This window comes from Vespertiliibacter pulmonis (assembly GCF_013377275.1).
In the GTDB taxonomy this organism is placed as follows: domain Bacteria; phylum Pseudomonadota; class Gammaproteobacteria; order Enterobacterales; family Pasteurellaceae; genus Vespertiliibacter; species Vespertiliibacter pulmonis.
This window is the reverse complement of sequence record NZ_CP016615.1, coordinates 1747059-1804729: the sequence shown is the minus strand read 5'-3', so window position 1 is coordinate 1804729 and position 57671 is coordinate 1747059. Positions and strand designations below refer to the sequence as shown.

The 57671-nt window shown below is 38.3% G+C and carries 51 protein-coding genes, 1 tRNA gene, 1 pseudogene and 1 riboswitch (2 of these 54 cut by a window edge); of the genes and pseudogenes, 23 read left to right on the top strand and 30 right to left on the bottom strand.

Going from position 1 to position 57671, the window contains the following annotated elements:
• Window positions 1–798: the 3' end of an alpha,alpha-phosphotrehalase gene (gene treC / locus A6B43_RS08640; protein ID WP_124210566.1), read on the top strand. 858 nt of this gene lie to the left of the window's left edge; 798 of the gene's 1656 nt are visible here — the last part of the coding sequence; the start codon falls outside the window, past its left edge; it ends in the stop codon at window positions 796–798.
• Window positions 799–865: 67 nt separating this feature from the next.
• Here the strand turns inward: treC and A6B43_RS08635 are convergent, their stop codons facing one another.
• Window positions 866–1375 carry a peptidylprolyl isomerase gene (locus A6B43_RS08635; protein ID WP_124210565.1) on the bottom strand — a complete coding sequence of 170 codons (510 nt, stop codon included), beginning with the start codon at window positions 1373–1375 and terminating at the stop codon, window positions 866–868.
• Between the two features lie 145 nt (window positions 1376–1520).
• Between A6B43_RS08635 and cysS the strand changes: the two genes are divergently transcribed.
• Window positions 1521–2900, top strand: coding sequence for a cysteine--tRNA ligase (gene cysS, locus A6B43_RS08630; protein WP_124210564.1), 1380 nt, complete (start codon window positions 1521–1523; stop codon window positions 2898–2900).
• A 52-nt stretch (window positions 2901–2952) separates the two neighbouring features.
• Here the strand turns inward: cysS and A6B43_RS08625 are convergent, their stop codons facing one another.
• The 6 genes from A6B43_RS08625 to A6B43_RS08610 all read right to left on the bottom strand — a co-directional run bounded on the left by A6B43_RS08625 (window position 2953) and on the right by A6B43_RS08610 (window position 6065).
• A complete protein-coding gene (locus tag A6B43_RS08625; protein WP_124210563.1) occupies window positions 2953–3318 on the bottom strand; it encodes a type II toxin-antitoxin system death-on-curing family toxin in 366 nt (121 codons plus the stop codon).
• Complete coding sequence (locus A6B43_RS08885) at window positions 3315–3446, bottom strand: hypothetical protein (RefSeq protein ID WP_257792853.1); 132 nt, start codon at window positions 3444–3446, stop codon at window positions 3315–3317. Before A6B43_RS08885 ends, A6B43_RS08625 begins: the two co-directional genes overlap by 4 nt.
• A 285-nt stretch (window positions 3447–3731) precedes the next feature.
• Window positions 3732–3983, bottom strand: coding sequence for a hypothetical protein (locus tag A6B43_RS08875; protein ID WP_237306897.1), 252 nt, complete (start codon window positions 3981–3983; stop codon window positions 3732–3734).
• Between the two features lie 81 nt (window positions 3984–4064).
• On the bottom strand, window positions 4065–5390 hold the full coding sequence (locus tag A6B43_RS08620; RefSeq protein ID WP_237306895.1) for a phospholipase D-like domain-containing protein: 1326 nt from the start codon (window positions 5388–5390) through the stop codon (window positions 4065–4067).
• A gap of 14 nt (window positions 5391–5404) precedes the next feature.
• Complete coding sequence (locus tag A6B43_RS08915; protein WP_418902986.1) at window positions 5405–5590, bottom strand: leucine-rich repeat domain-containing protein; 186 nt, start codon at window positions 5588–5590, stop codon at window positions 5405–5407.
• Between the two features lie 25 nt (window positions 5591–5615).
• Window positions 5616–6065: a leucine-rich repeat domain-containing protein gene (locus tag A6B43_RS08610; RefSeq protein ID WP_124210562.1), complete on the bottom strand. Its 450-nt coding sequence runs from the start codon at window positions 6063–6065 to the stop codon at window positions 5616–5618.
• A gap of 289 nt (window positions 6066–6354) precedes the next feature.
• On the opposite strand from A6B43_RS08610, the gene sbcB reads away from it, so the two are divergent.
• The 6 genes from sbcB (at window position 6355) to nrdR (ending at window position 12318) form a co-directional block, all read left to right on the top strand.
• Window positions 6355–7917 (top strand): exodeoxyribonuclease I, encoded by a 1563-nt coding sequence (sbcB, locus tag A6B43_RS08605; RefSeq protein ID WP_124210561.1) that lies wholly within the window; start codon window positions 6355–6357, stop codon window positions 7915–7917.
• Window positions 7918–8018: 101 nt separating this feature from the next.
• Window positions 8019–9011 (top strand): SAM hydrolase/SAM-dependent halogenase family protein, encoded by a 993-nt coding sequence (locus tag A6B43_RS08600; RefSeq protein WP_124210560.1) that lies wholly within the window; start codon window positions 8019–8021, stop codon window positions 9009–9011.
• Between the two features lie 95 nt (window positions 9012–9106).
• Entirely contained in the window at window positions 9107–9925 is an 819-nt protein-coding gene (locus tag A6B43_RS08595; protein WP_124210559.1) for a PHP domain-containing protein, read from the top strand.
• 178 nt (window positions 9926–10103) lie between these two features.
• The gene (locus tag A6B43_RS08590; protein WP_124210558.1) at window positions 10104–11558 is read left to right on the top strand and encodes a replicative DNA helicase; all 1455 of its coding nucleotides are present in this window, start codon (window positions 10104–10106) and stop codon (window positions 11556–11558) included.
• An 11-nt stretch (window positions 11559–11569) separates the two neighbouring features.
• Window positions 11570–11860 (top strand): YcgL domain-containing protein, encoded by a 291-nt coding sequence (locus tag A6B43_RS08585; RefSeq protein WP_124210557.1) that lies wholly within the window; start codon window positions 11570–11572, stop codon window positions 11858–11860.
• A complete protein-coding gene (gene nrdR / locus A6B43_RS08580) occupies window positions 11860–12318 on the top strand; it encodes a transcriptional regulator NrdR (protein ID WP_124210556.1) in 459 nt (152 codons plus the stop codon). The genes A6B43_RS08585 and nrdR overlap by 1 nt, the downstream gene beginning before the upstream one ends.
• A 58-nt stretch (window positions 12319–12376) precedes the next feature.
• On the opposite strand, the gene asnS is transcribed toward nrdR, so the two are convergent.
• Complete coding sequence (asnS, locus tag A6B43_RS08575) at window positions 12377–13780, bottom strand: asparagine--tRNA ligase (protein WP_124210555.1); 1404 nt, start codon at window positions 13778–13780, stop codon at window positions 12377–12379.
• Window positions 13781–13991: 211 nt separating this feature from the next.
• Window positions 13992–15182 (bottom strand): amino acid aminotransferase, encoded by a 1191-nt coding sequence (locus A6B43_RS08570; RefSeq protein WP_176672545.1) that lies wholly within the window; start codon window positions 15180–15182, stop codon window positions 13992–13994.
• 213 nt (window positions 15183–15395) lie between these two features.
• On the opposite strand from A6B43_RS08570, the gene accD reads away from it, so the two are divergent.
• Both accD and folC read left to right on the top strand, forming a co-directional pair.
• Window positions 15396–16289 carry an acetyl-CoA carboxylase, carboxyltransferase subunit beta gene (gene accD, locus A6B43_RS08565; protein WP_124210553.1) on the top strand — a complete coding sequence of 298 codons (894 nt, stop codon included), beginning with the start codon at window positions 15396–15398 and terminating at the stop codon, window positions 16287–16289.
• A 16-nt stretch (window positions 16290–16305) separates the two neighbouring features.
• Window positions 16306–17604 (top strand): bifunctional tetrahydrofolate synthase/dihydrofolate synthase, encoded by a 1299-nt coding sequence (folC, locus tag A6B43_RS08560; RefSeq protein ID WP_124210552.1) that lies wholly within the window; start codon window positions 16306–16308, stop codon window positions 17602–17604.
• 72 nt (window positions 17605–17676) lie between these two features.
• On the opposite strand, the gene sucD is transcribed toward folC, so the two are convergent.
• From sucD to moaA, 5 genes are all read right to left on the bottom strand, one after another.
• Entirely contained in the window at window positions 17677–18549 is an 873-nt protein-coding gene (gene sucD / locus A6B43_RS08555) for a succinate--CoA ligase subunit alpha (protein WP_124210551.1), read from the bottom strand.
• Between the two features lie 11 nt (window positions 18550–18560).
• Window positions 18561–19727, bottom strand: coding sequence for an ADP-forming succinate--CoA ligase subunit beta (gene sucC / locus A6B43_RS08550; protein ID WP_124210550.1), 1167 nt, complete (start codon window positions 19725–19727; stop codon window positions 18561–18563).
• Window positions 19728–19793: 66 nt separating this feature from the next.
• Window positions 19794–20993, bottom strand: a complete 1200-nt coding sequence (odhB, locus tag A6B43_RS08545) for a 2-oxoglutarate dehydrogenase complex dihydrolipoyllysine-residue succinyltransferase (RefSeq protein ID WP_124210549.1) — start codon at window positions 20991–20993, stop codon at window positions 19794–19796.
• Window positions 20994–21044: 51 nt separating this feature from the next.
• Window positions 21045–23849, bottom strand: a complete 2805-nt coding sequence (gene sucA, locus A6B43_RS08540; protein ID WP_124210548.1) for a 2-oxoglutarate dehydrogenase E1 component — start codon at window positions 23847–23849, stop codon at window positions 21045–21047.
• A gap of 556 nt (window positions 23850–24405) precedes the next feature.
• Entirely contained in the window at window positions 24406–25434 is a 1029-nt protein-coding gene (gene moaA, locus A6B43_RS08535; protein ID WP_124210547.1) for a GTP 3',8-cyclase MoaA, read from the bottom strand.
• A riboswitch (molybdenum cofactor riboswitch) is annotated at window positions 25423–25662 on the bottom strand. (Overlaps the previous gene by 12 nt.)
• A 170-nt stretch (window positions 25663–25832) precedes the next feature.
• Here moaA and A6B43_RS08530 point away from each other — a divergent pair.
• Genes A6B43_RS08530 through xseA form a run of 3 tightly spaced genes read left to right on the top strand, consistent with a single transcriptional unit; the run spans window position 25833 to window position 28798 of the window.
• Window positions 25833–26243, top strand: a complete 411-nt coding sequence (locus tag A6B43_RS08530; protein WP_124210546.1) for a DUF423 domain-containing protein — start codon at window positions 25833–25835, stop codon at window positions 26241–26243.
• Entirely contained in the window at window positions 26236–27324 is a 1089-nt protein-coding gene (rlmM, locus tag A6B43_RS08525; RefSeq protein WP_124210545.1) for a 23S rRNA (cytidine(2498)-2'-O)-methyltransferase RlmM, read from the top strand. The genes A6B43_RS08530 and rlmM overlap by 8 nt, the downstream gene beginning before the upstream one ends.
• 7 nt (window positions 27325–27331) lie before the next feature.
• Window positions 27332–28798: an exodeoxyribonuclease VII large subunit gene (xseA, locus tag A6B43_RS08520; protein WP_124210544.1), complete on the top strand. Its 1467-nt coding sequence runs from the start codon at window positions 27332–27334 to the stop codon at window positions 28796–28798.
• Between the two features lie 103 nt (window positions 28799–28901).
• On the opposite strand, the gene parC is transcribed toward xseA, so the two are convergent.
• A complete protein-coding gene (gene parC, locus A6B43_RS08515; RefSeq protein ID WP_237306890.1) occupies window positions 28902–31160 on the bottom strand; it encodes a DNA topoisomerase IV subunit A in 2259 nt (752 codons plus the stop codon).
• 284 nt (window positions 31161–31444) lie between these two features.
• Here parC and A6B43_RS08510 point away from each other — a divergent pair, with 284 nt between their 5' ends.
• On the top strand, window positions 31445–31654 hold the full coding sequence (locus A6B43_RS08510; protein WP_237306889.1) for a tetratricopeptide repeat protein: 210 nt from the start codon (window positions 31445–31447) through the stop codon (window positions 31652–31654).
• A gap of 63 nt (window positions 31655–31717) precedes the next feature.
• On the opposite strand, the gene mglC is transcribed toward A6B43_RS08510, so the two are convergent.
• From mglC to moaC, 8 genes are all read right to left on the bottom strand, one after another.
• Window positions 31718–32725 carry a galactose/methyl galactoside ABC transporter permease MglC gene (gene mglC / locus A6B43_RS08505; protein WP_124210542.1) on the bottom strand — a complete coding sequence of 336 codons (1008 nt, stop codon included), beginning with the start codon at window positions 32723–32725 and terminating at the stop codon, window positions 31718–31720.
• A gap of 17 nt (window positions 32726–32742) precedes the next feature.
• Entirely contained in the window at window positions 32743–34257 is a 1515-nt protein-coding gene (gene mglA, locus A6B43_RS08500; protein WP_124210541.1) for a galactose/methyl galactoside ABC transporter ATP-binding protein MglA, read from the bottom strand.
• Between the two features lie 152 nt (window positions 34258–34409).
• Window positions 34410–35402: a galactose/glucose ABC transporter substrate-binding protein MglB gene (mglB, locus tag A6B43_RS08495; protein WP_124210540.1), complete on the bottom strand. Its 993-nt coding sequence runs from the start codon at window positions 35400–35402 to the stop codon at window positions 34410–34412.
• A 204-nt stretch (window positions 35403–35606) separates the two neighbouring features.
• Window positions 35607–37547 carry a tRNA(Met) cytidine acetyltransferase TmcA domain-containing protein gene (locus A6B43_RS08490; protein WP_124210539.1) on the bottom strand — a complete coding sequence of 647 codons (1941 nt, stop codon included), beginning with the start codon at window positions 37545–37547 and terminating at the stop codon, window positions 35607–35609.
• A complete protein-coding gene (gene ybeY / locus A6B43_RS08485; protein ID WP_124210538.1) occupies window positions 37547–38035 on the bottom strand; it encodes an rRNA maturation RNase YbeY in 489 nt (162 codons plus the stop codon). Before ybeY ends, A6B43_RS08490 begins: the two co-directional genes overlap by 1 nt.
• A 62-nt stretch (window positions 38036–38097) precedes the next feature.
• A complete protein-coding gene (gene moaE / locus A6B43_RS08480; RefSeq protein ID WP_124210537.1) occupies window positions 38098–38550 on the bottom strand; it encodes a molybdopterin synthase catalytic subunit MoaE in 453 nt (150 codons plus the stop codon).
• On the bottom strand, window positions 38551–38796 hold the full coding sequence (gene moaD / locus A6B43_RS08475; RefSeq protein WP_124210536.1) for a molybdopterin synthase sulfur carrier subunit: 246 nt from the start codon (window positions 38794–38796) through the stop codon (window positions 38551–38553).
• A 25-nt stretch (window positions 38797–38821) separates the two neighbouring features.
• Window positions 38822–39310, bottom strand: a complete 489-nt coding sequence (gene moaC, locus A6B43_RS08470) for a cyclic pyranopterin monophosphate synthase MoaC (protein WP_124210535.1) — start codon at window positions 39308–39310, stop codon at window positions 38822–38824.
• Between the two features lie 160 nt (window positions 39311–39470).
• Between moaC and udk the strand changes: the two genes are divergently transcribed.
• Together udk and dcd are read left to right on the top strand one after the other, a co-directional pair.
• Window positions 39471–40118 carry a uridine kinase gene (gene udk, locus A6B43_RS08465; RefSeq protein WP_124210534.1) on the top strand — a complete coding sequence of 216 codons (648 nt, stop codon included), beginning with the start codon at window positions 39471–39473 and terminating at the stop codon, window positions 40116–40118.
• An 8-nt stretch (window positions 40119–40126) separates the two neighbouring features.
• Complete coding sequence (gene dcd / locus A6B43_RS08460) at window positions 40127–40711, top strand: dCTP deaminase (RefSeq protein WP_124211013.1); 585 nt, start codon at window positions 40127–40129, stop codon at window positions 40709–40711.
• 146 nt (window positions 40712–40857) lie between these two features.
• Here dcd and A6B43_RS08455 read toward each other — a convergent pair whose 3' ends face one another.
• The 5 genes from A6B43_RS08455 to A6B43_RS08435 form a co-directional block, all read right to left on the bottom strand.
• A complete protein-coding gene (locus A6B43_RS08455; RefSeq protein ID WP_124210533.1) occupies window positions 40858–41808 on the bottom strand; it encodes a ribose-phosphate pyrophosphokinase in 951 nt (316 codons plus the stop codon).
• An 18-nt stretch (window positions 41809–41826) separates the two neighbouring features.
• Entirely contained in the window at window positions 41827–42681 is an 855-nt protein-coding gene (ispE, locus tag A6B43_RS08450; RefSeq protein ID WP_124210532.1) for a 4-(cytidine 5'-diphospho)-2-C-methyl-D-erythritol kinase, read from the bottom strand.
• The gene (gene lolB / locus A6B43_RS08445; RefSeq protein WP_124210531.1) at window positions 42681–43316 is read right to left on the bottom strand and encodes a lipoprotein insertase outer membrane protein LolB; all 636 of its coding nucleotides are present in this window, start codon (window positions 43314–43316) and stop codon (window positions 42681–42683) included. Before lolB ends, ispE begins: the two co-directional genes overlap by 1 nt.
• 131 nt (window positions 43317–43447) lie before the next feature.
• Window positions 43448–43939, bottom strand: a complete 492-nt coding sequence (gene ilvN, locus A6B43_RS08440) for an acetolactate synthase small subunit (protein ID WP_124210530.1) — start codon at window positions 43937–43939, stop codon at window positions 43448–43450.
• Window positions 43932–45653, bottom strand: coding sequence for an acetolactate synthase 3 large subunit (locus tag A6B43_RS08435; protein WP_124210529.1), 1722 nt, complete (start codon window positions 45651–45653; stop codon window positions 43932–43934). Before A6B43_RS08435 ends, ilvN begins: the two co-directional genes overlap by 8 nt.
• Before the next feature lie 392 nt (window positions 45654–46045).
• On the opposite strand from A6B43_RS08435, the gene A6B43_RS08430 reads away from it, so the two are divergent.
• The gene (locus A6B43_RS08430) at window positions 46046–48319 is read left to right on the top strand and encodes an NADP-dependent malic enzyme (RefSeq protein WP_124210528.1); all 2274 of its coding nucleotides are present in this window, start codon (window positions 46046–46048) and stop codon (window positions 48317–48319) included.
• A 33-nt stretch (window positions 48320–48352) separates the two neighbouring features.
• On the opposite strand, the gene A6B43_RS08425 is transcribed toward A6B43_RS08430, so the two are convergent.
• The gene (locus tag A6B43_RS08425) at window positions 48353–49291 is read right to left on the bottom strand and encodes a glycosyltransferase (RefSeq protein ID WP_124210527.1); all 939 of its coding nucleotides are present in this window, start codon (window positions 49289–49291) and stop codon (window positions 48353–48355) included.
• A gap of 72 nt (window positions 49292–49363) precedes the next feature.
• The gene (gene glnS, locus A6B43_RS08420; RefSeq protein WP_124210526.1) at window positions 49364–51040 is read right to left on the bottom strand and encodes a glutamine--tRNA ligase; all 1677 of its coding nucleotides are present in this window, start codon (window positions 51038–51040) and stop codon (window positions 49364–49366) included.
• A 270-nt stretch (window positions 51041–51310) separates the two neighbouring features.
• Between glnS and A6B43_RS08415 the strand changes: the two genes are divergently transcribed.
• The 6 genes and pseudogenes from A6B43_RS08415 to A6B43_RS08870 all read left to right on the top strand — a co-directional run.
• Window positions 51311–51387, top strand: a tRNA-Met gene (locus A6B43_RS08415).
• A gap of 189 nt (window positions 51388–51576) precedes the next feature.
• On the top strand, window positions 51577–52038 hold the full coding sequence (rimP, locus tag A6B43_RS08410) for a ribosome maturation factor RimP (protein WP_124210525.1): 462 nt from the start codon (window positions 51577–51579) through the stop codon (window positions 52036–52038).
• A 10-nt stretch (window positions 52039–52048) separates the two neighbouring features.
• Complete coding sequence (gene nusA / locus A6B43_RS08405) at window positions 52049–53563, top strand: transcription termination factor NusA (RefSeq protein WP_124210524.1); 1515 nt, start codon at window positions 52049–52051, stop codon at window positions 53561–53563.
• 23 nt (window positions 53564–53586) lie between these two features.
• Entirely contained in the window at window positions 53587–56151 is a 2565-nt protein-coding gene (infB, locus tag A6B43_RS08400) for a translation initiation factor IF-2 (RefSeq protein WP_124210523.1), read from the top strand.
• A 219-nt stretch (window positions 56152–56370) separates the two neighbouring features.
• A pseudogene (locus A6B43_RS08910) lies at window positions 56371–56709 on the top strand (sigma-54-dependent transcriptional regulator); the annotation flags it as partial.
• 297 nt (window positions 56710–57006) lie between these two features.
• On the top strand, window positions 57007–57671 hold the 5' portion of the coding sequence (locus A6B43_RS08870; protein ID WP_418902985.1) for a sigma 54-interacting transcriptional regulator. It continues 304 nt past the right edge of the window; only the first 665 of its 969 coding nucleotides appear in the window; it begins with the start codon at window positions 57007–57009; its stop codon lies beyond the right edge, outside the window.

Sequence of the window (57671 nt, the reverse complement as noted above, 5' to 3'; positions counted from 1 at the left end):
GCTAAGCCAAATTATGTAGAACTTAAAGCCATTTTTAACTACTGGCAACAGGGAATGTATCAAAAAGCGTGGAATGCGTTGTTTTGGTGTAATCACGATCAACCTCGCATTGTATCTCGTTTTGGTGATGAGGGGCAGTATCGCACTATTTCGGCTAAAATGTTAGCAATGGTATTACACGGAATGCAAGGCACGCCTTATATTTATCAAGGGGAAGAAATTGGAATGACAAATCCAAATTTCACGACCATTGAAGATTATCGAGATGTAGAAAGCCTCAATGCCTATCAAATGTTGCAAGACAAGCGGTTAGATCCTGACGAAATTTTGCAAATTTTAGGGCAGAAATCTCGAGATAATAGCCGAACGCCAATGCAGTGGGATAGTTCTATTCACGCAGGTTTTAGTGCTGGGATACCGTGGATCAACGTGGCAAAAAATTACCTAGAAATTAATACAGAACAGGCATTAGCGGATAAAAACTCGGTATTTTATACTTACCAAACACTGATTAAATTGCGGAAAACATTGCCAATTTTTACTGAGGGGAATTACCAAGATCTCGCCTCAGAGGCAACGCATTTATGGGCGTATCTACGTCAATCTAATAATGAAAAATTGCTCGTAATTGCTAATTTAAGTGCGGATAATCAATCATTTACGCTTCCTGCTGAATGGCTTGCGGTGAATGATTACTGCTTGCTAAATAATTATGACTATTTAGAAAAAGTTGATGAAAATCTTTATTTACAGCCTTATCAAGCGGTCTATTTGTTCAAAGAAATAGCGAAAGCGTAATATTGCTCTTTTTATGAATAAATATAAAAAAGCCCCTTTATTTGAAGGGGCTGAATATGAGCAGAAATTATTCAACGGTAACTGAGTTGATAATAACGTCTTCTTTTGGCACATCTTGGTGGAAACCGCTATTACCAGTTTTTACCCCTTTGATTTTATCAACGATGTCCATTCCTTCAACCACTTCGCCAAATACAGCGTAACCCCAGTCTTGCACAACTTCACGCCCGTGCATTTCTTTCGCACGGTAGTCTAAAAATGTGTTATCCGCTACGTTAATAAAAAATTGTGAAGAGGCAGAATGCGGATCAGAAGTACGAGCCATAGCAAGCGTGCCTCGTTTATTGCTTAATCCGTTATTTGCTTCATTTTTTATTGAGGCACGGGTTGGTTTTTCACGCAAACCAGGTTCCATACCGCCCCCTTGGATCATAAAGCCGTCAATCACTCGGTGAAAGATCGTGCCGTTATAAAATCCTTCTTTACAATAAGTTTCAAAGTTTTCAGCGGTAATGGGTGCTTTTTCAAAATTGAGGGCAATTTTAATGTCGCCAAAATTGGTGTGTAATGTAATCATCGGTTGTTCCTTATTTGATGAGAGAAAATAAGTGGCTATTATTAAAAAGTTTAACTGAAATTGCAAAAAATAATGCGAAAAGCACCGCTTGTTTGTTATATTATCGCCCTTTATTAGTACTTATTTGTAATCCATTGAGGACACTATGCTCAAAATATATAACACTCTAAAACGTGAAAAAGAAGAATTTAAACCGATTAACCCTGATTGTGTGGGAATGTACGTCTGTGGCGTAACGGTTTATGATCTTTGCCATTTTGGGCATGGACGTACCTTTGTTTCTTTTGATGTGATTGCTCGCTATTTACGTTATATCGGCTATAACTTACGCTATGTACGAAATATTACTGATGTAGATGATAAAATCATCAAACGTGCGATTGAAAATCACGAAACCAGCGAGCAGTTGGTTGAACGAATGATTAGCGAAATGTATAAAGATTTCGATGCGTTAAATATTCTTCGCCCTGATTCAGAGCCAAGAGCGACACAACATATTGCCGATATTATCGCAATGGTGCAAACCTTAATTGATAAAGGGCACGCTTATGTTGCTCAAGACGGCGATGTGGTATTTAATGTAGAATCCTTTAATCAATATGGCAAATTATCTCGTCAAAATTTGGATCAACTGCAAGCAGGGGCGAGGGTTGAAATTAAAGGGATAAAACGTAACCCAATGGATTTTGTGTTATGGAAAATGTCAAAAGAGAACGAGCCAAGTTGGGACTCGCCGTGGGGCAAAGGTCGCCCAGGTTGGCATATTGAGTGTTCGGCAATGAACAGTAAAGAGCTTGGCAACCATTTTGATATTCACGGCGGCGGCTCAGATTTAATGTTCCCCCATCACGAGAATGAGATTGCCCAATCTTGTTGTGCACACGGTGGCGATTATGTGAATTACTGGTTGCATACGGGAATGCTGATGATCAACAAAGAGAAAATGTCAAAATCGCTTGGTAACTATTTTACCCTACGCTATATGTTAGAACGTTATGATGCCGAAGCGTTACGTTATTTCTTCCTTACCGCACATTATCGCAGTTTGTTAGATTACAGCACCGATAATTTAGATTTAGCCCATTCAGCCCTTGAGCGTCTTTACACGGCGTTGCGTGGTTGTGATTTAAGTGTATCAATCAGCGATGATGATCATTATGTACAGGCTTTCAAAGAGGCAATGAATGATGATTTCAACACGCCAGCTGCCTTAGCCGTATTATTTGAGTTAGCTCGAGAAATTAACAAAGCAAAAAGCGAAGATCTACAACAAGCCAATGCCCTTGCTAGCCGTTTAAAACAGCTTGCGAATGTATTAGGCTTGTTAGAACGAGAGCCAGAAACCTTTTTACAAGGTGGGGCAGATAATAGCGAAGTGGCACAAATTGAAGCGTTAATTCAGCAACGCAACCAAGCTCGTGCGAATAAAGATTGGGCAAAAGCAGACGAAGCTCGTAATAAACTTACCGAAATGGGTATAGTGCTAGAAGACAGTGCAAACGGCACAACGTGGCGTAAGGCGTAAATTTTTTCTAATAAGTGGTTAGATATTACAACGTTTTGTATTATCTAACCACTTATTTTATCAATTGTTGCAAGTGATGAGAAAGGGAGAATAAATTCAATTTACCACTAGCAACATCTACCATTGTATCGTCTAAACCGTGATTAGGTGGGATATCTATACCTTGTAAATCCAGATAAGTTAGCATAGTAACTAATGCAGTTCGTTTATTGCCATCAGGGAAAGCGTGAGCTTTTGTAAGGGCTATGGCATATAATGCTGCAATATCAAAGATATCATTGGTATTTTCGTATAATATCCAATTATCTATCCGAGATAATGCACTTTCTAATTTGCCGATATCTGGTATTCCTTTCAGTCCAGGTTCATTTTCTAAAATGGTTTGATAAATAGCTAAAACAATTTCAATTGAAATCATTTATATGCTAAAGCCCTAATTTCTTTATGATGTTGTTTGATTACTCGTTTTGCGGCAGCTAATGCCACACGTTTTCCCTCATCACCTTTGAGTTCAAACTTTACTGGTTTATTATTTTGTATAGTCATTCTTACTTTTATAAGTTAGATAAATTTAATGAAAGATAAGAATATTTTTTTAATTTGTCAAATAAAAAGATAAGAAATATTGTGAGTATTTATGATGAATTTTGTTTTCGGGAAAATCAAAGGAATAATTCTCCCCTAGCCCCTCTTTAGGAAAGAGGGGAAGGAATTTGTGAGCTATCAAAAACAGTTTCCCCCTTTAGCAAAGGGGGCGTAAGGAGGATTTCAAATCCTATTTTTTAGTAAAAAAACGAGTAATTTTCTCTTTTAATGAAGTAGGTTTATCCTCTACAATTTCCTGCGGTTGCGGTTGCGGTTGCGGTTGCGGTTGCGGTTGCGGTTGCGGTTGCGGTTGCGGTTGCGGTTGCGGTTGCGGTTGCGGTTGCGGTTGCGGTTGCGGTTGCGGTTGCGGTTGCGGTTGCGGTTGCGGTTGCGGTTGCGGTTGCGGTTGCGGTTGCGGTTGCGGTTGCGGTTGCGGTTGCGGTTGCGGTTGCGGTTGCGGTTGCGGTTGCGGTTGCGGTTGCGGTTGTTCTTTTTCAATAGGTTCAACAGGTTCGATAGGCTCAACAGTGTTAGTGGAAAGCGTGGTTAATTCATTTTCCAACCGCTCAATTTCTGCGGTTAATTGCTGTTTAAGGTGAGCAAAATAGTCGTCCCAATCGTCAATGTCTTGAATGGTTTGATATTCTTCGCCTCTTTAATTGCAAAAATTTCCGCTTCTAACTGGCTAATTTTTGTTTTTAATTTCTGAATAGCAATTTTCAGCTTATCTTTTTCATTGAGGGTATCTGCCCGAGATTTAAAGAAATTCCCCTGTTCTAACTCCGATAAAATCTCATTTACTTTTGCTAAATCATTTTCTTCATAGGCTTGTTTTAAACGGTTAAAGGTTTCTGCTGCCATCTCTTTCATTTCATCGCTTACTTTATCAGGGTGGCATAAAATACTGGCTTTTTTATAGCTCCGTTTAAGCTCTTTTTTCTCCGTTTCGGTGAGTTCAAAAATATGTTTTTGGTTTTCTTCGGCAAGCTGTTCGTTATATTCCCGTTCGTCTTGTTCCGCTTCGCTAAACTGTGCTTCATCGTTTATAAATTTGAATTTTAACTTGCGTAAATGCAATAAACGAGAAATCCGACTGCCTAGCTCTTTACTATGGCGATGTTGGAACTGCGAAAGGGTGCGTTCTAGCTCGGTTTTTTCATCATCATAGGCGTTAAGCTGATGCTCTAAATGGCGAATTTCGAGTTTTAATGCTGAAATTTCAACATCATTGTAAATAGTGAGCTGATGATGTTTTCTGACAAATTCATCAATTAAACTCACCGCTTGTGCAAAGGCATTTTGGCGTAAGGCGGTAATAATTTGCTCAATATCTTGCTGAAAAGCGTATAGTTGTAATTTATGGCTTTCACGTTCAATATCTTCTTCATCTTCTAAAATCACGTAATTTTTTAGAATTTCTAACCGCTTGATAATTTTCGCTACGGGGAACTCCTGCTGTTCACAATGGGTAACATAGCTGTCTCGAATGTGTTTAAATTGGGCGATAAATTGGTCGGCAAGCTGAAAATCATCGGTGGTAATCACAATATTTTCGTGGTTATGCTTTTCCGCTTTATAACTCCAGTTGTACGAACCTGTTATCACAATATGGCGATCCACCACACAAAATTTATTGTGCATTAAATCTTGCTCGCTATTGCCGATTAAATATGCCCCTGAATTACCACGTTGTAACAGGCTGAAATCTATTCCGCTGTTGCGGTTAATTTTATCGTTAGAGACCAACAGTTGCACCGTTACCCCCGCCATCGCTTTATCCACTAACAGCTGATAAAGCCCACGGTTAGTGAGCCACGCCACCGCAATATAAATGGTCTGTTCTGCTTTCAATAACTCTTGCTCAATTCGCTGAGCAATCTGCTCAAAAATCGCTTCGGTTTTCATCGTATTATCCTTTATTAAAACTTAATATCACAATTCGGTAGCTGGGCTTGTAGCCAGTCCCTATCTGCCTGAGAAATAGGGTTATTCCATAGATTAAGTTCTGTTAATTGAGCGAGCTGAGCGAGGGGAGAAATATCGCTGAGGTTGTTGTTCCGTAGCCAAAGTGTGGTTAATTGAGTAAGCTGAGCGAGGGGAGAAATATCGCTGATGTTGTTGTTTTCTAGATTAAGCTCTGTTAATTGAGTAAGCTGAGCGAGGGGGGGAAATATCGCTGATGTTGTTCCAACTTAGATCAAGTGTTGTTAATTGAGTAAGCTGAGCGAGGGGAGAAATATCGCTGATGTTTTTGTTATAACTTAGCTCAAGTGTGGTTAATTGGTTGAGCTGAGCGAGGGGTGAAATATCGCTGAGGTTGTTCCAACTTAGATCAAGCGTGATTAATTGAAATAAGGTATCTAAATAGTGTTTAGGCTGTTGGTTAAATTGTTCAAGGCTGATGTTTAATTCTTCAAGAAAAATATCTTTCCATTCTTTATCTAAATTATTCCACCAGTCTAATTTTTGCTGATCGGTTAAACCACGAGGAGCGAGTAGTTTATTGACAATGGCGATATGTTTGCCAATGGTTTTGGTGAGCTGGGTGTTTTTGGGGCTGAGTATCGGGGTGTTTTTCATTTTATTTTCCGTTCTTTCTTAGGTGAATTAAATTGCTAAATTTTAACAAATTTTGTGAGAGAAATCTTTTCACAAGGGGTAAATTTGTTTATTTTTTTGTTAAAGGCAAATCTCCCAGCCCCTCTTTTCTAAAGAGGGGAACGGGCTTTGTGAGGTATTAAAAAATAGTTTCCCCATTTAACAAAGGGAAAGTAAGGGGGATTTGTTGATTAAGATAAAATTTAACCTGTTAGATTAGGCGGTTATGGGGTAAAATTTGTGAAAAATAAACTGAACCAGAAGACATAAAATGCACCAGCCGACTTTTTTTATTTACGATTTTGAGAGCTTTGGTATTCACCCTGCGAAAGACCGCCCCGCCCAGTTTGCGGGGATACGCACCGACAGCGAATTTAACATTATTGGCGAGCCTGTGATGTTTTACTGCAAGCAAACGCCCGATTATTTGCCTAGCCCTGAAGCGGTGATGGTAACGGGGATTACCCCTCAGCTATGTAATGAACAGGGCGTGAGTGAGCCTGAATTTTCTGCCCGCATTCACCACGAATTTAGCCAGCCAAACACCTGCATAATGGGTTATAACAACATTCGTTATGATGATGAGATGACCCGTTATACCTTTTTCCGTAACTTTTTTGACCCCTATGAATACAGCTATAAAAACGGCAATTCCCGTTGGGATTTATTGGACGTGGTGCGAGCCTGTTATGCGTTACGCCCTGATGGCATTGAATGGGCGTTTGATGAAAATGGGTTGCCCAATTTCAAATTAGAAAATTTAACCAAAGCAAATGGCATTGCCCACGAAAATGCCCACGATGCAATGGCAGATGTCTATGCCACCATTGCAATGGCAAAATTGATTAAGCAAAAACAGCCGAAATTGTTCCAATTTTTCTTTGACAATCGAGGCAAAAAGGCGATTGAGGCGATGATTGATGTGGGCGAGATGACCCCGTTGGTTCACGTTTCGGGAATGCTTGGCAATTATCGGGGAAATACGGCGTGGATCGCACCGCTTGCGTGGCACCCAACCAACCAAAATGCGGTGATTGTGTGTGATTTGGCAGGAAATATTGACGGCTTACTACACGAGCCTGCACAGCTATTGCGAGAGCGATTATATACCCCAAAAAGTGAGTTGGAAGAACAGGGTATTGCCTCTGTGCCGTTAAAATTAGTGCATATCAATAAATGCCCGATTTTAGCCCCTGCCAAAACGTTATTACCTGAAAATGCGGAGCGATTAGGCATTGACCGACCAGCCTGTTTAGCCAATTTGAAATTGCTTAAAGAGAATAAAAGTGTGGTGCGTGAAAAAGTGATTGAAATATTTGCCGAAGATCGGACGTTTGATGAACCTAAAAATGTCGAGCAGAGTTTGTATCAAGGCTTTTTCTCTACGGCGGATAAAAATAATATGGCGATTTTGCGGGAACTTCCCCCTGAACAGCTGGCAAATCACGCCTTGAAATTTGCAGACCCACGGGTTGAGCCGTTATTGTTCCACTACCGAGCGAGACATTACTCTGAAACTTTAACCCGAGCCGAGCAAATCCGTTGGCAAAAATGGTGTCATCAGCAAATTGATGAGCAAGCAGATGCCTTTAGCGAGGCGATAGACAGGTTATTCCAAGAACATTTTGATAACCCTGAAAAAGCAAAATTATTAGAGGAACTCACCGCTTACGCAGGGCAACTGGCGGAAAATTTTCCTAAAGCAAATTATAAAGTGCAAGAGAATTCGCAGTCGCAAAATTTATTAAATGAACTTAATGATGTGGTGGAAAAATCAGCAGATAAACAGGCTAAATTTGAAGCGTTAAATGTGTTATTTGGTAAACAAAAATAGACTGAAAAATAATGGGTTTTAGACTAGACAAATGGTATTTAACTAATTACCATTTAACTAAAAGTTTACACTAATGCAACATCTAACCATAAGGACTTTCTATGAAAAAAACACGTCTTGCGATTGCTTTGGCAATGTTCTCTCTTTCTGGCTTTTCACTTTCTGCCGTAGCAAATACGGAAAGTGTTACTCCTAAAACGTCAGAACAAGTAGTAAGTTCAACTGAGCATTTAGTCAAAAATGCGTTAGTTCTACAAACAGATTTTAGCTTGAGAGATGGTGCGGTATCTGCAATGCAAGGTGTGGCATTTGGGGTTGATCCTGAGCTGAAAATGTTCAATCTAACCCACGAAATTACCCCTTACAATATTTGGGAAGCATCTTACCGCTTGTATCAAACGGCAACCTATTGGCCAAAAGGCACGGTGTTTGTGAGTGTGGTTGATCCAGGTGTGGGGACAGCTCGTAAATCAGTAGTACTGAAAACTAAAACAGGGCATTATTTTGTTACCCCCGATAACGGTACTTTAACCTTAGTGGCAGAGCATTTAGGCATTGAGGCTGTGCGTGAAATTGATGAGAAAGTGAACCGCTTAAAAGGCTCAGAAAAATCTTATACCTTCCACGGGCGTGATGTTTATGCTTATACTGGGGCTCGTTTGGCTTCAGGAAAAATTAGTTTTGAACAAGTTGGACCTGAACTTGAGCCAAAAGTCGAAACCATTAGCTATCAACAGCCTGTGTTGGAAAATGGTGTGTTAAAAGGTAATATTCCAGTGTTAGATGTTCAGTATGGCAATATTTGGACAAATATCAGTGATGAGTTATTAGCTCAATCAGGCATTAAAAAAGATGAGAAAGTATGCGTTGAGATCAGTGAGAAAAATGGTGAAAACGTGAAAACTTATTATAGTGGTGTAATGCCTTATAAGAGCAGTTTTGGCGATGTTGAGCAAGGTAAGCCGTTATTATATCTTAATAGCTTGCTTAATGTATCATTCGCCCTTAATATGGAAAACTTCGCCGAGAAATATAAAATTAAATCAGGATCAGAATGGTCTGTTTCGCTAAAATCTTGTGAAAAAATAAACTAAAAATAGATTAAAAGTATATAGCCACGGTAAATGCCGTGGTTTTTCATTTAAATTGATGTAAAAATTAAAAGGGCGAAAATTAAGGTAATAGAAGAATGATTAGAGATTTACATAGCCATAGCACCGCATCAGACGGTGTTTTAACGCCCACAGAATTAGTACAACGAGCTGTTGAAAAACAACTTGGAATGTTAGCTTTAACGGATCACGATACCATTGCTGGTGTTGCCGAAGCTAAAAAAGCTGCTCAAAACTTGCCAATTCAACTAATTGCAGGGGTAGAAATTTCAATTCTTTGGCAAGATAAAAGTATCCATTTGGCTGCATTAAATGTTGATGAAAAAAATGAAGCCCTTGTTACGCTGTTAAAATCCCAAGCGGAATTGCGTCAGCAACGTTCATTAAAAATCAGCGAAAAATTAGCCAAAGCGGGCATTCCAAATGCTTATGAAGGTGCAAAGAAATTTGCCAGTGGCGAAATAACCCGAGCCCATTATGGGCGATTTTTAGTAGCGGAAGGCTATGCTAAAAATGATGATCAGGCATTTAAACACTATTTAGGAATGGGAAAACGGGCGTATGTTAAGCCGATTTGGTGTTCAATGGCAGAGGCGGTTGAGGTAACTCACCAAGCTGGCGGGGTAATTTGTGTTGCTCACCCATTACGTTATAAAATGACTGCTCGTTGGGTGAGACGTTTAATTGAAGACTTTAAACAAGCGGGAGGCGATGGGCTAGAAGTGGCAGGTTCGGCACAAACACCCGACCAACGCCAATTACTTGCTCGTTGGGCAACAGAATTTGATTTGTATGGCTCTGTTGGGTCAGATTTTCATTATCCTACGGGCTGGGTTGAATTAGGTAAAAATCTCACCTTACCAAGTGAGTGTAAGCCCATTTGGGATAAGTTTTAATAATTCAAATTTGTATTATTTTCCGATAAACTTACCGCTTATTCACATTTAACTGTGATGGAATTCTATAAATCTAAGATAACAAGCGGTGATTTTCTCATTTTTATTGCAAACGGAGATGTCCGCTTGTTTCCCCAGTTTAATCCACCCGATAAATTAGAGATATTAAGAGAGACAAATGGCAAAATTTAAACCGCAAAAACCAGAACGAACGGTTGATAGCCAACTTGAGCAGATCAATATTGCCCCCCATTCTATTGAAGCAGAGCAGGCGGTACTTGGGGCATTGATGTTAAGTAGTGAGCAATGGGATAACGTTGCAGAGCGTTTGAGTTCACAAGATTTTTATAATTTTGCGCACCGTACGATCTATGAACAGATGACAGAGCTTGTGCGAGATCATCAGCCGATTGATTTAATTACCCTTGATCAAGCTTTAAAGAATAAAGGGGTATTACAAGATATTGGTGGTTTGGCATATTTAGCCGAGTTGTCAAAAAATACCCCGAGTGTAGCGAATGTATTAACCTATGCTGATATTATCAGCGAACGGGCAATTCGCCGTGAACTGATTGCAGTGAGTAATCGAATTGCTGAATTGAGCTACCAGCCGAAAGGAATGCCTGTTAAAGATGTACTTGATGAGGCAGAACGTACAGTATTCCAAATTGCTGAAAAACGTACATCAAGTAGTGAAGGACCAAAAAATATTGATTCGATCTTGATTAATACACTAGCTCGCATTGAGTTGCTTGCGGCAAATCGTGAAAATAATGGTATTACGGGTGTTTCTACGGGCTTTATTGATTTAGATAAAAAAACGGCAGGGTTGCAACCTTCTGATTTAATTATTGTGGCGGCTCGCCCTTCAATGGGGAAAACAACGTTTGCGATGAATTTATGTGAAAATGCAGCGTTGGAGGATATCGAAGAAACTGATGAGAACGGTAACAAGGTCAAAACTCCGAATAAACCTGTGCTGATTTTTAGTCTTGAGATGCCTGCAGATCAAATTATGATGAGAATGTTGGCATCACTTTCTCGAGTTGATCAGACTAAAATTAGAACAGGTCAGATTTATGACGATGATGATTGGTCAAAAATTTCAAGTACAATGGCAATTTTGCAAAGTCGGAAAAATATTTATATCGATGATAGCTCAGGCTTGACACCAACTGAATTACGTTCAAGAGCAAGACGAGTTTACCGTGAAAATGGTGGGCTGAGTTTAATTATGGTGGATTACTTACAGCTAATGAGAGCTCCGGGCTTTGCCGATAATCGAACATTGGAAATTGCTGAAATTTCTCGTTCTCTTAAAGCACTGGCAAAAGAGTTACAAGTACCCGTTGTCGCACTTTCTCAGTTAAACCGAAGTCTTGAGCAACGTGCGGATAAACGCCCTGTAAATTCCGATTTACGGGAATCTGGCTCCATTGAGCAAGATGCCGATTTAATTATGTTTATCTATCGTGATGAAGTCTATAACGATAATTCTGAACACAAAGGTACGGCAGATATCATCATTGGTAAACAGCGTAATGGCCCAATAGGGCGGGTACGTTTAACGTTCCAAGGACAGTATTCTCGCTTTGATAATTATCAAGGCCCTGCTTATGATAATGAAGACTAGGAAGTAACGTGATGTTGTGTGCAATTTATAAAAGTTTGAAACAAGACGGAATGTATCTGTATGTAGAAAAACGGGATCAGTTTGATGCCATTCCTGATGAACTTCGTCAAATGTTTGGTAAACCGCAGTTTGTGATGCTGTTTAATTTGTCTGGGGATAAGCCACTCAAGCGGGCAGATAACCGTGAAGTTTTGCAAACGATTCAAACGCAAGGCTACTATTTCCAATTACCTTCTCCACCTGAAAATTTGCATAAAATATTTATAGCCGAGCAACAAGCTAGATTGCAAGGAAATGGATAATGCGTTGTCCATTTTGTGAAGAAGAAGATAGTAAAGTGATAGATTCTCGTTTAACGACAGATGGACACCAAGTTCGCCGTCGCCGAGAATGTCCTCGCTGTAAAGAGCGTTTTACTACTTTTGAAACAGCAGAAGTTTTTATTCCGCATATTATTAAAAATAGTGGTAATCGCCAGCCTTTTGATATGCAGAAATTACGTAAAAGCTTTATGCAGGCTTTAGAAAAACGTCCAGTGAGTACAAATGATGTTGAATACGCAATCCAACATATTATGTCGTCTTTAAGAGCGACAGGAGAGCGAGAGGTATCAAGTAAATTTATTGGAGATCTTGTGCTTAATGCGTTGAAAAAATTAGATAAAGTAGCTTATGTGCGTTTTGCTTCGGTCTATTTAAGTTTTGATGATATTGCAGAATTTACTAAAGAAATTGAAAAATTACGGTTAGACAATAGTTAATTTTCTCTGTGAAAATCCCCCTAAAATAGGGGGATTAAACAAACGTTATTACAAGCAGTTAGAAACTTGCATTGCGTGGTGCACGAGGGAATGGAATCACTTCTCGAATATTTTGTAATCCTGTTACATAAACGATTAAACGTTCAAATCCTAATCCAAAGCCTGCGTGCGGAACTGTTCCGTATTTACGCAGATCACGATACCACCAGTAATCTTCTGGATTTAATCCCATTTCTAACATACGGCGATCAAGCACATCTAAACGCTCTTCACGTTGTGAACCACCGATAATCTCACCAATGCCAGGGGCTAAAACGTCCATTGCAGCAACGGTTTTGCCATCATCATTTAAACGCATATAGAAAGCTTTAATATCTTTTGGATAGTTTTTTACGACTACAGGTGATTTGAAATATTCTTCGGCTAAATAACGTTCGTGTTCTGAAGAAAGGTCGATTCCCCATTCAACAGGGAATTCAAATGTTTTGCCTGATTTAAGTAGAACTTCGATCGCATCAGTATAGTCAATTTGAGCAAAGTCAGAATTGATGAAATTCTCTAAACGAGTAATGACATTGCTATCTACGTGTTTAGCAAAAAATGCCATATCGTCTTTACGTTCTTCTAATACTGCACGGAACACATATTTCAACATATCTTCAGCAAGTTTGGCGTTATCAGCTAAATTAGCGAATGCAATTTCAGGCTCAACCATCCAAAATTCAGCTAAGTGGCGAGTTGTATTAGAATTTTCTGCACGGAAAGTCGGACCAAAGGTGTAAATTTTACTTAATGCACAAGCGTAAGTTTCCCCGTTTAGTTGCCCTGATACTGTTAAAAAGGCTTCTTTACCGAAGAAATCTTCGCTGAAATCAACTTTACCGTTCTCACCACGAGGTAGATTTTCTAAATCTAAGGTAGATACACGGAACATTTCCCCTGCACCTTCTGTATCTGAGGCCGTGATCAGTGGGGTAGCAACCCAGTAAAAGCCTTGCTCGTGGAAAAAACGATGAATAGCTTGAGCTAAACAGTGGCGAACACGAGCAACTGCACCGATTAAATTAGTGCGTGGGCGTAAATGAGCAACTTCTCGTAAATATTCAATAGAGTGGCGTTTTGCTGCCATTGGATAAGTGTCAGGATCTTCTACCCAGCCAACAACTTCAACGTGATTTGCTTGGAGTTCCACAGCCTGCCCTTCTGCAGGAGATTCAACGATTTTACCTGTTACAATCACAGAACAGCCTGCGGTTAAACGGAGTACATCATCTTGATAATTAGAAAGATCGTTATTGATAATTGCTTGAATAGGATCAAAACAAGATCCGTCATAAACAGCTAAAAATGATAAACCTGCTTTAGAATCACGGCGGGTGCGTACCCAACCACGCACAGAAACTTCTTCACCTACGGCAATTTTGCCTGAAAGAATTTCTGAAATTGTAGGGAATTGAGCCATAGTATTTCCTTTTAAACGGTAAAATATGTAATTTTAATAAAGCTAAAAGATCCAAAATTATAGGCAAAATTGGGCGTAAATGCTAGGAAAAAGCGAAAACAAGCGGTGAGATTTCAGAATTTTTTGCAAAATAGTATTTTGCTGAAAAAATAAAGGCAAAACAAGATGATTGGTTTGCCTTTGGGATTTGATATTTGTTAAATTTTAAGGATTACAGTACTTTTACAATCGATTCGCATAATCTATCGATATTATCATCAGTAATTCCAGCAACGTTGATACGGCCAGAACGTACGGCATAAATCGCAAACTCATCTTTTAAGCGATCAACTTGCTCGGCGGTTAAACCGCTAAATGAGAACATACCATTTTGAGAAATAATGAAATCAAAATTTTGCGTTGCCCCTTTATCCTTTAATGTTTGAACAAATTTAGTTCGCATTGCTTTGATGCGGTTACGCATTTTAGCAAGTTCTTCGATCCAGTCAGCTTTTAATTTTGGATCGGAAAGTACAGTAGCAACTGTGCTTGCACCGTGTGATGAAGGGTTAGAATAAAGGACTCGAATAATGGATTTCACTTGGCTAAAGGCTTTATCAGCAACCTCTGCATTATCAGCGATCAAGGTAAAAGCTCCAACACGTTCATTGTATAATCCGAAGTTTTTGGAAAATGAACTTGCTACTAATAATTCACGATGATTTTTAACAAAAGTGCGTAAGCCTATTGCATCTTCATCTAAACCATTTGCAAAGCCTTGATAAGCAAAGTCAAAGAGAGGAAGCCAACCTTTTTTAGCAGATAAATCTGCTAAGGTTTGCCACTGTTCTGCTGTTGGGTCAATACCCGTTGGGTTATGGCAACAGCCGTGTAATAAAACAACATCACCTGCTTCTGCTTGGCTTAAATCTGCTAGCATATTGTCCCAATCTAGTGATTTTGTTTCTTTATCATAGTAGCGATATTCTTTTATATTGATACCTACGGCATTAAAAATAGCATTATGATTTGGCCACGTTGGCGTGGAGATCCACACATTTTTAGCGTTGGTTTGACGTTTAATAAATTCAGCGGCAATGCGTAAAGCCCCCGTTCCCCCTAAACTTTGTGCCGTTTTTGCACGACCTGATGTAATCACTTCAGCACTCTCGCCAAATAATAGGGCTTGAGTTTGCTTATTGAACGTAGCAATACCATCAATGGTGAGGTAGTTTTTCGTTTTTTCAGTAGCAAGTAAGCGAGTTTCAGCTTCTTTTACGGCTTTAACAATAGGGGTTTGACCAGCCGAATCTTTATAAACACCAATACCTAAATTAATTTTTTCTGGGCGAGTTTCTGCTTTAAATGCTTCGCCTAAGCCTAAAATAGGGTCAGCTGGCGCAGCTTGGATATGACTAAACATTGCCATTGAATTTTCCTCTAACGTTGTGTGTAAATGAGTGAATTTATACGGCTAAATCATTTTTTTAGCAAGCGCAAGCGGGGCTTTTTGCTAAAAATTTGTAAAATTTGTGGTTTACTTCACATAAATGCAGGTCGAACCTTTTTGTATAGAAATTTCTAAGCGTTTATGGTCTAATACACACAATTTTCTCAACACAGAAATAGGTAAAAAATGAGTTGGATCGAAAAAATTTTAGGAAAAACGTCATCTAGTGGGACAAAATCAAAAATTCCAGAAGGTGTTTGGACAAAATGTAGCAGTTGTGGTCAAGTGTTATATAGCGAAGAGTTAAAGCGGAATATGCAAGTTTGTCCAAAATGCGATCACCATATGCGAATTGATGCTCGTACTCGGTTACTTGAATTGTTAGATGAAGGTTCAGCAGAAGAATTGGCGGCAGAGCTTGAACCACAAGATATTTTAAAATTTAAGGATTTAAAAAAATATAAGGATCGTTTGAGTGCTGCGCAAAAACAAACTGGCGAAAAAGATGCGTTTATCGTAATGTCGGGCAAATTATATGATATGCCTGTTGTAGTAGCGTCTTTTAATTTTGAGTTTATGGGCGGTTCAATGGGATCGGTGGTTGGTGCGAAATTTGTTCGTGCGGCAGAAAAAGCATTAGCAGAAAATATTCCGCTTATCTGTTTTTCTGCATCAGGTGGAGCTCGTATGCAAGAGGCTTTATTTTCGCTAATGCAAATGGCAAAAACGAGTGCAATTTTGGCAAAAATGCAAACACAAGGCGTTCCTTTTATCTCTGTGCTAACTGATCCTACCTTAGGCGGTGTTTCTGCAAGTCTTGCAATGTTAGGCGATATCAATATTGCTGAACCAAAAGCTTTAATTGGGTTTGCAGGCCCCCGTGTGATTGAGCAAACTGTGCGTGAGAAATTACCTGAAGGTTTCCAACGTAGTGAGTTTTTATTGGAAAAGGGAGCGATTGATATGATCGTACATCGTAAAGAAATGCGTGATACCCTTTCTCGTTTAGTGGCAAAACTAACTCACCAATCAACCCCATTTAAACAGGGTGAATTGGTCGAAACGGTTAATGACGCTTAAAAAATAAAGTAACATAATGACTGATTTAATTATTCCTAAAGCCACGGATTCTTTGGAAACGTGGCTTTCCTATTTGGAAAAAAGCCATTTTAAGCCCATTGATATGGGATTAGAGCGTATTTGTGAAGTCGCAGAGGCATTGAATTTACGTAACCCTGCTCCGTATGTTATTACTGTTGCGGGAACAAACGGTAAAGGCTCAACGTGTAAATTATTAGAAATGGCGTTGTTAAAAAGCGGTTTACGAGTTGGCGTTTATTCTTCACCGCATTTATTTCGTTATAATGAACGAGTGAGAATTCAAGGTGAATCAGTATCAGATAAAGATCTGATTCAATCTTTCAATTTTATTGAAAAAAATCGTTCACAATCATTAACTTATTTTGAATTTGGCACTTTAGCTGGATTGGATTTATTCCGTAAAGCCAAGGTTGATGTTGCTATTTTAGAAGTTGGACTGGGTGGACGTTTAGATGCCACAAATATTGTTGATACAAATTTTGCTGTGATTACTTCGATTGATATTGATCACGTTGAATTTTTGGGGAATAACCGAGAAATTATTGGACGAGAGAAAGCAGGCATTTTTCGAGAAAATATTCCTGTTGTTATTGGCGAGCCAGATTGCCCACAAAGTATTTTGGATTATGCGAAGGCATTAAATTGTCAGATAATGTGCCGTAATATTGATTGGACATTTTCTGTAAAATCTAACCGCTTGCAGTGGCGTTCGGCAGATAAATCCTTAGATTTGCCGATGCCCAAAATACCAATACCTAATTGTGCAACAGCCGTAGCGGTATTAGAAACATTACCATTTGAACTGAGCGATCAAATAATCAGTGAGGCGATTATTGAAACGGAAATGATAGGTCGTTTTCAATGGCTTACGGATACTATTTTGCAAAAAATTAAACCAAACCAACCGCTTGCTCCTGTGATTGTTGATGTTGGTCATAATCCTCACGCTGCCCGTTATTTAGCTGAACGTTTGCGAGAATTAAAACCATTGCATAGTAAAATTTATGCAGTGTTTAGTGTTTTAGAAGATAAAGATTTAGCAGGTATTGTTATGCCATTAGCTGATATTGTTGATGAGTGGTTCTGTGCGGGGTTAGATTGCTTTCGAGGGCAGAGTGGGGAGAGTATTGTGAAAAAATTACAACCAATATTGCCACAAGCAGTTGTAACAGCTTATAAAGATGTGAATTCAGCAAGCCAATCGGTTTTTATTAAAGCATCTAAACAAGATTTAGTCATTGTTTTTGGTTCTTTCCATACAATTGCAGATTTTATGAGTGAGATAGTGGTATAGCTGATATTATTTGATAATTTAGTATAGATTATCAAATCCCCTAAATTAGTCTTTAGGGGATTTCTAAATGGATTATTTATTTAATACTTCTTTTAAGGCAGAACCGATATCTGCAAGACTGCGTACAGTTTTGACACCAGCAGCTTCAAGGGCTGCAAATTTTTCATCAGCAGTGCCTTTACCACCACTGATGATTGCACCAGCGTGTCCCATACGTTTACCTTTTGGTGCAGTAACGCCTGCAATATAGCTTACGACAGGTTTAGTGACATACTCTTTAATGAATGCAGCAGCTTCTTCTTCCGCAGAACCACCAATTTCACCAATCATTACAATGGCTTCTGTTTGTGGATCTTCTTGGAAAAGTTTTAAAATATCAATGAAGTTTGAACCCGGGATTGGATCACCACCGATACCGACACAAGTGGATTGTCCAAAACCTTCATCAGTAGTTTGTTTGACCGCTTCGTAAGTTAATGTGCCAGAGCGAGAGACAATCCCAATTTTACCTTTTTTATGAATATTACCTGGCATAATCCCGATTTTGCACTCTTCTGGGGTAATTACACCTGGGCAGTTTGGCCCAATCATACGAACGCCTGTTTCATTTAAACGTTGTTTTACTTCCAACATATCTAAAGTTGGGATACCTTCTGTGATACAAACAATCAGTTTAATACCTGCGTCAATCGCTTCTAAAATTGCATCTTTACAACCACCTGCTGGAACATAAATAACCGTTGCGGTAGCACTCGTTTGCTCAACCGCTTCACGTACAGTATTAAAAACAGGTAAGCCTAAGTGGGTTGTGCCACCTTTACCAGGGGAAACGCCACCAACTAGCTTTGTACCATAAGCAAGAGCTTGTTCTGAATGGAATGTACCTTGTCCGCCAGTGAAACCTTGGCAAATTACTTTTGTATCTTTATTGATTAAAATTGACATTCTATTTCCCCTTAGTTGCCATTTGCTGCTTTTACAGCTTGAACTGCTGCATCAGTTAAGGTATTTGCTGCGATAATATTTAAGCCACTTTTTGCTAAAATTTCACGGCCAAGTGGTGCATTATTGCCTTCCAAACGTACTACAACTGGCACATTTACGCCCACTTCATCAACGGCTGCGATAATACCTTCTGCAATGAGATCACAGCGAACAATACCGCCAAAAATATTCACAAGTACCGCTTTAACAGCTTTATCTGATAAGATAATTTTAAATGCTTCAGCAACACGTTCTTTAGTTGCACCGCCTCCTACATCAAGGAAATTCGCTGGCTGTCCGCCGTGTAATTTAACAATATCCATTGTCCCCATTGCTAAACCTGCACCATTAACCATACAGCCGATATTACCTTCTAAGGCAACATAGTTAAGCTGATGAGATTCGGCTAGTGCTTCTCTTGGATCTTCTTGGCTAGGATCTTGCATTGCTTTAAGTTCAGGTTGGCGATAAAGTGCATTACTATCTACAACCATTTTGGCATCTAAGCAGAGTAAATTGCCTGCTTTGGTAATCACTAATGGATTAACTTCTAATAATGCTAAATCTTTCTCAACAAACATTTTCGACATTTGGACGAAAATATGGCTAAATTGTTTGATTTGATCGCCTTTTAATCCGAGCTTAAAGGCAAGTTCACGTCCTTGATAAGGCATTCCTCCAACAAGGGGATCGATTGCAATTTTATGTAATAAATGAGGTGTTTTTTCTGCGACTTCTTCAATATTTACGCCACCTTCCGTAGAAACCATAAAAACAACACGTTGTGATGCACGATCTAAAACGGCTCCAAGATAAAGTTCTTTTTCGATACCACAACCTTCTTCGATATAGATTGTGTTTACAGGCTGGCCATTTGCATCTGTTTGAAAGGTAACTAAGCGTTTTCCAAGCCAATTATTGGCAAATTCACGAACTTCTGCTTCATTTCGAACTAATTTTACTCCACCAGCTTTACCTCGTCCGCCTGCATGTACTTGACATTTAGCGACCCAAACATCGCCAGCCAGTTGTTTAATTGCTTCAGCTGCTTCATCGGCTGTTTTGCAAGCGATACCTTTTCCCACAGGTAATTGGTATTGTGCAAAAATTTGTTTTGCTTGGTATTCGTGTAGGTTCATACAATATCCTCTGTTGTTAGATTTCCTATAATTAAACCGCTTGTTTATAAGCGGTTTGATTGTGGATTAAATTTCCAATAATAAACGAGTTGGGTCTTCTAGTAGATCTTTAATAGCCACTAAGAAACCAACGGATTCACGACCGTCAATTAAGCGGTGATCGTAACTTAATGCAAGATACATCATCGGGCGAATAACAACCTGACCATCAACGGCAACGGGACGATCTTTAATAGCGTGCATACCTAAAATAGCACTTTGTGGGGGGTTGATAATCGGGGTAGACATCAATGAACCGAAAACACCACCATTGGTAATAGTGAAGTTACCGCCTGTTAAATCTTCAACGGTTAATTTACCATCACGTCCTTTTTCTGCTAGTGCTTTAATTTGTTTTTCAATTTCTGCCATACTTAATTTATCGCAATCACGCAAGACAGGAGTAACCAGCCCACGAGGAGTAGAAACTGCGATGCTGATATCAAAATAGTTATGGTAAACTACATCATCGCCATCAATAGATGCATTGACTTCTGGATAGCGTTTCAGTGCTTCGACTACGGCTTTAATATAGAAAGACATAAAACCTAAACGAACGCCGTGTTGTTTTTCAAATTTATCGCCATATTGTTTGCGTAAACTCATAATTGGTTGCATATCCACTTCATTAAACGTAGTCAGCATTGCCGTTGTATTTTTAGCTTCAAGTAGGCGTTCAGCAATCCGTTTACGCAAGCGGGTCATTGGTACACGTTTTTCGCTACGAGCAGAGTAAGCAACTGAATTTAAAGTATTTTCAACTTTTTCTGTGACTTTTTCTGATTTACGTTTTGCAATAGTCGCTTCAATATCTTCACGAGTAATACGTCCACCTACACCTGTACCTTTTACTTCTTCCGCCGTTAAATTATGTTCAGCAAGTAAACGGCGAACCGCAGGGCCTTGCGCTTCTGAATCATTGTCTGTGTTCGTACTAGCGGTTGGTTCATCGTTAGATTTTGTTGTTTCTTTAGCTAAATCGCCTGCTTGTAGGGCAGAGAGAGTACCTAAGAGTTGTTTACTGATAACCGTAGCACCAGTGTCTTGTAAAATTTCGGTTAGGACACCGTCTTGTGTGGCTGGGACTTCTAAGACCACTTTATCGGTTTCAATTTCTACAATTACTTCATCACGTTTTACGGTATCGCCTGCTTTTTTATGCCAAGTTGCCACCGTTGCGTCTGCCACCGATTCTGGCAAATCTGGAACAAGAATTTCGATAGTCATAGTTTTTCCTTTTATATATTATTCCCCTTTCCAAAGGGGAATGTTTAAAAATTATAGAGTTAAAGCATCTTCTACGAGTTGTTTTTGTTGTTTCGTATGCAGGGACATATAGCCTACTGCAGGTGATGCTGAAGCAGGGCGGCCTGCGTATTTTAATTTTGCATTATCTGGAATCGATGCTTCAAAGTTATGTTTGCTACAATACCAAGCGCCTTGATTTTGTGGCTCTTCCTGACACCATACATAATCCGTAACGTGTGCATAAGGCTCAAGCGCTTTTTTCACATCATTGTGTGGGTATGGGTACAGTTGTTCAATCCGAATAATTGCGACATCTGTTTGCTGATTTGCTCGGCGTTGTTCGAGAAGATCGTAATAGACTTTACCAGAACAAAGAACAATACGCTTAACACCTTTTGGATCAAGTTCATCAATTTCTGGAATAACATTTTGGAATTCGCCATTGACTAATTCATCAAGAGTTGAAACAGCAAGCGGGTGGCGTAGCAATGATTTCGGTGAAATTGCAATCAATGGGCGACGCATTTTACGGATAGCTTGACGGCGAAGCATATGATAAACCTGTGCTGGCGTCGATGGTACACAAACTTGCATATTCTGTTCTGCACAAAGTTGCAAATAGCGCTCCAAGCGAGCTGACGAGTGTTCAGGCCCTTGCCCTTCATAACCGTGTGGTAATAACATCACTAATCCACACATTCTGCCCCATTTTTGTTCACCAGAACTGATAAATTGGTCAATTACGATCTGTGCACCATTAGCAAAATCACCAAATTGTGCTTCCCAAATGGTTAATGTTTTAGGATCGGTTGTTGCATAGCCATATTCAAATGCAAGCACAGCTTCTTCAGATAATACAGAATCCCACACTTCAAAGCGGCCTTGATTACCGTGAAGTTTTGTGAGAGGGACATAGCCTGTACCATCATTTTGATTATGAATAACTGCGTGACGGTGGAAGAATGTTCCTCGACCTGCATCTTCACCTGATAAACGAACGTTAATGCCTTCATCAAGTAAGGTTGCATATGCCATTGTTTCTGCCATACCCCAGTCGAATAGTTTATTACTATTGTACATTTCTCGGCGGTCATTATAGATTTTTTCAACACGAGAATGTGGACGAACATTTTCTGGATAATCACAAACACGTTTTGCGATTTCTAAGAAACGGTCACTAGAGAATTTACTTTCGTAGCTATCTGTCCATTCATAGTTCAGATATTGTAACCAATCAATTGTTGCCATATTCATTTCACGCCATTCGCTGACAACACGATCACCGTTATCTAATGCATCACGGTAGCGGTTCATCATTTCTGTTTCATCATCATTTGTGATAATTCCTTCAGCAATTAGGCGATCAGCATACACTTTACGAGGGGTTGGGTGCTTCTTAATAATGCTATACATCATTGGCTGAGTTGCTAGTGGCTCATCAGCTTCATTATGTCCGTGGCGACGATAAGAGATTAAATCAATAAAAATATCACGCTTAAATTTGCAACGATATTCTACTGCCATACGGGCTGCAAAAGCGACTGCTTCAGGATCATCGCCATTGACGTGAATGATTGGCGCTTGAATCATTTTCGCAATATCCGTACAGTATTCTGTTGAACGGGTATCATTAGGGTTTGATGTAGTAAAACCGATTTGGTTATTGATAACAATACGAATGGTACCACCAACAGTATAACCACGAGCTGCAGACATATTTAAGGTTTCTTGAACGATACCTTGTCCAGCAACCGCTGAGTCGCCGTGAACGGTAACGGCTAGAACTTTATTATGTTCTTTATCTTGAATTCGAGTTTGTCTTGCTCGTACAGAACCAACGACAACAGGACTGACAATTTCTAAATGAGATGGGTTGAAAGCAAGGGCTAAGTGAACTTTTTTATCATCTACAGCGAAGTCTGATGAGAAACCTTGGTGATATTTTACATCGCCTGTGCGATCCCCTGAATGTTTACCAGCAAATTCATCAAATAATTCAGCAGGTTTTTTACCGAGCACATTGATGAGCATATTTAAACGACCACGGTGAGCCATTCCCATTACTACATCAGTAATGCCTTCACGGCTTGCTTGGCGAATAATTTCTTTCATCATTGGAATAAAAGCATCACTGCCTTCAAGGGAAAAACGTTTTGCCCCAGGGAATTTTGCTCCTAAATAACGCTCTAAACCATCTGCAGCAGTTAGTTCTTTTAACAAGTTAATTTTTTCATCACGGGTAAAAAGAGGCTGATTAACAAAACTTTCCATTTTAGTTTGTAGCCAGTTTTTTTGTTCCATATCTTGAACGTGCATAAATTCAAGACCAATACTTCCGCAATAGGTTTTTTTCAATATTTCTGTAAGTTCACCGAGTTTTATCATCTCTTTATTGTAAACAAAGCGATTGATATTAAAGGTTTCATTTAGATCTTGTTCAGTAAAGCCGTGATATTGATAATTTAACTCAGGAACTTGAGAGGTTTTCCAACGGTAGTAATTAAGCGGATCGAGATTAGCTTCCAGATGACCACGGAAACGATAAGCATTGATAAATTGCATAATTTTGACTAATTTTGCACTGGCTTCAGGGTCAATAACTGTAACCGCCTGAGTACTATTTTCTCGTGCTAAACGGCGGAAATAATCACGCACTCTGGCGTGTGATTGTTCGGGTGTTGTTGTTTCAGGAAGTCGAGCAAAAATTGCCTGCCAACTCTCATCAACACTTGCAGGATCATCAAGATACTGCTCATAGATTTCTTCAACATAAGATTGATTAGCTCCACCTAATGCTGTGGAAGAAAGCCATTCATCAAGATGTTTATGTTGCATACAAGACCTAACCTTATTGAGTAGTGTATTTACAGATAGAATACGTTGCGATTATACTGAATTTAATGGCAACAAAACCAAAAAACGCTGTGAGCAAATGATGATTTGTCAGCGATAGATCAATAGCTATATTATGCCTGAAAATAAAAGGAAAAAATGTGATACAAGTCTAATTTTCACAAAAATGTAACAAATTTTAGATGAAATAAGTTAAGTGATTGATTGTGTAGGCTAAAATATATACTGTGTTGGTTATTCACTCTATATTTTATACAAATCTAAGAGCGTTAGAATCAAAATATAGTATTTGTGATCGCAGTTTTATTTACTTGGTTTATTTACGATAAAATCAATGAAATGGAGCAAATTAGTCTTCAAAATATTTTTATGTCAAGAGATGTATAATATTCAAGATAAACAGTTACGTTTAGCGATGAAGAAGGAGTATTCAGTAATTACTTAGTACCTAGATTGCTAAATATGTGGATTAAACAAACAACCGATTGCATTTCTTTATTTAATTTAGCAAGCGGTCGTTTTCTAAAATAATTAGCCATTAGCCCCCAATGCTAGCGAGATTATTTCGTACACCACTGTCGCCAATATGCAGATAATGATGTTCTCGTTTGCCTTGTAATGCTGCTTTCAAACGAGCCTCAAGTTGTAGCTGTTGAGTATCGTCCTGTAATAGATCACGTAATTCAATACCTTCTTCCCCAAATAGGCAAAGATGTAGTTTTCCAAGGGCAGAAACTCGTAGGCGGTTACAACTGGTGCAGAAGTTTTTTTCATAAGGCATTATTAGCCCAATTTCACCTTGATAGTCAGGGTGGGCCAGTATTTTAGCTGGACCATCGGTTATAGATTTTGGTTGTAATTGCCAGCCTTCTTCAGTTAGACGTTGTAAAATTGCCTGTCCTGAAAGATGTTGCTGATGAAAGAACGTGTCCATTTCGCCCGTTTCCATTAGTTCAATAAAACGCATTTGAATAGGGCGATCTTTGATCCAGTGTAAAAATTGATCTAAGCCTTTTAGCGTGTATTGTTTCATTAAAACCGCATTGACTTTCACTTTCTGATAGCCAATTTCAAAGGCATTATCTATTCCATTTAAGATAGTTGATAATTTATTTTCCCCAGTAATTAAATGAAATTGACGAGGGTCAAGGCTATCAACGCTGACATTAATATGTGTAATGCCTGCTTGTTGCCAAAGAGCAACATCACGTTCCATACGGTAGCCGTTCGTTGTTAAAGCAACTTGGCGAATACCTGCTGTTTGTGAAATAGTGTGAGCAATTTCTAAAAAATCTTTACGCAGAGTCGGTTCTCCGCCTGTAATTCTCACTTTCTCTGTACCAAGATCTGCAAAAGTACGCACAAGTCGTTGAATTTCTTCTACGGAAAGAAAACGTTGTTTATGAGATGAGGGGCGATACCCATCGGGTAAGCAGTAGTTGCAACGGAAATTGCAGACATCAGTAATGGATAAACGTAAATAGACATATTGCCGTGCAAAGCGGTCAATAAGACCTGAAATTTCACGTTGGTCATTACCGATATTTTTTATCGGAATAGATTGCATTTGACACCTTTCTAAATACGAGTGGACAAGCAATTTCTCGCTAATCCATTGAATTCCTTAATTTATTATATTGAAAGAATTACTGGCTGGCTGCCATATCAAGCAAAAATATTATTTATCTAACCGCTTGTTTAGGTTTAATTTAATTGTTTAGCTATTTAATTAAACAAATAAGAAGCAGTGAAGTCGCATTGACTTAGGCACACAAGCTCGGAGTCTGTGAATAAATCACTATTCTAATTAGAGTAGCATATTTACGCAAGCAACAAGCGACTTTTTCCTTTACTTTATTTGTAATGGTATGGCTTGTTGCTTGATATACCGTAGTTGATCTGATAGAGTTTTAAAAGAATTACCTGCCAATTTTAACCATTCATTACAGCTTATAAGGAATAAAAATGAAAAATAGATGGCTATTTATTGCCGCATTAAGCGGATTTTTTTGCGTTGCGTTTGGAGCAATTGCAGCCCACGCATTGGAACATATACTTTCAGAACAGGCGTTAATTTGGATTGATAAAGGTATGAAATATCAGATGTTTCATACCTTAGCACTGTTTGGGCTAGGGCTTTTTCAAATTGCAAATAATCAGCAAAATCCGCCCGCTTGTCGAGCAAAAGCGTTCAATATTATTGGAGGTAGTTGGACATTAGGCATTCTACTTTTTAGCGGTAGTTTATACGCTCTTGCGCTTGGAGCAAGCCGAATTTTTATTTGGACAGTACCAATAGGTGGAATATCTTTTTTAATCGGTTGGGCAGCCTTAATTTTTATTAGTTTCAAACAGCGTAAGAATAATAATGAATAAATTAGCATTATATTGCCGAGTCGGTTTTGAAAAAGAAGTAGCAGGCGAAATTAGCGATAAAGCCACTGAACAGGGTATTTTTGGTTTTGCTAATCTGAAAGAAAATAGTGGTTTTGTTATTTTTGAATGTTATCAAGCAGGTGATGCCGATAAATTAGCCCGATCATTAAAATTAAATAAACTGATTTTTGTACGTCAAATGATTGTAGTGGGTAATTTATTGCAGAATTTACCTGAAAAAGATCGAATAAGCCCAATTTTGGCAGAATATCAACAACTCAATCCGATAAATAGTTCTGATATTGTGGTTGAAACGCCAGACACAAATGAGGCGAAAGAATTACTGACTTTTTGTCGTAAATTTACTGTACCGTTACGGAATGCTTTAAAAGCTCAAGGGTGGCTTAAAAAGAGTGAATATACACAAAATAGCGTTACCTTACACATTTTATTTATTGGTTCGGGGAAATGCTATGTAGGCTATGCTTATAACCATAATCGATCTACCCATTTTATGGGGATTCCTCGCCTAAAATTCCCAGCAGATGCACCAAGCCGTTCAACCTTAAAATTAGAAGAAGCTATTTTGACTTTTATTCCTACTTCAGAAGAGAAAAAACGGTTGAATGATCAAATGATCGGGGTAGATTTGGGAGCTTGTCCGGGCGGTTGGAGTTATCAGCTCATCAAAAGAGGCGTTTTTGTTTATGCGGTTGATCACGGGAAAATGGCAGATAGCCTCCACGAAACGGGCAGAATAGAACATTGTGAAGAAGATGGCTTTAAATTTCAGCCGCCGAAACGTAAACAAGTGCATTGGTTAGTATGTGATATGGTTGAACAGCCAATGCGTATTGCAAAATTAATAGCCAAATGGATTATCAACGGCTGGTGTAAAGAAACAATTTTCAATTTGAAATTGCCGATGAAAAAACGTTATCAGGAAGTAAAATTATGCCTTGAGTTTTTAGAGACAGAACTCGCTAAACACGGTTTTTGGTTTAAAATTCAAGCAAAACACCTTTACCACGATAGAGAAGAAATTACTGTACATATCGCTATAATGGGTAAAAAACAGTAGGTATTTTATGAAAAATAATATCCTAACCGTTAGCCAACTTAATTATTCTGTACGTCATCAGCTAGAAGCTGAATTTGGGCATATTTGGCTTGTAGGGGAAATTTCAAATTTTAGCCAACCTGTTTCAGGGCATTGGTATCTGACTTTAAAAGATGAGCAAGCACAGGTTCGTTGTGCAATGTTTAGAATGAAAAATCAGCGAGTTAATTTCCAGCCACGTAATGGGGTACAGGTGCTAGTTCGGGCTGGAGTAAGTTTATATGAGCCTCGAGGTGATTACCAAGTCATTATTGAAACAATGCAACTGGCGGGCGATGGTATATTGCAACAGCAGTTTGATCAGTTAAAAATGAAATTGGCGGGCGAAGGGCTATTCGCCCAAGACCATAAAAAATCATTACCCAGTTTTGTTAAGCGAGTGGGAATTATTACTTCATCAAGCGGTGCGGCATTACAAGATATTTTGCATATATTGCACCGCCGTGATCCGAGCTTACAAGTAGTTATCTACCCTTCAATGGTACAAGGGAAAGAGGCTACGCACGATATTGTTATGATGGTTGAACTAGCCAATAAACGACAAGAGTGCGATGTGCTTATTGTGGGGCGTGGTGGCGGTTCTTTAGAAGATTTATGGTGTTTTAACGAAGAAGCGGTGGCGAGAGCGATTTATCACTCAAAAATTCCAATTATTAGTGCCGTTGGGCACGAAACGGACGTAACCATTGCTGATTTTGTTGCAGATGTAAGAGCACCAACGCCTTCAGCTGCCGCAGAATTAGTGAGTCGGGATCGACAAGAGCTTTATCGCCAGCTACAACATCAACTAGATCGTGCAAGTTTAGCTTTCGATCGAATATGGTCTGAAAAAATTGGTTATTTTAAGCACCTTTCATCTCGTTTAATAATGCAACATCCTGCAAAATTATTGCAACATAATCGTATTCAGCTCAATCAATCGCAGAAAAGAGTAGAACGGGCAATTTTTCATATTTTGAGCTATCGTCAGCAACAAATTCAACAACTTGAACATCGGCTTAATACGCAACATCCACAGCGTCAGCTAGCTCATCAACAGCAACAATTTATTACATTGAATAAACGTTTATTACAGCAGATTGAACAAGTGATGTTGAGAAAACAGCAGAAATTGCAAAATGTACGCCAGCGTTTGGCACGAAATCCTCTGCCAAATCGGGTAAGTACAGCTCAACAACAGTGGCAACATTTGAACCAGCGGTTACTTTATGCAATGGAAAACAGATTAAACAGCCATAAAATGGCTTTCCAACAGTATTGCGTTCAGTTAGAAAGTTTAAGCCCCCTTAAAGTGTTATCACGAGGGTATTCGGTTACCCAAAATAGTGAGGGCAAGGCACTATTATCAGTAGAAAAAATCGCTGTGGGTGAGCAAATTACAACTCGATTGGAACAAGGCGAAATTATTAGCCAAGTATTATCAATAAAACCTTAGCAAGCGGTTATTTTAGGATAAAATTTGCGAATTGAATGTAAGAAATAAAAAAGATCGTGAAGTACGATCTTTTTTAGTAAGCATAAAAGGTAAAAGAACGGCGTTAATCTACAATATTTACCACAGAATCCGCATTAAGCCCACGCAGTGAAGCGCCTTTCCTTGCACGTTCCCCTCGATATTGTGCAATATCGTTTGGTTTTAGTACGATTTTGCGTTTGCCTGAAGTAAATACAAGTGATTGGTTAGGGCGAATAATCAATAAACGGTTCAATAATTCTGTACCTGCTTTGGCGGCTGCACTAGAAATATTGATAATTTTATTGCCTTTTCCTTTCGACAACATTGGCAGTTCTTTTACTGGGAAAACTAGCATTTTTCCAAGGCTACTCATTGCAACTAATAAATTATCATCATTTTCATCTAGGCATTGTGGCAGTAGCACTTTCGCATTTTCTGATAAGGAAATGACCGCTTTCCCTGCTTTATTACGAGAAATCAGATCGCTAAATCTACTAATAAAGCCATAGCCTGAATCTGATGCCATTAGAATGGGCGTGTTTTCTTCTGCCATCAAAACGTGTTGTATGCTTGCTCCTTCAGGGAGGTTAATTTTGGTTGTAATAGGCTCGCCTTGTCCTCGAGCAGAAGGTAGAGATAACGGATCAAGAGTATAGCAACGCCCTGTGCTATCAATAAAAACCACGGGCTGATTACTTTTTCCTGAGGTATGAGCGAGATAATTATCGCCAGCTTTAAAACTCAGTTTATCAATTTCAATATCTTGCCCTTTAGCTTTGGCACAACGCACCCAGCCTTTTTCTGAGAGAATGATCGTAACATCTTCAGCGGGAGTGAGTTCACTTTCGGTAATGGCTTTGGCTTCTGCTCGTTCTATAATCGGTGAACGGCGTGGGCTGGCGTAAAGTTTTGCATCGGCCTGAATTTCTTTTTTAATCAACGTACTTAAACGGCGTTCAGAACCTAAGGTTTCTTGTAAATATTGTTTTTCGTCCGTTAATTTTTGCATTTCTGCTTGCAATTCTTGCTCTTCTAATTTTGCCAAATGGCGTAAGCGTAAATTTAAAATGGCTTCGGCTTGAATTTCGCTTAATGCAAAGCGTGCCATTAATTCACTTTTAGGCTCATCTTCATTGCGGATAATTTCAATCACCTCGTCAATATTCAAAAAGGCGATTTGTAAGCCATCTAAAATATGTAAGCGGTTAAGAATTTTATCTAAGCGGAAATTTAAACGGCGAGTAACCGTTGTTCGGCGAAATACGAGCCATTCCGTTAAAATGGTGTGCAAATTTTTAACTGTCGGTTTACCGTCAAGCCCAATCATATTCATATTGATCCGATAACTTTTTTCGAGATCGCTTGTTGCAAATAAGTGGCTCATGAGTAATTCACAATCGGTACGTTTGCGAACTTCAAGCACAATACGAATTGGCGTGCTATGATCTGACTCATCACGAATATCATCAACCATTGGCAGTTTTTTATTTCGCATTTGGTTAGCGATCTGCTCAATAATCTTAGAGGGCGAGGCTTGATGCGGAAGAGCGGTAATAATCACCTGATCATTTTCTTTGTGCCAAATCGCTCGCATTTTGATTGAGCCTTTACCTTGCTCATACATTTTCACAATGTCTGCTTTTGGCGTGATGATTTCAGCGTCTGTTGGGTAGTCAGGGCCTTGTACAAATTCAAGTAAATCGGCTAAACAAGCGGTCGGATTTTCTAATAATTTTACGCAAGCATCGGCTAATTCATTGATATTATGGGGCGGAATATCCGTTGCCATTCCAACGGCAATACCTGTTGTACCATTGAGTAAAATATGAGGTAAGCGAGCAGGTAAGTATTTAGGCTCTTCTAATGAACCGTCAAAATTAGGCTGATAATCAACAGTGCCTTGACCTAATTCAGCTAATAACACATCGGCAATTTTGGCGAGTTTAGATTCCGTATAACGCATTGCCGCAAAGGATTTTGGATCATCAGGCGCACCCCAGTTCCCTTGCCCATCAATTAACGGATAGCGGTAAGAGAAAGGCTGTGCCATTAACACCATTGCCTCATAACAAGCACTGTCGCCGTGGGGGTGGAATTTACCTAATACGTCCCCAACTGTGCGGGCAGATTTTTTATATTTTGCAGACGCATTTAACCCAAGTTCAGACATTGCATAGATAATTCGGCGTTGTACAGGTTTTAGCCCATCGCCAATAAATGGCAAAGCTCTATCCATAATGACATACATTGAATAGTTTAGATAAGCTGCTTCGGTAAACTGCCTAATTGGCATTTTCTCAATGCCTTCATAATTCATACTTTCACTGGTTTGTTCGGTCATAGTTTATCTTAAAGAAATGTCCCTTTATAACAAGGGGATTTTGAGAAACACTGTATTTTTATAGAGTGTATTTTCGCTTATTTCAGCCTGTTTGTCTATGGAAAGAGAGCTAAAGTATGGTGTTCTATTATCTATCTCAACGTTTAATATTTCATTCAGTCTGCATATTTTTTATAGTGTATTTGGCTATTTTTAATCACGTCTAACAAATCAAATTTATGATGAAAAAATCAATTCTTTCAGTCTTGTTTTATTTAACAACGTTAACTTATTCGGCTAATTCTATGGCTTTATCTCCGCCTTTAGAAGAAATTAAACAAGCGGCGGAACAAGGAGATGCAAAAGCGCAATATAACCTCGGTGTGGCGTATGATAATGGTCAAGGTGTGCCACAAAGCTATATTGAAGCGAAAGCGTTGTATAAACAAGCCTGTGAAAATGGAAATCAAAAAGGCTGTGATCAGTATAAACGTTTAAATTTGTCAGGTTATTAAATAAGCGTTAATAAAGTAATTCCCCTACACCTTTTAAAATGTATAGGGGAATTATTTTTCTTGTTATTTTTTCTTCGCATATTTTAGCGAGTCGATCGCTACGGCGAAAATAATAATGCTTCCTTTGATGATATATTGCCAGTAAGGGTTTACGCCGATGTAGGTTAAGCCATAGTTGATTACGGTAAAAATGAGTACTCCTGTAATCACACCGATTACTGTGCCTACGCCACCAGCAAAGGAAACGCCCCCAACCACGCAAGCAGCAATCGCATCAAGTTCATACATAAAACCTAAATTGTTTGTGGCAGAGCCAATTCTGCCTGCTTCTAACATTCCACCAAAGCCGTAAAACATACCTGCTATCATATAAATTACTACTAAATTGCGTGTGACATTTACCCCTGAAACACGAGCGGCTTCGGGGTTGCCACCAATGGCGAAGATATTTTTACCGAAGCGGGTTTTGTTCCACATAATCCAGACTAAAAATGCGGAAATCGCAGCATAAATAGTAATGTAAGAGAGGTGAAAAGATCCAATTTTAAAAAAACCTTGAGTAAAATTTGAAAAATTATCGTTAAAACCTGCAATAGGTGATGACCCTACGGCATCATAATAGAGAGAGTTTATGCCATAGACGATAATCATTGTCCCCATTGTGGCAATGAATGGTGTTACATTGAGATAGGCAATCACGATACCGTTAATCAACCCAATCAATGCCCCTACAATACAAACAATCAATATGACAACGGGAATAGGAATTTCACCTAAATTAGGGAAAACACGGTTTATATTATCTATTGCTTGCAATAATGTAGCGGAAATAACCGCTGCTAACCCCACCTGACGACCTGCGGATAAGTCTGTGCCTTGTGTAATCAATAAGCCTGCAACACCTAATGCAATGATTAAGCGAACGGACGATTGGGTTAAAATATTGCTGAAGTTTCTTAAACTTAAAAAGCTCGGATCTTGTGCAATAATGATGACTAATAAAATCAATAATACGAAATAAATCGCATTTTGTTTGAGAAAATCTAAAGATTTATTTTGAGTAAAAGCCATAGCGATTCCTTTTAGTTTTATAAATATTTTGCAGATAGTTGCAAAATCTCTTCTTGAGTGGTATTTGCTGTTTCAACAATGCCCGCTACTTTACCGTTGCTCATTACTAGAATGCGGTCGGTAACCCCTAATAATTCAGGCATTTCAGACGAGATCATAATGATTCCTTTATCTTTCTGTGCCAGTTGCATTATGAGCTGATAAATTTCAAATTTTGCACCGATGTCAATGCCCCTAGTCGGTTCATCAAGCATTAAAATTTCAGGTTGGGTGAGTAGCCAACGTCCAATCACGACTTTTTGCTGATTTCCACCAGAGAGTGAGCCAATGTGCGTACGGTGAGATGGCGTTTTTACATTCATTGAACTGATAACCCACTGGGTATCACTTTTCATTTTTTTATTGTTTAATAAGCCAAATGGACTGATATAGGATTTTATATTTGAAATTAACGAGTTAAACTCAATATTCAAATTGGCATAAATTCCCGTGGAACGGCGTTCTTCCGTTACTAAGGCAAAGCCATTGTTTATTGCTTCTAAAGCGGTGTGATTTTTCAATAATTTCCCGTGCAGTTTAATTGTGCCGCTTTTGCGTTCTCGCACACCGAAAATTGTTTCAACAATATCAGTGCGTTTTGCCCCAACTAAGCCTGCAATGCCTAAAATTTCCCCTTTGCGTAAGGAAAAACTAACGTCTTCAATAGAAGGTTGATTTAATGCGGTTAAATTTTCAATGTCTAAAATCACTTCTTTAGGCGTATTAGTTTTGGCAGGGAAGCGTTGGGTCAGCTCTCGCCCTACCATCATTGAAACAATACTGTCCATTGTACAATCTTTGATGGTTAAGGTATTGATCCATTTTCCATCTCGTAAAATGGTAATTTCATCACAAATTTTGAAAATTTCGTCCATTTTGTGTGAAATATAGATAATGCCACAGCCCCGATTTTTCAGTTTTTCAATGATCTTAAATAGATGATCGACTTCTTTTTCTGAAAGTGAAGAGGTTGGCTCGTCCATAATCACAATTTTAGCGTTGTAAGAAAAGGCTTTGGCAATTTCAATCATCTGCATTTGTGATACAGATAAATTTTCGACTTTCTCTTTTGGGTCAATATTGATTTCCAATTCATCAAAAATTGCTTTGGTATCTCGATACATTTTAGCGTGATCGACAAAAATACCTTTTAATGGATAACGCCCAAGCCAAAGGTTGTCCATTACATTACGTTGGCGGACAAGGTTTAGCTCTTGATGAACCATTGAAATGCCGTTTTCAAGAGCTTCTTTAGAGGTTTTAAAGTGAGTGGGTTTACCTAAAAAGAGAATTTCTCCTTCGTCTTTGGTATAAATACCAAATAAACATTTGAGTAAGGTTGATTTGCCTGCGCCATTTTCTCCCATTAAGGCGTGAACGGAATGAGATTTCACCGTTAAATTTGCGTGATCTAAGGCTTTCACCCCAGGAAAGGATTTGCTGACATTTTTCATTGTCAGAAGTATTTGGCTATCGTTTTTTTGTCCTGTCATATCCAACCTTGGTAACACGAAATGCGTTAAATTTAGTTAAAGATAAGCGGTAAGATGTGCAAAATTTTTGTAAACAGACCGCTTGAAGTAGGCAATACGTCCTTTTTATAAAAACAAAAGGGGAGGCCTGCTCCCCTTTGATTTATTTAGGGTTATTTTAAAAAGTCAGATAAATTGTCTTTATCTACACCAACGTAAGGAATACGCAGAACTTTATTTTTTAATTCCCATTTTGTACCATCTGTAATTGGTTTACCTGTGGCTAAATTATTCGATAATTGCACAATAACTTTACCTTGTGTAACACCATCATTTAGAACAGTTCCCGCAATTTCCCCTTTTTTGATAAGCTGTAATACTTCAGGCAATGCATCAACACCAAAAATTGGTAATTTTTTACCGTGTGCTTTTGTGGCTTCTAATGCCCCCATTGCCATACCATCATTATTGGCGATGATAACTTCAATATCTTTAGCCTTAGAGCTTGATAGCCAAGCATCCATTTTGTCTTTTGCTAAAGCAGCGTCCCACATACCGGTATCTTGGAAAATTTGTTCAGTTTGAATGCCGACTTTATTTAATTGTTCGATCACATATTTCGTGCGAGCTTCTGCATCAGGGTGTCCTGGTTCGCCTTTTAATAGTGCAAATTGAATTTTTCCGTCTTTATTTAAGTCAGCCGTTGGATTTGCTTTCCAATATTTTGCAATTAAATTTCCTTGAATTACGCCAGATTCTTGTGGGTTTGTGCCAACATAGTAAGCATTTTCATAACTGGCAATAGCGCTGTCGCCAGGATCTTTATTGAAGAAAATAACAGGAATATTATCAGGTTTTGCTTTGCCAATAATGGTTTTAGCTGCAGAAGGATCAACTAAGTTAATAGCTAAAGATTTTACGCCTTTAGAAATTAGAACATCAACTTGGTCATTTTGAATAGACTGTGCATTTTGAGAATCATTCATCAATAAATCAATGTTTTTAAACTGCGTGGCTTCTTTTTCGATCTCTTTACGCATCAATGACATAAAATTATCATCATATTTATAAATAGTTACGCCAATACGGTCAGCGGCTTGTGCCGATGTTGCCATAATGCCTAGCCCTAAAGAGAAAATGATGGAACTGAGTACGGTTTTTTTCATAATGATTCCTATAAATGAAGTTGGAATTTTGTTGTGAATAAATGTGATCATCAGTGTGATGATTGTGTAAAATTTTACGGGAAACAGAGAGAAAAAAACGTGATCTTATTCACAGAATAGCAAGGAAATTAGTGGAATGGATCTAAATGATAAGCCATTGTGCGATAACAGATGTTGCAATGGCTATGGAATAGAATGTTTAAATTATAAATTGCTTATATTTAAGGCATTATCGTTGCCTGTTAAAAACGTTTGAACATTTATTCGTAATTGGGTTACCCACTGTTTTTGATTAGAAGAAGGGGGGGTATTTGGGTTATCAAACCACATTTTTAAGTCGGAAAAATGGGTAGGATATGCGAACGCTAGCCGTTTTAAACTAACATAGCTACTTGCAAGAGAGCGTTTAGCTGTTGCAAACCCGTGTAGATTTCGCCAATCTTCTATGGCAAGTGTGAAGATAAGCGGTGTGATTTCCACTTTTTTTGTTAACAGAGAAGGGGTAATTCCCAGTGTTGTATAAAATGGTTGAAGTGGGAGGTCTCGTTCAAATTGGTAGATGGCTTGATCGGTAAACCGCTTACCTTTTGGGGAAATAGGATAGAGCATCATTGCACTGTGATAACCGCTACTTGCTTCACGAGTCGGAGTAATTTGAACAAGTTGAAATCCGCAGGCTTGCCAAAATTGGAGCAGAGGTTGGCTCATTCCAAAACTAACCGAGAGAAAATCAACAAGCGGTGGGCTTTGTGAGATAATTTGCGAAATTAACCGCTTTCCATAGCCTTTCTGCTGGTGGCTAATTTGCACTGCAAGGCGAGAAATTCGGACTGAACGTAGTTTACACGCATCAGGTAAATTTCCTTGATAACAGAGATATTGAGCAACTAAATTGCCGTGTGGACGCCTTTCACCACGCCAAATAGCGTTAGTTAAGCTCTCATCAAGCCCGCCTTCTGCCATTGCCCAACTACCTGCAATTAGTTGGTTATTGTGCCAAATAGCATCAAAATATTGATTTGGTGAATCAAATAGACGGCGGAGATCTGTGGGCGTTGTTTTGTAGTGCGCTTCACTCAATAGCTGAAAGAATTTAATTTTTTGGCAAATTTTTGGTGAAAACTGACCGCTTGTAGTGAAATCGGGTGTGCTATTTTCTAATAACAGCAACCGATGAATAAAATTCTCAAGAGAATCATTTTCGCCGTATCGTAAGGGCTGAGTCAATTTCCATTGTTGAGTTGAACGTTGTAGTTGAGCCTGTAATTTGAGCGAAAAACCACGCCCTGTGCCTTCATAGTTATGAGTTGTTGTGGTTAAAATAACTTTATCGAAATAGTGGCAGAATTGATTCAGTATTGGTAAAGGTAAACTGGCAGCTTCATCAACAAATAACCAGTGATGAGAAGAAATTTTGTGTGTGCTAATGAGTTGAAGTAGTTGATCTGGAGCGAAAAAAGCAATATCAGCAGATTCAATTTCTTTCCAAAAATTAGGCAAAACAGAATGACTACGAGCAGTGATAATGACTTGAGCAGTTTTTGCTAGCGTTTGAGCTAATTTACCTGAAAGGGTAGATTTACCTCGCCCCCGAGGTGCGGTGATCAAATGAATATCAGCTTGAGCAAGCGGTAGTTTGAGCAGAATATTTTTCTGTTCTAAGGTTAGTTGTTCCGTTGATATTTTTTGTTCTGAATAGTAATTGAATCTATTTTCCGAAACAGTGTAACGTTTTTTTGCTAAATGTAGGTTATTACAGATAGGAAAATTAAACTCTGCAACTAATTTTTGAAAATAATGATAGAAGTTGGGCGTTGTGATAGCAATATTGCCGTTCCAACGCAAAGCATCTAAATCAGTTTGTTCTGGTAATGTATCCCAGTTTGGGCAAATTAGATAAAGCGAGCCGTTTGACTGAATTGTCCCTGCTACAATGGCGAACGCATCAAGATTAAAGCAGATCCCCTGTTCTGCTCGCATATCATAAATAACATAGCTAAATTCCTGTCCGAGTAGGGTTTTTGCATTACTAAATGGAATGCTTTTAGCAATGTTGGGTACAATAATTTGCCCGAGAGCGGAAATTTGCGGAAGACAATTTTCTTCACTACATTTTTCAGGGGCGATTACCACTAATTTTCGCATTATTCAGCTAGTTTCTCACTGAGATAAGGATCTGCAAAGCCGAGTGTTTGCATAATGTTAGTTTCTAAACTTTCCATTTCTTCTGCTTCTTCATCTGTTAAATGATCATAACCTAATAGATGGAGTGTACCGTGAATAGCAAGATGAGCCCAGTGTGCTTCAATCGGTTTTTGCTGTTCTTTGACCTCTTGTTCAACAACTTGGCGACAAATGACTAAATCCCCTAATAGAGGTATTTCAATTCCATCTGGTATTTCAAATGGAAAAGAAAGTACGTTAGTTGGTTTGTCTTTGCCACGGTAGGTTAAATTTAAATTGTGGCTTTCAGGCTCATCAACAATACGTACGGTGATTTCAGTTTCAGGATAATTTTCTGTGTTTGCTTGTAGGGCTAAGGCGTGATGAATCCAGTGTCGAAACTGTTGTTCACTTGGAAGATCAAGGCTATTTTCACTTGCAATTTGAAGATCAATATAGAGGTTTTGCATAATAAAATCGATTTAAAAGTTATAGGGCTTGGTTAATCAAGTGGATAGATAAAATTTGTAAATTATTGCCATTTTAAGACCGCTTGCTGGTCGCTTTCTCGTCCTTCAATCCAGCGTTCGCCAGTATCAGTACGTTCACGTTTCCAAAATGGAGCTTTAGTTTTTAGATAGTCCATAATAAATTCATTAGCAGAATAAGCATCACCTCGATGTGCTGAACTGACACCGACTAATACAATTTCATCACCTGTATTGAGCTGTCCAATGCGATGGATAATAGAGATACGTTGTAGATCCCAACGTTGACGAGCTTGCTCTACGATCTCATTTAATGCTTTTTCGATCATTGTAGGATAATATTCTAAGTAAAGCCCAGATACGGTATCACCTAAGTTCATTTCTCTCACTTTACCCACAAAAATAGTGGTTGCACCGACACTGTTTTTTTCACTTAACCAGTTATAAATCGCATTTTGATCGAAAGGTTCTGTTTGAATATGAATTTGAGTTTCCATTTAGCCTCCAGTAACGGGTGGAAAAAAGGCAACTTCATCATTATCTTTTACTTCTGCTGAAAGTGGGGAAATAGTTTGATTTATTGCTACTAATAATCTCCCTGCTTCTAGCGCTAATGCCCATTTATTCCCTTTTTCAGCAAGATGTTGGCGAATTTCCTCTGCAGTATGGAAATTTGGTTCAAGCTCTAAGCGTTCTAATCCAATTAATTCACGGGTTTGAGCAAAAAAAAGTATGTTAATCATCTTTTATTCCTTTTCTATCTATTTATCAGTTTGCTGAATGTTGTGCGATAAAATCTCCAGATTTTCCACCGCTTTTTTGTAGTAACCGCACTTGTTCAATAATTATATCTTTTTGTACTGCTTTGCACATATCGTAAATAGTCAAGGCTGCGATACTGGCGGCAGTGAGGGCTTCCATTTCTACGCCTGTTTTACCCGATAATTTACATAGCGATTCTATCCGAACTTGGTTAGTCTCAGGTAGAGCTTCAAGAAAAATTTCTACTTTAGCTAACAGTAGTGGGTGGCAAAGGGGAATGAGTTCCCAAGTTCTTTTTGCTGCTTGAATACCTGCAATACGAGCAGTGGCGAAGACATCGCCTTTATGATGATTGCCAGATATGATCATTTGTAAGGTTTCTGCATTCATTGTGACTAAGGCTTCAGCTCGAGCCTCTCGAACACTTTCTTGTTTCATTGAAACATCAACCATATTGGCTTCACCATTTTGATTAATATGGGTAAATTGCATTATTTTTATCCTAAAGGTTATTTATTTTTATATAAGTGTAACGTAAAAAATTAAGTTGGTCATTTTCTACGAGAACAAGTAGTCAATTCTACTCAAAAATTTGCAAATTTTAAGGTATAATCCGACAGTTCCCCCTATTTCCCGAATTTAATAAGGATCTTATATGCCAACTGAAAATAAAGAGTGTATTGTTATTGCCATTGCTGGTGCATCTGCATCAGGTAAAAGTTTAATTGCATCAACTATTTACAAAGAATTAAAAGATGAGTTGGGGAATGATGATATAGGGATTATTTCGGAAGATTCTTATTATAGTGACCAAAGCCATTTAGCAATGGAGGAGCGAGTAAAAACTAATTATGATCACCCAAATGCAATGGATCACGATTTATTGGTTACTCATTTACAGGCGTTAAAACAAGGGCAAGCCGTTGATATTCCTGAATATGACTATACAGAACATAACCGTAAAACAACTGTTACCCACTTTTCGCCAAAACGTATTATTATTTTAGAAGGAATTTTGTTATTAACGGACGAATATATCCGTAATGAAATTGATGTTTCTATTTTCGTTGATGCACCGTTAGATATCTGTTTTATTCGCCGATTAAAACGAGATATGCAAGAGCGGGGCAGAACAATGGATTCAGTGGTAAGTCAGTACCGTAAAACGGTTAGGCCAATGTTTTTACAATTTGTAGAGCCTTCTAAGCAATACGCTGATATTATCATTCCGAAAGGTGGTAAAAATCGTATTGCTATTAATATTTTGAAAGCACAAATTAAGCAGTTATTAAAACAGAAATAGGATAAATGATGAGACTGTGCGACAGAGATATTGAGCGTTATTTAGATGAAGGCATTATTAGTTTAACTCCGAGACCGACTAACGATAAAATTAACGGAGCAACGATTGATGTGCGTTTAGGTAATTCGTTTCGGGTGTTTCGGGAACACGCTACCCCTTATATTGATTTAAGTGGCCCTCGAGAACAAATGGCAGCACAGCTTGAGCAAGTAATGAGTGAAGAAATTCTGATTTCAGATGATGAAGCCTTTTTTCTACACCCCGGAGAGCTTGCGTTAGCAACAACGTTAGAGTCGGTAAAATTACCAGCAAATGTCGTAGGTTGGCTTGATGGACGTTCATCACTCGCTCGCTTAGGCTTAATGGTTCACGTTACTGCTCACCGTATTGACCCCGGTTGGGAGGGGAAAATTGTGTTGGAATTTTTCAACGCAGGTAAGTTGCCGTTGGCATTACGCCCAAATATGGCGATTGGCGCATTGAGTTTTGAAATTTTAAGTGGCTATGCAGCACGTCCTTATAATGCCCGTAAAGATGCGAAATATAAAAATCAGCAAAGTGCTGTCTCTAGCCGTATCAATCAAGATGAGTGATGTTAGAGTGTAAATAAATTTGATAAAAAAACCGCTTGTTAGCCTAATAAATGGTAAACAAGCGGTTTTTTTATCCCATTTTTTGCAAAATAACCCAATGGAATTGGGCTATTTATTTAAAATTAGATGAAATGTAAGTTTAGCGGTTAATGGCTAAACATTGCTGAAATCGATTCTTCATTGCTAATACGGCGAATTGATTCTGCCAACATACCAGATAATGTCAGTACTCTTACTTTATTTAAAGCACGGATTTCTGCGGAAAGCGGAATGGTATCTGTTACAACGACTTCATCTAATGCCTCATTGGCGAGGTTTTTCGCCGCTGATCCTGAGAATACGGCGTGAGTTGCGTAGGCAAATACTCGGCGAGCACCACGTTCTTTCAATGCTTCTGCCGCTTTAACTAATGTACCACCAGTGTCAATCATATCATCGACTAAAATACAATCACGCTCTGCAACATCACCAATAATGTGCATTACCTGTGAAACATTCGCTTTTGGGCGACGTTTGTCGATAATTGCCATATCAGCATCATTTAATAGTTTAGCTACTGCTCTTGCTCTTACAACACCGCCGATATCTGGAGAAACTACAATAGGATTAACTAAATCCGTTTTTTTCAAAATGTCATCAAGTAAAACGGGAGAGCCAAAGACGTTATCAACAGGTACATCAAAAAAGCCCTGAATTTGTTCAGCGTGTAAATCACAAGTAAGAACACGATCAACACCAACACTCGATAAGAAATCGGCGACTACTTTTGCAGTAATCGGCACACGAGCAGAACGAACACGACGATCTTGGCGGGCATAACCAAAATAAGGAATAACAGCGGTAATACGGCCTGCAGATGCTCGGCGAAGTGCATCAACCATTACGATAAGTTCCATTAAATTATCATTTGTTGGTGCACAGGTAGATTGTACGATGAAAATGTCCCCACCACGTACATTCTCATTGATTTGTACTTGAATTTCACCGTCACTGAAACGACCAACGGTTGCATCGCCAAGGGAAATATAAAGACGTTCAGCAATTCGTTTTGCTAATTCAGGGGTGGCATTTCCTGCGAAGAGTTTAATATCAGGCATTGTCGGGTAACCTCTAGGTTATAAAGTGGGAAATAAATTCAATGTTTGATGGAGTGGAGAAATATTTTGCCCTTGTGCGATAAAACCTTGAATATTTTCGGGCTTTAATTCAAACACACTGCGTGCTTCGGCTTCACTCTCAAATTCGGCAAATACACAAGCACCTGTGCCTGTGAGCCGAGTCGGTGCATATTGTAGCAACCAAGCGAGTAGATCATCAACCTCTGAATAGAGATCTCGGACAATTTTTTCGCAATCGTTTTCCCATTGTATGGATAATAATTGACCTAGATCACGTTTTGGGGTATTTCGTGGTAAATGGGGGTGGTTAAAAATAAGTGCGGTTGAAATGGCAACTTCGGGTTTAAGTACAAGATACCATTTTTCAGATGGGTTACAAGCCGTTAATTTTTCGCCAACACCTTCAGCAAATGCAGAAAATCCGTGAACAAAAATTGGGACATCAGCGCCTAATGTTAAGCCGATTTCTGCCAATATTTCTAGGCTTAAATTTGTTTGCCATAGCTTATTTAAGCCAACTAATACCGTTGCTGCGTTTGATGAGCCACCACCCACGCCGCCGCCAAGAGGCAAACGTTTTACAATACTTAAATCTGCACCAATGGGACAAGCGGTATAATCTTGCAATAATTTTGCTGCACGATAGATTAAGTTTTGTTCTGTTGGTACGCCTTCGATTGAGTTTGCTAGCACAATTTTGTTGTCTTGGCGACAAGTTAGGGTAATTTCATCGCCAAAATTTAGAAATTGAAAAAGTGTTTGCAATTCGTGGTAGCCATCTGATCGCTTACCTGTGATATATAAAAATAGGTTGAGTTTGGCAGGGCTTGGAAGTATGAGTTGTTGAGCCATTAGTATGTCCAATTATCAATCCGAATTTTAAGAGTCTGTTTACCATTATTTAGTACAATCAGTTTTGGTAAGTTTGGTTGTTTTTCTTCGTGATATTCCACAAAATTGACTTTCCATACTTCGCCATTTATTGCATAGTCAAATTGTGCTAGCTGGCGTTTTTCATTCACAATATAGTGCGAGTGCTGCTCGGGCTGACCTTTCACCCAGTAAGCGAATTGATCAATAGGGAAGGAGATACCAATTATCTCTTTCATCAATTTGTTAATATCTTGTTCGGTGCGTGAATGCCCCTCACTATCTGAAATAGTTAAGCCTGTACGGTGGCGTTGTAATTTTAATGATTTACTTGATAGATTAGATGACATTGTAAGGGAAAATTGGATAGGGGTTTGATATTTCCAGTCAAAGTGAGAAGAAAAGCGTTCTTCAGGCGAAATATAACCAAATTGTCCTGCAACGGCATAAGCATTGATTTGTTTTAGTTGAACAAGGTGCTTTTGCCATTGTATATCATCGTGTGAAATAGCAATGGTTGGTTGGTTTGATTGTTCTGGGGCATCATAAATAGACTGGCAACCTGTCAGCGTAATTAGGGTAATCAATGTTAAAAGTCGTTTTGTGATTAGTTTCATCGAAGTATCTCGTCAAAAATAGCCGTTTAGTTAAAAAATTTGATGAATAGTATAATAGAAAGCGGTGAGATTAGGGGATTTTTTGCAATAAAAAACCCTAGAAATCGGTATTCTAGGGTTCTACTTAAAGGCTATAAACTGTTTTTTTCACCACGAGCGAGGCTGATTACACCAGAACGTACGATTTCTGTAATGGTTGTTTCTGCCTGAATTGCTTGTATAAATGCATTGAGCTTTTCGCTTGTCCCAGAGAGCTGAATAATATATTGCTTAGGGGTGATATCAACAATTTGCCCACGGAAAATATCTGTCATTCGTTTTAGCTCATCACGGGTCGAACCTGTTGCTCTTACTTTAACTAATAGCACTTCTCGTTCAATATGTTCACAATGGCTTAAATTAGTAACTTTAAATACATCAATCAATTTATGTAATTGTTTTTCGATCTGCTCTAATACTTGAGCATCGCCATTTGCCACAATGGTCATTCGAGATAGGCTTGGATCATCAGTCGGCGCAACCGTTAGACTTTCAATATTAAATCCCCGTTGGGAAAATAACCCAACAACACGAGATAATGCTCCAGATTCATTTTCTAATAATACGGATAATGTTCTACGCATTTGTACGCTCCGTTTTGCTTAACATCATATCTTTCATTGATTCACCCCGAATTTGCATAGGGTAAACGTGTTCAGTTTCATCAACTAGCACATCGACAAAAACTAATTTATCTTTAATAGCGAAGGCCTGTTGCAATTTTTCAGTTAATTCTGACCGCTTGTCAATTCGAATACCAACGTGTCCGTAGGCTTCTGCGAGTTTAACAAAATCAGGTAAGGAATCCATATAGGAATGAGAATGACGGCCTGCATAAATAATATCTTGCCACTGTTTTACCATACCTAAAAAACGGTTATTTAAGTTGATAATAACCACCGGGGTATCATACTGTTTGGCAGTAGAAAGCTCTTGAATATTCATTTGGATACTGCCATCACCCGTAACACACACAACCGTTGCATCAGGGTAAGCAAATTTTACCCCGAGAGCGGCAGGTAAACCAAAGCCCATTGTGCCAAGTCCACCTGAATTTATCCAACGGCGTGGTTTATCAAAAGGGTAGTGAAGGGCTGCAAACATTTGGTGTTGTCCTACATCAGAGGCAACATAAGCATCACCTTTTGTTATTTGATACATGGCTTGAATGACTTCTTGTGGCTTGATCATTTTACCCGATTCAAAGGCGAGACATTGGCGGGCCTTCCAATGGTGGATTTGTTCCCACCAAGCGGTGAGATCTGCCTGATTTTTTGCTAAATTTTCATCGCCAAGTAAAGCTAAAAATTCATTAAGAATATTTTTCGCTGAGCCTACAATAGGAATATAAGCAGGCACAGTTTTTGAGATAGAGGTTGGGTCAATATCAATATGAATAACTTTAGCATTCGGGCAATATTTGGATAAATTATTGGTAGTACGATCATCAAAACGAACACCAATACCTAAAATTAAATCACTGTCGTGCATTGCGTTATTTGCTTCATAAGTACCATGCATACCTAGCATACCAAGGAATTGTTTGTCTGTACTTGGAAATGCCCCCAATCCCATTAATGAGCTTGTTACAGGTAAGTTTAATTGATGAGCAAATTCAGTAACTTGCTGGCAAGCGTCACCTAATATCACCCCACCACCTACATATAACACAGGTTTTTTCGCAACTAATATGGCTTTTAAGGCTTTTTTAATTTGCCCTTTATGTCCTTGTACTGTGGGATTATAGGATCTTAATGAAACATCTTCAGGATATTGATAGCTATATTTATAAGCAGGGTTTACAACGTCTTTAGGTAAATCAATCACAACAGGCCCAGGACGTCCCGTTGAGGCAATATAAAAGGCTTTTTTGATGGTTTCAGGAATGTCTTCTGCACGTTTAACTAAAAAGCTATGTTTTACAACAGGGCGAGATATACCCACCATATCACACTCTTGGAAAGCGTCAGAACCAATTAAATTGGAAGGAACCTGTCCTGAAAATACGACAAGGGGTATGGAATCTGAGTACGCCGTTGCAATGCCTGTAATAGCATTCGTTGCCCCTGGCCCCGAAGTAACTAATACACAACCGACTTTTCCTGTAGCTCTTGCATAGCCATCAGCCATATGCACAGCACCTTGTTCGTGGCGAACTAAAACATGTTTAATACCACCCAGGGTGTGAATTGCGTCATAAATATCTAGTACCGACCCACCAGGGTAACCGAAAACATATTCAACACCTTCGTCCCTTAAAGATTGTACAATCATTTCTGCACCAGAAAATTTTTTCATTAAGTCCTCCAACTCATAACAAAATGTTAGGTTATTGATAATAATATTGTTTGATTGTGCAGAAAAAACGACCGCTTGTCTAGCTTAAATGTTACTTTAATGTTAAAAAGTGTTTGGTTTTTTCGATATTTAAAACCAAAAAATAAGTTAAATTTAGAATTTAAAATATTAAATGGCTCAAATTTATAGTTTCAAAATAGATTATGCCATATTTTATAAAATATCCCGATTAAAATAAATTTTTTGTTATGTTTGTAAACATAAAAAGAGTAAGTTATGAAAAATTAGATCTGTATCACAAAATGAAAACGAATTTTACGGTAGAATAATAAAAGTATAAGAGCATTAGCTCATCTGATGAATTTATCTTGTAATTAAAGAAGGAACCTTTTATGGACGATACATTACGCCAAGCCGCCCTTGATTTTCACGAGTTTCCTATTCCAGGGAAAATTGAAGTTACGCCAACAAAATCACTTGCAACTCAGCGTGATCTTGCGTTAGCGTATTCACCGGGAGTGGCTGAACCGTGTTTAGAAATTGAGAAAGATCCACTTGCAGCCTATAAATATACTGCCAAAGGAAATCTTGTTGCGGTCATCTCCAATGGAACAGCAGTTCTTGGTTTAGGTAATATTGGAGCATTAGCAGGTAAACCCGTAATGGAAGGAAAGGGGGTGCTGTTTAAAAAATTTGCAGGCGTTGATGTTTTTGATATTGAAATAAATGAAACTGATCCGGAGAAATTAGTTGATATTATCGCTTCTCTTGAACCAACATTTGGTGGAATTAACTTAGAAGATATTAAAGCACCCGAGTGTTTTTATATTGAGCAAAAATTGCGTGAGCGAATGAACATTCCTGTATTCCACGATGATCAACACGGTACAGCTATTATTAGTGCCGCTGCAGTAATCAATGCGTTGCGTATTATTGGTAAAAAAATTGAAGATGTACGTTTAGTTGCTTCAGGTGCGGGAGCTGCTTCAATTGCTTGTTTAAATTTACTTATTTCATTAGGAATGAAACGTGAGCATATTGTGGTGTGCGATTCTAAAGGGGTCATTTTCAAAAATCGTGATGATAGAATGGATGACACGAAAAAAGCCTACGCCATTGAAGACAACGGTTGGCGTACACTTGCTGATGCAATGCCAAATGCTGATATTTTCTTAGGTTGTTCGTCAGCAGGGGTTTTAACCCAAGAAATGGTTAAAACAATGGCTGCTCACCCTTTAATTTTAGCCTTAGCAAATCCAAATCCAGAAATTACGCCACCAGAAGCAAAAGCTGCTCGTCCTGATGCGATTGTTTGTACAGGGCGTTCAGATTATCCAAACCAGGTCAATAATGTACTTTGTTTCCCATTTATTTTCCGTGGAGCATTAGATGTAGGCGCAACTACCATTAATGAAGAAATGAAACGTGCAGCCGTGTATGCCATCGCAGATCTAGCGCTTGCAGAACAAAGTGATGTTGTTACTTCTGCATATGGCGGTGAAGGATCAGAATTTGGGCCTGATTATATTATTCCTCGTCCATTTGATCCTCGTTTAATTGTTAGAATTGCCCCGGCTGTTGCTAAAGCTGCAATGGATTCTGGAGTAGCAACACGTCCAATTACCGATTGGGAAGCTTATAATGAGAAATTAACACAATTTGTTTATAAGTCTAATCTTATAATGAAGCCTATTTTCAGTCAGGCGAAAGCAGATAAAAAACGCATTATTTTAGCTGAGGGTGAGGATCCAAAAGTTTTACATGCAACCCAAGAAATTATTTCAATGGATTTAGCATTTCCAATTCTAATCGGTCGTCCAAGCATTATCCAAGCTCGTATTAAAAAATTAGGCTTACGTTTAGTGGAAGGAAAAGATTTTGAAATAGTAAATAATGAACAAGATGATCGCCACGAATTACTTTGGAAACGTTATTACAGTATTATGAACCGCCGTGGTGTTACACAAGAAATTGCAAAACGTGTAACTACATCAAATACTACAGCGATTGCTGCGTTATTAGTTGAAATGGGGTATGCAGATGGCTTGGTCTGCGGTCTATTTGGCACATATAGTCGTCATCTTGAAACAATTAAAGATATTATCGGTTTAAAATCAGGTGTAGCTGTGCCTGCAGCATTAAATAGTTTAGTGCTACCAACAGGAAATGTTTTTATCACAGATACTTATGTTAATGCTGATCCAAGTGCAGAAGAATTAGCAGAAATTACGTTAATGGCATCAAATGAGATTAAACGTTTTGGTATTGAGCCGAGAGTTGCGCTACTTTCTCACTCTAATTATGGTTCATCTAATTCATTAGGCGCACCAAAAATGCGTGAAGTATTAGCACTTGTACAACAGCAGAATGATGATTTAATGATTGATGGAGAGATGCACGGCGATTTAGCATTATCAGAACAGTTGCGTGCAGATCATATGCCAGATAGTCCATTAAAAGGTTCTGCAAATTTGTTAGTGATGCCAAATGTAGAAGCCGCTCGTATTACCTATAATTTATTAAGAGCAACAACAACGGCAATTACTGTTGGCCCAATTTTAATGGGAATGAATAAATCAGCGCACATTTTAACTCCTGTTTCATCGGTACGCCGTATTATTAATATGGTTGCATTTGCAGCAGTGAAAGCTCAAACTAATAATTAGTATTATTTAAGTAATAAAGGGCTAATAAGCCCTTTATTCATCTATCTCATAAAGCTGTTTTATATATTCCCAGTAATTCGGGTAGTATTGTTTAAGTAATTGCTGCCAAGCTTCGGTATAAAAATAGGGAAATGCTTTTCTCTGTTCCATTGTCCACTGGTGTGTAATTTGGATAATAGTTTTTAATAGTGGTTGGATAATAAAATAAATATAGGGTTTAATTAATTCTGGCTGAGATTCACTATGTTCCCAAATTAACGTTATAATTTTTAAATGATCTTCAACATATTTTGAATCTTTACGATGAGTGATAGAAAAAGGGTTATCTTTACGGTAAATATAATGGATATCAGAGAAATGAATTAATACACGGTTTGGTACAGCTGTTAGTAGGTGTAAATAGAACAATTGATCCTCTGCAACAACCTCTTCTTGAAAAACTAATTGATGTTTATCTAAATAGCTTTTTTTCATTAAGGTCCAACATACCCCTGGAATCCAATCATTTTGTTCATAGGATGTTTTTAAGATATCGTAGCCGGTTGTTATGGTATTATTATCTAAATAAGTAATGATTTTTTGAGTTGATTGATCTTTAAATAAGAAATAGGCATTGAGAATAATAAAATCTACGTCAGTATGTTTTGCTTGATTAATAAGGTTAGTGAAATCGCCAATTAAATAATCATCTGAGTCAATAAAATTAATGTATTCTCCTTTAGCAAGCCTTAATCCTTTATTGCGTGCTGCAGATATTCCTTGATTGGAAGAGTGTATTACAGTGATGTAAGAATATTTCTTAGTGTAGTCTAGTGCTATAGATAAGCTTCCATCGGTTGAACCATCATCAACAATGATGATTTCTTTATGTATGGGTTGCTTAATGATAGATTGTAAACATTGATCTAAAAAAGATTCCACATTATAAACGGGGATAATAAAACTAATAATAGGCTGATTAGTTAGATTCATTTTATATACCTAAATGTGTTAATTTAAAGCACCATTATAATTTTGGTGCTTTAAATTAAAATTATTAACTGTTTAAAATGCTACGCTCTCTTTTAGGCTAACAGTTAAATTAAAAATTAAATTATCGCTTGAGCCGTCTTTATTATCTAAACAATAGTAGCCTTCACGTTCGAATTGATATCCTTGTTCTGGTTTTGCATTTGAAAGGCTTGGCTCAACAAAACCATGCTTGATTACCAGTGAATTTGGGTTTAATACTTGGGTAATGTCTTCTTCTGCACCAGGGTTGGGAACGGTAAATAGTCTGTCATAAACACGAAATTCAGCAGGTTTATTTTGTGTTGCTGACACCCAGTGGATTACTCCTTTTACTTTACGACCATCAGCAGGGTTTTTACCAAGCGTTTCTGGATCGTAGGTGCAAAAAATAGTAGTAATCTTACCGCTTTCATCTTTTTCTACTCGCTCTGCTTTAATGACATAAGCATTGCGTAAACGTACCTCTTTGCCTAGTACTAAACGTTTATATTGTTTATTTGCTTCTTCACGGAAATCGGCTTCATCAATATAAAGTTCACGGGTAAATGGTAATTGTCGAGTGCCTAATTCTTCACGGTTTGGGTGATTAGGTGCAGTTAAAATCTCTTCACCATTGAAATTCTCAATGATGACTTTAACAGGATTAATAACAGCCATTGCTCGTGGTGCATTAGTGTTGAGATCTTCACGGATACAAGCTTCAAGCGCACTATATTCCACTACATTATCTTGTTTGGTCACCCCGATACGGCGAGCAAATTCACGTAATGATGCTGGTGTATAACCACGGCGACGTAAACCAGAAATTGTTGGCATGCGAGGGTCATTCCAGCCATCAACAATCTTATCTTCCACTAATTTTAATAATTTACGTTTAGAGGTGAGAGTACCTTCTAAATTTAAACGTGAAAACTCATATTGATGCGGTAGTGGACGTTCAATCGAAATATTATTAAGTACCCAATCATACAAACGGCGATTATCTTGGAATTCTAAGGTACAGAGTGAGTGAGTAATATGTTCAATCGCATCTGAAATACAGTGCGTAAAGTCATACATCGGATAAATGCACCATTTTTCGCCTGTTTGGTGATGTTCAGCGAACTTAATTCGATAAAGCACGGGATCACGCATTACCATAAAAGGAGATGCCATATCAATTTTTGCCCGCAAGCTTGCTTTTCCTTCTGCAAATTCGCCATTTTTCATTTTTTCAAATAAGGCTAAATTTTCTTCAATGGAACGCTCACGATAAGGGCTATTTTTGCCTGCCTCAGTTAAAGTGCCACGGTATTCACGCATTTCTTCTGGGGAAAGTTCATCAACATAGGCTAATCCTTTTTGGATAAGCTCAATCGCATAGTGATATAGCTGATCAAAATAGTCAGAAGCATAGCGAACGTTACCCGCCCACTTAAAGCCTAACCATTCTACATCTTGTTTGATTGAATCGACGTATTCTACGTCTTCTTTTACCGGGTTAGTATCATCAAAACGTAGATTACATAAACCTTGATAATCTTCGGCAATGCCAAAATTTAAGCAGATAGATTTAGCGTGTCCTATATGTAAATAACCGTTTGGTTCTGGAGGAAAACGGGTGTGAATTTTAGTATGTTTTCCTGAAGCAAGATCTTCATCAATAATATGGGTAATAAAATTTGCACGAATATCGTGATGGGTAGGGGTTAAAATTTCTTCTTTGCTCATTTTATGCTCGTTTTAGTATAGGTTATTGGGCTATTTTACACATTTTAGTACATAACTGAAAGTGTCTAAATAAAGATGGATAAGTGGGGTACTTTATAGGCAAATTCTTCGTTGAAAAATAGCAAGCGGTAAGATTAATGAAAATTTTGCAAATTAATCATTTTCTAGAGATGATATTAGTACAATCGTTTGAAAAACAAACTAACAAAAGCAATATGTAAAAAAACACTTGCATTCTTTTTCTATATCTTTATAATGCACCACATCAGACGCGGGGTGGAGCAGCTTGGTAGCTCGTCGGGCTCATAACCCGAAGGTCGTTGGTTCAAATCCAGCCCCCGCAACCAGTTTTAAGGCTCATTGTTAGAACTAACAATGAGTTTTGTTTTATTCAGAATTTGCGAAAATTGGATAAAACAAACCGCTTGAAAGCCCCTTAACTGAATGTTTGGGGCTTTTTTGTGGCTAACAGTCAGCTTTGCTATTTAAAGGGGCTTTTCAGCTCTTTTTTTATATCTAAAAGAAAGGAGAATATTTTGGCAACGTTAGAACAGAAATTACAAACGCTTGTACAAGATTCGATTGAAGCTATGGGTTTTGAACTTGTTGGTATTGAATGCCAACGTGCAGGACGTTTTTTAACAGTACGGTTATACATTGATAAAGAAGGCGGTGTAAGTATTGATGATTGTAGTGATGTGAGCCGTCAAGTCAGTGCAATTTTTGATGTAGAAGATCCGATTGCCGATAAATATAATTTAGAAGTATCTTCGCCGGGTCTTGATCGCCCTTTATTTACCCTTGAACAATTTCAACGTTTTATTGATCGTGATGTGGTTATCCATTTGCGTATTCCAATGTTCGATCGCCGTAAGTGGCAAGGAAAATTAGTTGCTGTTGAGGGTGATTCTATTACTTTAAATGTTGAAAATAATGTACAACAATTTGCCTTTGGTAATATTCAAAAAGCAAATTTAGTTCCCGTATTTAATTTCTAAGGAAATCATAATGAGTAAAGAGATTTTATTAGCCGCTGAAGCGGTTTCAAATGAAAAATTATTACCAAAAGATGCTATTTTTGAGGCATTAGAAACTGCATTAGCTATTTCAACCAAAAAGAAAGCGGCTGCAGATCGTGAAGATAGCCGTATAAGTAGCGGTATTGATATTGATGTCCGTGTATCTATTGATCGTAAAACAGGTGAATTTACTACTTTCCGTCGTTGGTTAGTTGTAGAAGAAGTTCGTAATCAAACGCGTGAAATTACTTTAGACGCAGCACAATATGAAGATCCTGATATTCAATTAGGCGATTTTATTGAAGATGAAATTGAATCTATTGCGTTTGACAGAATTACAATGCAAACGGCTCGTCAGGTGATTAGTAGCAAAATTCGTGAAGCAGAGCGTAATAAAGTTATTGAACAGTTCCGCTCACAGTTAGGCAGCATTATCACTGCAACAGTAAAAAAAGTAAGTCGTGATCAGATTATTTTAGATCTTGGTAATCAAGCAGAAGCGGTGATTGTGCGTGAAGATATGTTACCACGGGAAAATTTCCGCCCTGGCGACCGCTTGCGTGGTGTTCTTTACCAGATTAAACCTGAATCAAAAGGACCACAATTATTTATTACCCGTGCAAAACCGATTATGTTACAAGAGCTATTCAAACTAGAAGTGCCAGAGATCGGTGAAGAAATTATTGAAATTAAAGGAGCAAGCCGTGATGCAGGATCTCGTGCAAAAATTGCGGTTAAAACTCACGATAAACGTATCGATCCAGTAGGTGCTTGTGTTGGAATGCGTGGTGCAAGGGTTCAAGCAATTAGTAATGAATTAGGTGGCGAGCGTGTGGATATCGTACTTTGGGACGATAATCCAGCACAATTTGTTATCAATGCAATGGCACCTGCTGATGTAAGCTCTATTGTTGTTGATGAAGATAATCATTCTATGGATATTGCCGTTGATGCAAGTGCGTTAGCTCAAGCAATTGGACGTAACGGACAAAATGTTCGTTTAGCGACTCAATTAACGGGTTGGGCATTAAATGTAATGACGACCGATGAGCTTGATAAAAAACATCAAGCTGAAGATAACAAAGTGATTGATTTGTTTATGAGTAGTCTTGAAATTGATGAAGAGTTTGCTCAATTATTAATTGAAGAAGGATTTAGTAGCTTAGAAGAGCTTGCTTATATTCCAGTCAATGAATTAACTGCGATTGATGGTTTAGAAGATGAAGATTTAATCGAAGAACTACAGTCTCGTGCTAAAAATGTATTAACTGCCAAAGCTCTTGCAGAAGAAGAAGCATTAAAACAGGCACATATTGAAGACAAATTGTTAAATCTTGAAGGAATGGATCGTCATATTGCCTTTAAGTTAGCAGAAAAACAGATTACAACTCTTGAAGATCTTGCAGAACAAGGTGTTGATGATTTAACCGATATTGAAGAGCTATCTGCTGAAAAAGCGGGTGAGTTGATAATGGCAGCTCGTCAAATTTGTTGGTTTAGTTAAGTTTATAAGGAAAGAAAAAGAATATGAGTGATAATGAAATTAAAACAGATGCACCAAAAAAATTGAGCTTGCAACGTCGTACTAAAACGACAGTAAGCGGTACAACTGCGGGCGGTAAAGCTAAAGCAGTGCAAGTTGAAGTGCGTAAAACACGAAAAATAGATACAGAAGCTGCCAAAAAAGCAAAAGAAGAAGCTCGTTTAAAAGCATTAGCTGAGAAAGAGGCTGCGGAAAAAGCAGAGAAGGTCGAAGCTCAAGCAAAAGAGCAAGTGAAAGAAAAGGCAGATGTAGAAAAGGCAGATGTAGAAAACACAGAAGTAAAAATAGAGCTAACAAAAACAGTGCCTGTTATACCAAATAAACAACCGAAAGCAAAAGTTCAAGCTAAAACTAAAACAGAAGATAAAGTAAGCGCTAAAGTTGAAAAAGTTGTAGATGCTGAAAAAGAAGCAAAACGTAAGGAAGAAGAAGCATTACGTCGTAAGCAGGAAGAGCTTGCTCGTGAAAAAGCTGAAATAGAAGCGCAACGTGCTGCTGAAATGGCTCGTCGTTTAGCCGAAGTTGCAAGTGAAGAAACTACGCCAGTAACAGTTGAAGAAACAGTTGATGATGATCGTTTCACTTCTAGCTATGCACGTGAAGCCGATTTAGATTCTGATCGCCGCAGTGAATCACGTGGACGTGGTAAAACAGCGGGTGTTGCAAAAGCGAAAAAAGGCGGGCGTGATGATAAAAATGATCGTCAAGCAGACCGTCGTAATCAGAAAGGAAAAGCTAAGGGTAAAAAAGGCAGTACTTTACAGCAAGGCTTTACTAAACCTGCTGCACCGGTTTCTCGCGATGTGGTCATTGGGGAAACCATTACTGTTGCGGAACTTGCAAATAAAATGGCATTAAAAGCCACAGAAATCATCAAAACAATGATGAAAATGGGTGAAATGGTAACCATTAACCAAGTGATTGACCAAGAAACGGCACAACTTGTGGCGGAAGAAATGGGCCACAAAGTTATTCTGCGTAAAGAGAATGAACTTGAAGAGTCAGTAATGGAAGATCGTGATACGAATGCAGAAAAAGTCAATCGTGCTCCTGTTGTAACTATTATGGGACACGTTGACCACGGTAAAACATCATTACTCGACTATATCCGTAAAGCAAAAGTAGCTGCAGGTGAAGCTGGTGGAATTACCCAACATATCGGTGCTTACCACGTAGAAACAGATGATGGCAAGATGATTACCTTCTTAGATACCCCAGGACATGCGGCCTTTACTTCAATGCGTGCTCGTGGTGCAAAAGCAACGGATATTGTTGTGCTTGTTGTTGCAGCAGATGATGGCGTAATGCCACAAACTATTGAAGCTATTCAGCACGCTAAAGCAGCTGGTGTACCAATGGTTGTAGCAGTTAATAAGGTTGATAAACCAGAGTCAAATCCTGAGCGTGTTGAAACAGAATTATTACAATATGATGTAATTGCTGAAAAATTTGGTGGTGAAACACAATTTGTTTATGTTTCTGCAAAACAAGGAACGGGTGTTGATGCTTTACTTGATGCAATTTTATTACAGTCTGAAGTACTTGAATTAACAGCTGTCAAAGATGGTATGGCAAGTGGTGTTGTGATTGAATCTTACCTAGATAAAGGGCGTGGGCCTGTTGCTACTATCTTAGTTCAATCAGGTACATTAAACCGTGGTGATATTGTTCTTTGTGGATTTGAATATGGCCGTGTGCGTGCAATGCGTGATGAAAATGGTAAAGAAATTCAGTCTGCAGGGCCTTCAATTCCAGTTGAAGTATTAGGTCTTTCTGGTGTGCCAGCGGCAGGTGATGAAGCAACGGTTGTACGTGATGAGAAAAAAGCCCGTGAAGTGGCATTATATCGTCAAGGTAAATTCCGTGAAGTGAAATTAGCTCGTCAGCAAAAAGCAAAATTGGAAAATATGTTTACCAATATGGCAGAAGGCGATGTAGCGGAATTGAACGTTATTATCAAAGCAGATGTACAAGGCTCAGTAGAAGCGATTGTACAAGCATTAAACGAACTTTCAACAGATGAAGTAAAAGTAAAAGTTGTCGGTTCTGGTGTGGGTGGAATTACCGAAACTGATGCAACTTTAGCTGCGGCATCAAATGCCATCGTACTTGGCTTTAATGTGCGTGCTGATGCCTCTGCTCGCCGTATTATTGAAACCGAAAGCATTGATTTACGTTACTATTCAATTATTTATGAATTATTAAATGAAATTAAAGCAGCAATGAGTGGTATGTTGCAACCTGAGTTTAAACAGCAAATTATTGGTTTGGCAGAGGTACGTGATGTATTCCGTCACCCGAAATTTGGTGCAATTGCAGGTTGTATGGTAACGGAAGGGATTGTAAAACGTAATAACCCAATCCGTGTCTTGCGTGATAATGTCGTAATATTTGAAGGTGAACTTGAATCATTACGCCGTTTTAAAGATGACGTAGGTGAAGTGCGTAATGGTATGGAGTGTGGTATCGGTGTGAAAAACTACAATGATGTAAAAGTTGGCGATCAAATTGAAGTCTTTGAAATTATTGAAGTAAAAAGAACAATCTAATTCTTTTTAAATAATTAGCTTAACGATAAGCGGTCCGTTTTTTCAAATTTTACATATTTTGAGAAAAACGGACCGCTTATTTTTTGCTTAAAAAGTAAGGTAATTGCCATAATTTCTCCTCTTTAATGTAAACAAAAGTTTCCAAATTTAAACAATAGGAGTATTATTCTTGTTTAAATAAGTGGTCTGTTCCGTTTAAAATTAGATAGAGATAATACAATGAGATTAGCGATAGATTGTGTAGAACGAGTCGGGGTTGCCGAAGATATTTTAGAATTGTTGGTGCAAAAAGCGATCAATTTAGAAGGTATAGAACTACAAAAATTACCTGATGATAAAGGTATTATTTATCTAAGAACAGAGAATGTTGCTCCCAATATTCAAACAGATTTACAGAAAATAATTCGTAAAATTGATGGGGTAACAAAAGTCCAAAGTGTTTACCATTTACCACAAGAACGTAAAAACCTTGAATTACAAGCAGTGTTGGAAGCGTTGCCAAACCCTGTTCTTTCCCTTGATTTGGAAGGGAATATCGAATTTGCAAATAAACAAGCACTAAATCTACTTTTGCCAAGCTATAAGAGTAGTTTACCAAAACGTAAGCAAGCACAATTTCACTCTTTAGTGGGGATTCCGCTTAATGAGATTTTAGTTAATCTCAATAAGACCAAATGGTATTCGGCTTTTCTTGCTCAAGCAACCTTAGCGAAAAATAATACTATTCAGCCAATTTCTCACCCTATTGCATTTAATAATCAGGTGTGGCGAATTGATCTATTACCGATCGAAATGTGGGAAACATCGCAGAATATACCATTAGGCTATGTGGTTGCTTTACAATCGCAACAAGCTATGCAACTCGATTTACATCAATTTATGGCAAATCAAAATAGCGATTTTGATAGTATCATTGCAAAAAGCCCTAAAATGAAAACAGCAGTTGAACAAGCGAAAAAATTTGCAATGTTAAAAGCGCCATTGTTAATTCAAGGTGAAACGGGAACGGGGAAAGATCTTTTTGCTCAAGCTTGTCATCAATTTAGTTTTCGCCGTAACCAAAAATTTGTAGCAGTAAATTGTGCAGGATTACCTGAAAATGATGCTGAAAGTGAAATGTTTGGCTACCATAGCCCTGAAAAAGAGAGTATGGGTTTTTTTGAATATGCCAATGGTGGTACGGTATTACTAGATAACGTAGCCGAATTATCGCTAGAAATGCAAGGCAAATTACTGCGCTTTTTAAATGGTGGTATATTTCGCCGAGTAGGTGAGGATCGAGAAATTCAAGTTGACGTACGAGTGATTTGTACCAGCCAAAAGCCATTATCACAATTAGTGGCAGAAGGGAAAATACGAGAAGATCTTTATCATCGTTTAAATGTCCTGATATTAAATTTACCACCTTTACGAGAACGCCAAGGTGATTTTCCCTTATTAGTTGCTCATTTTGTAGCACAAATCAGTTTACAACTAGGTATACAAAAACCCGAATATGATGAGCAATTTATCCGCCATTT

Excerpts from the sequence above, each read along its gene's own strand:
- A6B43_RS08435 (WP_124210529.1), bottom strand. The coding sequence starts at position 45,653 with ATGAAAAAATTTTCTGGTGCAGAAATGATTGTACAATCTTTAAGGGAC.
- A6B43_RS08570 (WP_176672545.1), bottom strand. The coding sequence starts at position 15,182 with ATGTTTAGTCATATCCAAGCTGCGCCAGCTGACCCTATTTTAGGCTTA.
- ybeY (WP_124210538.1), bottom strand. The coding sequence starts at position 38,035 with ATGCAAAACCTCTATATTGATCTTCAAATTGCAAGTGAAAATAGCCTT.
- nrdR (WP_124210556.1), top strand. The coding sequence starts at position 11,860 with ATGCGTTGTCCATTTTGTGAAGAAGAAGATAGTAAAGTGATAGATTCT.
- A6B43_RS08625 (WP_124210563.1), bottom strand. The coding sequence starts at position 3,318 with ATGATTTCAATTGAAATTGTTTTAGCTATTTATCAAACCATTTTAGAA.
- A6B43_RS08610 (WP_124210562.1), bottom strand. The coding sequence starts at position 6,065 with ATGAAAAACACCCCGATACTCAGCCCCAAAAACACCCAGCTCACCAAA.
- A6B43_RS08620 (WP_237306895.1), bottom strand. The coding sequence starts at position 5,390 with ATGAAAACCGAAGCGATTTTTGAGCAGATTGCTCAGCGAATTGAGCAA.
- A6B43_RS08635 (WP_124210565.1), bottom strand. The coding sequence starts at position 1,375 with ATGATTACATTACACACCAATTTTGGCGACATTAAAATTGCCCTCAAT.
- moaE (WP_124210537.1), bottom strand. The coding sequence starts at position 38,550 with ATGGAAACTCAAATTCATATTCAAACAGAACCTTTCGATCAAAATGCG.
- nusA (WP_124210524.1), top strand. The coding sequence starts at position 52,049 with ATGAGTAAAGAGATTTTATTAGCCGCTGAAGCGGTTTCAAATGAAAAA.
- sbcB (WP_124210561.1), top strand. The coding sequence starts at position 6,355 with ATGCACCAGCCGACTTTTTTTATTTACGATTTTGAGAGCTTTGGTATT.
- asnS (WP_124210555.1), bottom strand. The coding sequence starts at position 13,780 with ATGGCTCAATTCCCTACAATTTCAGAAATTCTTTCAGGCAAAATTGCC.
- A6B43_RS08455 (WP_124210533.1), bottom strand. The coding sequence starts at position 41,808 with ATGCCTGATATTAAACTCTTCGCAGGAAATGCCACCCCTGAATTAGCA.
- moaD (WP_124210536.1), bottom strand. The coding sequence starts at position 38,796 with ATGATTAACATACTTTTTTTTGCTCAAACCCGTGAATTAATTGGATTA.
- mglB (WP_124210540.1), bottom strand. The coding sequence starts at position 35,402 with ATGAAAAAAACCGTACTCAGTTCCATCATTTTCTCTTTAGGGCTAGGC.
- mglA (WP_124210541.1), bottom strand. The coding sequence starts at position 34,257 with ATGACAGGACAAAAAAACGATAGCCAAATACTTCTGACAATGAAAAAT.
- A6B43_RS08510 (WP_237306889.1), top strand. The coding sequence starts at position 31,445 with ATGGCTTTATCTCCGCCTTTAGAAGAAATTAAACAAGCGGCGGAACAA.
- udk (WP_124210534.1), top strand. The coding sequence starts at position 39,471 with ATGCCAACTGAAAATAAAGAGTGTATTGTTATTGCCATTGCTGGTGCA.
- A6B43_RS08530 (WP_124210546.1), top strand. The coding sequence starts at position 25,833 with ATGAAAAATAGATGGCTATTTATTGCCGCATTAAGCGGATTTTTTTGC.
- folC (WP_124210552.1), top strand. The coding sequence starts at position 16,306 with ATGACTGATTTAATTATTCCTAAAGCCACGGATTCTTTGGAAACGTGG.
- A6B43_RS08430 (WP_124210528.1), top strand. The coding sequence starts at position 46,046 with ATGGACGATACATTACGCCAAGCCGCCCTTGATTTTCACGAGTTTCCT.
- dcd (WP_124211013.1), top strand. The coding sequence starts at position 40,127 with ATGAGACTGTGCGACAGAGATATTGAGCGTTATTTAGATGAAGGCATT.
- A6B43_RS08590 (WP_124210558.1), top strand. The coding sequence starts at position 10,104 with ATGGCAAAATTTAAACCGCAAAAACCAGAACGAACGGTTGATAGCCAA.
- odhB (WP_124210549.1), bottom strand. The coding sequence starts at position 20,993 with ATGACTATCGAAATTCTTGTTCCAGATTTGCCAGAATCGGTGGCAGAC.
- A6B43_RS08585 (WP_124210557.1), top strand. The coding sequence starts at position 11,570 with ATGTTGTGTGCAATTTATAAAAGTTTGAAACAAGACGGAATGTATCTG.
- parC (WP_237306890.1), bottom strand. The coding sequence starts at position 31,160 with ATGACCGAACAAACCAGTGAAAGTATGAATTATGAAGGCATTGAGAAA.
- sucD (WP_124210551.1), bottom strand. The coding sequence starts at position 18,549 with ATGTCAATTTTAATCAATAAAGATACAAAAGTAATTTGCCAAGGTTTC.
- sucC (WP_124210550.1), bottom strand. The coding sequence starts at position 19,727 with ATGAACCTACACGAATACCAAGCAAAACAAATTTTTGCACAATACCAA.
- ispE (WP_124210532.1), bottom strand. The coding sequence starts at position 42,681 with ATGGCTCAACAACTCATACTTCCAAGCCCTGCCAAACTCAACCTATTT.
- mglC (WP_124210542.1), bottom strand. The coding sequence starts at position 32,725 with ATGGCTTTTACTCAAAATAAATCTTTAGATTTTCTCAAACAAAATGCG.
- infB (WP_124210523.1), top strand. The coding sequence starts at position 53,587 with ATGAGTGATAATGAAATTAAAACAGATGCACCAAAAAAATTGAGCTTG.
- A6B43_RS08425 (WP_124210527.1), bottom strand. The coding sequence starts at position 49,291 with ATGAATCTAACTAATCAGCCTATTATTAGTTTTATTATCCCCGTTTAT.
- A6B43_RS08595 (WP_124210559.1), top strand. The coding sequence starts at position 9,107 with ATGATTAGAGATTTACATAGCCATAGCACCGCATCAGACGGTGTTTTA.
- moaA (WP_124210547.1), bottom strand. The coding sequence starts at position 25,434 with ATGCAATCTATTCCGATAAAAAATATCGGTAATGACCAACGTGAAATT.
- glnS (WP_124210526.1), bottom strand. The coding sequence starts at position 51,040 with ATGAGCAAAGAAGAAATTTTAACCCCTACCCATCACGATATTCGTGCA.
- sucA (WP_124210548.1), bottom strand. The coding sequence starts at position 23,849 with ATGCAACATAAACATCTTGATGAATGGCTTTCTTCCACAGCATTAGGT.
- ilvN (WP_124210530.1), bottom strand. The coding sequence starts at position 43,939 with ATGCGTAGAACATTATCCGTATTATTAGAAAATGAATCTGGAGCATTA.
- rlmM (WP_124210545.1), top strand. The coding sequence starts at position 26,236 with ATGAATAAATTAGCATTATATTGCCGAGTCGGTTTTGAAAAAGAAGTA.
- A6B43_RS08600 (WP_124210560.1), top strand. The coding sequence starts at position 8,019 with ATGAAAAAAACACGTCTTGCGATTGCTTTGGCAATGTTCTCTCTTTCT.
- A6B43_RS08490 (WP_124210539.1), bottom strand. The coding sequence starts at position 37,547 with ATGCGAAAATTAGTGGTAATCGCCCCTGAAAAATGTAGTGAAGAAAAT.
- A6B43_RS08885 (WP_257792853.1), bottom strand. The coding sequence starts at position 3,446 with ATGACTATACAAAATAATAAACCAGTAAAGTTTGAACTCAAAGGTGAT.
- xseA (WP_124210544.1), top strand. The coding sequence starts at position 27,332 with ATGAAAAATAATATCCTAACCGTTAGCCAACTTAATTATTCTGTACGT.
- cysS (WP_124210564.1), top strand. The coding sequence starts at position 1,521 with ATGCTCAAAATATATAACACTCTAAAACGTGAAAAAGAAGAATTTAAA.
- lolB (WP_124210531.1), bottom strand. The coding sequence starts at position 43,316 with ATGAAACTAATCACAAAACGACTTTTAACATTGATTACCCTAATTACG.
- accD (WP_124210553.1), top strand. The coding sequence starts at position 15,396 with ATGAGTTGGATCGAAAAAATTTTAGGAAAAACGTCATCTAGTGGGACA.